49 protein-coding genes and 1 pseudogene are annotated in these 57,671 nt (G+C 67.2%); 23 read left to right on the top strand and 27 right to left on the bottom strand.

Annotated features, from left to right (window positions below):
* Positions 1-172 precede the first annotated feature (172 nt).
* Together E1263_RS42680 and E1263_RS12580 are read left to right on the top strand one after the other, a co-directional pair.
* Positions 173-331, top strand: a complete 159-nt coding sequence (locus E1263_RS42680) for a DUF5679 domain-containing protein (protein WP_012922897.1) — start codon at positions 173-175, stop codon at positions 329-331.
* Between the two features lie 129 nt (positions 332-460).
* Complete coding sequence (locus tag E1263_RS12580; protein ID WP_132167433.1) at positions 461-1,777, top strand: ABC1 kinase family protein; 1,317 nt, start codon at positions 461-463, stop codon at positions 1,775-1,777.
* A gap of 12 nt (positions 1,778-1,789) precedes the next feature.
* On the opposite strand, the gene E1263_RS42675 is transcribed toward E1263_RS12580, so the two are convergent.
* A complete protein-coding gene (locus tag E1263_RS42675) occupies positions 1,790-1,957 on the bottom strand; it encodes a hypothetical protein (protein WP_165956586.1) in 168 nt (55 codons plus the stop codon).
* 18 nt (positions 1,958-1,975) lie between these two features.
* Between E1263_RS42675 and E1263_RS12575 the strand changes: the two genes are divergently transcribed.
* Positions 1,976-2,503, top strand: coding sequence for an NUDIX hydrolase (locus E1263_RS12575; protein ID WP_132167432.1), 528 nt, complete (start codon positions 1,976-1,978; stop codon positions 2,501-2,503).
* A 130-nt stretch (positions 2,504-2,633) separates the two neighbouring features.
* On the opposite strand, the gene E1263_RS12570 is transcribed toward E1263_RS12575, so the two are convergent.
* From E1263_RS12570 to E1263_RS12550, 5 genes are all read right to left on the bottom strand, one after another.
* Positions 2,634-2,819: a hypothetical protein gene (locus E1263_RS12570; protein ID WP_132167431.1), complete on the bottom strand. Its 186-nt coding sequence runs from the start codon at positions 2,817-2,819 to the stop codon at positions 2,634-2,636.
* A 69-nt stretch (positions 2,820-2,888) separates the two neighbouring features.
* Complete coding sequence (locus E1263_RS12565) at positions 2,889-3,176, bottom strand: WhiB family transcriptional regulator (protein WP_132167430.1); 288 nt, start codon at positions 3,174-3,176, stop codon at positions 2,889-2,891.
* A gap of 170 nt (positions 3,177-3,346) precedes the next feature.
* Positions 3,347-3,544, bottom strand: a complete 198-nt coding sequence (locus E1263_RS12560; protein ID WP_132167429.1) for a hypothetical protein — start codon at positions 3,542-3,544, stop codon at positions 3,347-3,349.
* Positions 3,545-3,855: 311 nt separating this feature from the next.
* Positions 3,856-4,794: an alpha/beta hydrolase gene (locus E1263_RS12555; protein ID WP_132167428.1), complete on the bottom strand. Its 939-nt coding sequence runs from the start codon at positions 4,792-4,794 to the stop codon at positions 3,856-3,858.
* Positions 4,787-5,116 carry a putative quinol monooxygenase gene (locus E1263_RS12550; RefSeq protein ID WP_132167427.1) on the bottom strand — a complete coding sequence of 110 codons (330 nt, stop codon included), beginning with the start codon at positions 5,114-5,116 and terminating at the stop codon, positions 4,787-4,789. The genes E1263_RS12555 and E1263_RS12550 overlap by 8 nt, the downstream gene beginning before the upstream one ends.
* 89 nt (positions 5,117-5,205) lie before the next feature.
* On the opposite strand from E1263_RS12550, the gene E1263_RS12545 reads away from it, so the two are divergent.
* Positions 5,206-6,078, top strand: coding sequence for an AraC family transcriptional regulator (locus E1263_RS12545; protein ID WP_132167426.1), 873 nt, complete (start codon positions 5,206-5,208; stop codon positions 6,076-6,078).
* Positions 6,079-6,083: 5 nt separating this feature from the next.
* Here E1263_RS12545 and E1263_RS12540 read toward each other — a convergent pair whose 3' ends face one another.
* Positions 6,084-8,207 (bottom strand): ATP-dependent DNA helicase UvrD2, encoded by a 2,124-nt coding sequence (locus E1263_RS12540; RefSeq protein WP_202868849.1) that lies wholly within the window; start codon positions 8,205-8,207, stop codon positions 6,084-6,086.
* Positions 8,208-8,296: 89 nt separating this feature from the next.
* Between E1263_RS12540 and E1263_RS12535 the strand changes: the two genes are divergently transcribed.
* Complete coding sequence (locus tag E1263_RS12535; RefSeq protein WP_132167425.1) at positions 8,297-8,536, top strand: mycoredoxin; 240 nt, start codon at positions 8,297-8,299, stop codon at positions 8,534-8,536.
* A gap of 150 nt (positions 8,537-8,686) precedes the next feature.
* Entirely contained in the window at positions 8,687-11,044 is a 2,358-nt protein-coding gene (locus tag E1263_RS12530) for a hypothetical protein (RefSeq protein ID WP_132167424.1), read from the top strand.
* A 13-nt stretch (positions 11,045-11,057) separates the two neighbouring features.
* On the opposite strand, the gene nudC is transcribed toward E1263_RS12530, so the two are convergent.
* On the bottom strand, positions 11,058-11,954 hold the full coding sequence (nudC, locus tag E1263_RS12525) for an NAD(+) diphosphatase (protein ID WP_238161207.1): 897 nt from the start codon (positions 11,952-11,954) through the stop codon (positions 11,058-11,060).
* 66 nt (positions 11,955-12,020) lie between these two features.
* Between nudC and deoD the strand changes: the two genes are divergently transcribed.
* Positions 12,021-12,734: a purine-nucleoside phosphorylase gene (gene deoD, locus E1263_RS12520; RefSeq protein ID WP_132167422.1), complete on the top strand. Its 714-nt coding sequence runs from the start codon at positions 12,021-12,023 to the stop codon at positions 12,732-12,734.
* 137 nt (positions 12,735-12,871) lie between these two features.
* Positions 12,872-13,297, top strand: a complete 426-nt coding sequence (locus tag E1263_RS12515) for a hypothetical protein (protein WP_238161206.1) — start codon at positions 12,872-12,874, stop codon at positions 13,295-13,297.
* 3 nt (positions 13,298-13,300) lie between these two features.
* Here E1263_RS12515 and E1263_RS12510 read toward each other — a convergent pair whose 3' ends face one another.
* Positions 13,301-13,936 carry a TetR/AcrR family transcriptional regulator gene (locus E1263_RS12510; RefSeq protein ID WP_132167420.1) on the bottom strand — a complete coding sequence of 212 codons (636 nt, stop codon included), beginning with the start codon at positions 13,934-13,936 and terminating at the stop codon, positions 13,301-13,303.
* Between the two features lie 173 nt (positions 13,937-14,109).
* Here E1263_RS12510 and E1263_RS12505 point away from each other — a divergent pair, with 173 nt between their 5' ends.
* Genes E1263_RS12505 through E1263_RS12495 form a run of 3 tightly spaced genes read left to right on the top strand, consistent with a single transcriptional unit; the run spans position 14,110 to position 17,611 of the window.
* On the top strand, positions 14,110-14,916 hold the full coding sequence (locus E1263_RS12505) for an SDR family NAD(P)-dependent oxidoreductase (protein WP_132167419.1): 807 nt from the start codon (positions 14,110-14,112) through the stop codon (positions 14,914-14,916).
* Positions 14,917-14,918: 2 nt separating this feature from the next.
* Positions 14,919-16,043: a DUF5938 domain-containing protein gene (locus E1263_RS12500; protein WP_132167418.1), complete on the top strand. Its 1,125-nt coding sequence runs from the start codon at positions 14,919-14,921 to the stop codon at positions 16,041-16,043.
* 11 nt (positions 16,044-16,054) lie between these two features.
* The gene (locus tag E1263_RS12495; RefSeq protein WP_132167417.1) at positions 16,055-17,611 is read left to right on the top strand and encodes an AMP-binding protein; all 1,557 of its coding nucleotides are present in this window, start codon (positions 16,055-16,057) and stop codon (positions 17,609-17,611) included.
* Here the strand turns inward: E1263_RS12495 and E1263_RS12490 are convergent.
* Positions 17,608-18,285, bottom strand: a complete 678-nt coding sequence (locus E1263_RS12490) for a GOLPH3/VPS74 family protein (protein ID WP_132167416.1) — start codon at positions 18,283-18,285, stop codon at positions 17,608-17,610. The genes E1263_RS12495 and E1263_RS12490 overlap by 4 nt on opposite strands.
* Before the next feature lie 382 nt (positions 18,286-18,667).
* On the opposite strand from E1263_RS12490, the gene E1263_RS12485 reads away from it, so the two are divergent.
* Both E1263_RS12485 and E1263_RS44330 read left to right on the top strand, forming a co-directional pair.
* On the top strand, positions 18,668-19,249 hold the full coding sequence (locus tag E1263_RS12485) for a Uma2 family endonuclease (RefSeq protein ID WP_238161205.1): 582 nt from the start codon (positions 18,668-18,670) through the stop codon (positions 19,247-19,249).
* Complete coding sequence (locus E1263_RS44330) at positions 19,246-19,677, top strand: Uma2 family endonuclease (RefSeq protein ID WP_132167415.1); 432 nt, start codon at positions 19,246-19,248, stop codon at positions 19,675-19,677. The genes E1263_RS12485 and E1263_RS44330 overlap by 4 nt, the downstream gene beginning before the upstream one ends.
* Here E1263_RS44330 and E1263_RS12475 read toward each other — a convergent pair.
* The 5 genes from E1263_RS12475 to E1263_RS12455 form a co-directional block, all read right to left on the bottom strand.
* Positions 19,655-22,888: an ATP-dependent DNA helicase gene (locus E1263_RS12475; RefSeq protein ID WP_132167414.1), complete on the bottom strand. Its 3,234-nt coding sequence runs from the start codon at positions 22,886-22,888 to the stop codon at positions 19,655-19,657. The two genes, E1263_RS44330 and E1263_RS12475, sit on opposite strands and share 23 nt — an antisense overlap.
* Entirely contained in the window at positions 22,888-26,103 is a 3,216-nt protein-coding gene (locus E1263_RS12470) for an ATP-dependent helicase (RefSeq protein WP_132167413.1), read from the bottom strand. Before E1263_RS12470 ends, E1263_RS12475 begins: the two co-directional genes overlap by 1 nt.
* Positions 26,104-26,309: 206 nt before the next feature.
* Positions 26,310-26,615, bottom strand: a complete 306-nt coding sequence (locus E1263_RS12465; RefSeq protein WP_202868848.1) for an MGMT family protein — start codon at positions 26,613-26,615, stop codon at positions 26,310-26,312.
* 11 nt (positions 26,616-26,626) lie between these two features.
* A complete protein-coding gene (locus E1263_RS12460) occupies positions 26,627-27,466 on the bottom strand; it encodes a TIGR03560 family F420-dependent LLM class oxidoreductase (RefSeq protein WP_132167411.1) in 840 nt (279 codons plus the stop codon).
* Between the two features lie 236 nt (positions 27,467-27,702).
* Positions 27,703-27,969: a DUF2277 domain-containing protein gene (locus E1263_RS12455; RefSeq protein WP_132167410.1), complete on the bottom strand. Its 267-nt coding sequence runs from the start codon at positions 27,967-27,969 to the stop codon at positions 27,703-27,705.
* Between the two features lie 86 nt (positions 27,970-28,055).
* Between E1263_RS12455 and E1263_RS12450 the strand changes: the two genes are divergently transcribed.
* A complete protein-coding gene (locus tag E1263_RS12450) occupies positions 28,056-28,739 on the top strand; it encodes a TetR/AcrR family transcriptional regulator (RefSeq protein WP_132167409.1) in 684 nt (227 codons plus the stop codon).
* Positions 28,693-29,481, top strand: a complete 789-nt coding sequence (locus E1263_RS12445) for a maleylpyruvate isomerase family mycothiol-dependent enzyme (protein WP_165956585.1) — start codon at positions 28,693-28,695, stop codon at positions 29,479-29,481. The genes E1263_RS12450 and E1263_RS12445 overlap by 47 nt, the downstream gene beginning before the upstream one ends.
* A 13-nt stretch (positions 29,482-29,494) precedes the next feature.
* Here the strand turns inward: E1263_RS12445 and moeZ are convergent, their stop codons facing one another.
* The 4 genes from moeZ to E1263_RS12425 all read right to left on the bottom strand — a co-directional run bounded on the left by moeZ (position 29,495) and on the right by E1263_RS12425 (position 37,502).
* Complete coding sequence (gene moeZ / locus E1263_RS12440) at positions 29,495-30,685, bottom strand: adenylyltransferase/sulfurtransferase MoeZ (protein ID WP_132167407.1); 1,191 nt, start codon at positions 30,683-30,685, stop codon at positions 29,495-29,497.
* 209 nt (positions 30,686-30,894) lie between these two features.
* On the bottom strand, positions 30,895-33,642 hold the full coding sequence (locus E1263_RS12435) for an alpha/beta hydrolase (RefSeq protein ID WP_238161204.1): 2,748 nt from the start codon (positions 33,640-33,642) through the stop codon (positions 30,895-30,897).
* 128 nt (positions 33,643-33,770) lie between these two features.
* A complete protein-coding gene (locus E1263_RS12430) occupies positions 33,771-36,458 on the bottom strand; it encodes a Calx-beta domain-containing protein (RefSeq protein WP_238161203.1) in 2,688 nt (895 codons plus the stop codon).
* A gap of 132 nt (positions 36,459-36,590) precedes the next feature.
* Positions 36,591-37,502: an alpha/beta fold hydrolase gene (locus E1263_RS12425; RefSeq protein WP_132167405.1), complete on the bottom strand. Its 912-nt coding sequence runs from the start codon at positions 37,500-37,502 to the stop codon at positions 36,591-36,593.
* Between the two features lie 43 nt (positions 37,503-37,545).
* On the opposite strand from E1263_RS12425, the gene E1263_RS12420 reads away from it, so the two are divergent.
* The 5 genes from E1263_RS12420 to E1263_RS12400 all read left to right on the top strand — a co-directional run bounded on the left by E1263_RS12420 (position 37,546) and on the right by E1263_RS12400 (position 41,184).
* A complete protein-coding gene (locus E1263_RS12420; RefSeq protein ID WP_132167404.1) occupies positions 37,546-37,956 on the top strand; it encodes a hypothetical protein in 411 nt (136 codons plus the stop codon).
* A gap of 795 nt (positions 37,957-38,751) precedes the next feature.
* Positions 38,752-39,678, top strand: coding sequence for a non-homologous end-joining DNA ligase (gene ligD, locus E1263_RS12415; RefSeq protein WP_132167403.1), 927 nt, complete (start codon positions 38,752-38,754; stop codon positions 39,676-39,678).
* 112 nt (positions 39,679-39,790) lie between these two features.
* Positions 39,791-40,423 (top strand): TetR/AcrR family transcriptional regulator, encoded by a 633-nt coding sequence (locus E1263_RS12410; protein WP_132167402.1) that lies wholly within the window; start codon positions 39,791-39,793, stop codon positions 40,421-40,423.
* A gap of 115 nt (positions 40,424-40,538) precedes the next feature.
* Positions 40,539-40,766 carry a DUF3107 domain-containing protein gene (locus tag E1263_RS12405; RefSeq protein ID WP_132167401.1) on the top strand — a complete coding sequence of 76 codons (228 nt, stop codon included), beginning with the start codon at positions 40,539-40,541 and terminating at the stop codon, positions 40,764-40,766.
* Positions 40,767-40,911: 145 nt separating this feature from the next.
* Complete coding sequence (locus E1263_RS12400) at positions 40,912-41,184, top strand: GlsB/YeaQ/YmgE family stress response membrane protein (RefSeq protein ID WP_238161202.1); 273 nt, start codon at positions 40,912-40,914, stop codon at positions 41,182-41,184.
* Between the two features lie 11 nt (positions 41,185-41,195).
* Here E1263_RS12400 and E1263_RS12395 read toward each other — a convergent pair whose 3' ends face one another.
* Positions 41,196-42,398 carry a glycosyltransferase gene (locus tag E1263_RS12395; RefSeq protein ID WP_132167400.1) on the bottom strand — a complete coding sequence of 401 codons (1,203 nt, stop codon included), beginning with the start codon at positions 42,396-42,398 and terminating at the stop codon, positions 41,196-41,198.
* Positions 42,399-42,452: 54 nt separating this feature from the next.
* Positions 42,453-43,133 (bottom strand): ferritin-like fold-containing protein, encoded by a 681-nt coding sequence (locus tag E1263_RS12390; protein WP_132167399.1) that lies wholly within the window; start codon positions 43,131-43,133, stop codon positions 42,453-42,455.
* Positions 43,134-43,402: 269 nt separating this feature from the next.
* Here E1263_RS12390 and E1263_RS12380 point away from each other — a divergent pair, with 269 nt between their 5' ends.
* Both E1263_RS12380 and E1263_RS12375 read left to right on the top strand, forming a co-directional pair.
* A complete protein-coding gene (locus E1263_RS12380; protein ID WP_202868847.1) occupies positions 43,403-46,300 on the top strand; it encodes a DEAD/DEAH box helicase in 2,898 nt (965 codons plus the stop codon).
* 80 nt (positions 46,301-46,380) lie between these two features.
* Positions 46,381-47,289 carry a DUF4349 domain-containing protein gene (locus E1263_RS12375; RefSeq protein ID WP_132167396.1) on the top strand — a complete coding sequence of 303 codons (909 nt, stop codon included), beginning with the start codon at positions 46,381-46,383 and terminating at the stop codon, positions 47,287-47,289.
* Here E1263_RS12375 and E1263_RS12370 read toward each other — a convergent pair.
* Positions 47,286-48,038, bottom strand: coding sequence for a ParA family protein (locus E1263_RS12370; protein ID WP_202868846.1), 753 nt, complete (start codon positions 48,036-48,038; stop codon positions 47,286-47,288). The genes E1263_RS12375 and E1263_RS12370 overlap by 4 nt on opposite strands.
* A gap of 117 nt (positions 48,039-48,155) precedes the next feature.
* Between E1263_RS12370 and E1263_RS43615 the strand changes: the two genes are divergently transcribed.
* Positions 48,156-49,034, top strand: a complete 879-nt coding sequence (locus E1263_RS43615) for an alpha/beta fold hydrolase (RefSeq protein ID WP_132167394.1) — start codon at positions 48,156-48,158, stop codon at positions 49,032-49,034.
* A gap of 296 nt (positions 49,035-49,330) precedes the next feature.
* Here E1263_RS43615 and E1263_RS43610 read toward each other — a convergent pair.
* From E1263_RS43610 to E1263_RS12340, 5 genes and pseudogenes are all read right to left on the bottom strand, one after another.
* Positions 49,331-51,484, bottom strand: a pseudogene (locus E1263_RS43610) (DUF2961 domain-containing protein); the annotation flags it as partial.
* Positions 51,485-52,389: 905 nt separating this feature from the next.
* Positions 52,390-54,513, bottom strand: a complete 2,124-nt coding sequence (locus tag E1263_RS12355) for a hypothetical protein (protein ID WP_132167392.1) — start codon at positions 54,511-54,513, stop codon at positions 52,390-52,392.
* On the bottom strand, positions 54,510-56,027 hold the full coding sequence (locus E1263_RS12350) for a family 43 glycosylhydrolase (protein ID WP_132167391.1): 1,518 nt from the start codon (positions 56,025-56,027) through the stop codon (positions 54,510-54,512). Before E1263_RS12350 ends, E1263_RS12355 begins: the two co-directional genes overlap by 4 nt.
* Positions 56,028-56,123: 96 nt before the next feature.
* Entirely contained in the window at positions 56,124-57,206 is a 1,083-nt protein-coding gene (locus tag E1263_RS12345; protein ID WP_132167390.1) for a hypothetical protein, read from the bottom strand.
* A partial coding sequence (locus tag E1263_RS12340) for an RNA polymerase sigma factor (RefSeq protein ID WP_132167389.1) occupies positions 57,203-57,671 on the bottom strand: 469 nt, incomplete at its 5' end. The genes E1263_RS12345 and E1263_RS12340, both read right to left, overlap by 4 nt.

Below are 57,671 nucleotides of genomic sequence, written 5' to 3'. Positions count from 1 at the left end.
GTTTTCCCAGGCGGGCCCCAGCGCACCGATGGGCTTGAGCACGGCTCAGAAGGCCGTAGGGTGAATCCCGATTGGGCCGAACGGCCTACGGCAGGAACCTCTGTCGTTAGCATCCACACGACCGGTCCGGTGACAACCCCGGGCTGATTTCAGAACCAAGGAGAGGGCCCTCATGGCAGAGACCTGGAGCGGCGAGTTCTACTGCGTCAAGTGCAAGGCCAAGCGCACCGCCGACGGCGAGGTCAAGGTCAACGACAAGGGCACGCGCATGGCGAAGGCCAAGTGCCCCGAGTGCGGTACGAACCTGAACCGGATCCTCGGCAAGGCCTGACGTACCTGCGGGGCGGTGACTGGCCGAACACGGTCCGTCACCGCCCCGACGCCGTTCGATGACGACCTGCAACACCCCTGAACGGCCCCCCGGGACCGCCCGGCTTGGGCGACCCGACAGAATGGGAGTGTGTCGGACCTCCCCCGCAAAGCGCTGAGCCGGACTGCGAAACTCGCGAGCCTGCCCCTGGGCGCTGCGGGCCGGGCCACGGTAGGCCTCGGCAAGCGGATCGGCGGTGCACCGGCCGAGGCCGTGATGGCCGAGTTCCAGCGCCGGACCGCTGAACAACTCTTCTCCGTCCTGGGTGAGCTCAAGGGCGGCGCGATGAAGTTCGGGCAGATGCTGAGCCTGATGGAAGCGGCCATGCCCGAGGAGCTGGCGGCGCCGTACCGGGCCACGCTGACCAAGCTGCAGGACTCCGCTCCCCCGATGCCGATCGCGACCGTGGACACGATTCTGTCCCGCGAGCTCGGCAAGCGCTGGCGGGACCGGTTCACGGAGTTCAGCGACAAACCGGCCGCTGCCGCATCGATCGGCCAGGTGCACCGGGGCACGCTGAAGGACGGCCGCGAGGTCGCGGTCAAGCTGCAGTATCCGGGCGCCGCCGAGGCGCTGCGGGCCGACCTGAAGCAGCTCGGCCGCTTCGCCCGCTCGTTCGGTGCGCTGGTCCCCGGGATGGACGTGAAGCCGCTGATCGCCGAGATACAGGAGCGGATCGGCGAGGAGCTCGACTACGACCGCGAGTCCCAGGCCCAGCAGCAGTACGCCGACGCTTTCAAGGATCACCCGGAGTTCGTCGTACCGCGGGTCATCAAGCACTCCCCGACCGTCATCGTGTCCGAATGGATCGAAGGCCGGCCGCTGTCGTCGTTCATCACCGACGGCACCAAACAAGAGCGTGACGAGATCGGCCTGAAGTACGCGCGGTTCCTCTTCAGCGGCCCCAAGTACGCCGGCCTGTTGCACTCGGACCCGCATCCCGGCAACTTCCGCGTGATGCCGGACGGACGACTCGGGGTCGTCGATTTCGGTCTCTGTGCGCGACTGCCCGACGGCCTGCCACCGGCGGTCGGGCGGCTGCTGCGGATCTCGCTGACCGGCGACGGCCCGGCGATCCACGACGGGCTGGTGGCCGAAGGGTTCATCAAGCAGCGGATGGAGATCGATCCCGAGCAGCTGATGGACTATCTGGCGCCGTTCGCGGAGCCGGCTCGCGACAAGAGCTTCCAGTTCAACCGGGCCTGGATGCGCGCGCAGGCGAACCGGACCAGCGACTTCCGCTCTCCCAACGCGACCCTGGCCTTCAAGCTCAACCTGCCGCCGTCCTACATGCTGATCCACCGCGTGTGGATCGGCGGTATGGCGGTCCTGTCGCAACTGGAGGCGGAGGCGCCGTTCCGGTCAGTGCTCGAGGAGCTGCTGCCTGGCTTTTCTGATCACCAGTAAACGCAGTACCGATCACCAGTAGACGGAGTCGAGCTTTCCCTCGATCCCGCGAACATTCTCGCGGGCGCACACGTCGCAGTAGAGCAGCTGACGGCCGTTCTCCATCGACGTGGCCCAGGTCAACGGGACGTCTTCGGACTCGGCCTGACGACCGCACAGGGCACAGGTAGCACTTGCCATGGCAGTAGTGTGCACCCCGTGCGCTGGCGGATCCACGAGGAACAAGAAGTCTGGGCGAATCCCTGGCTGAGCGTCCGGCGCCTGGACGTCGAGCAGCCCGACGGCCAGCGGGTCGACTATCACGCTGTACGGCTGGCTGACGTCGCTGCAGCCGTGGTCACGGACCCCGAGGACCGGGTGCTGCTGATGTGGCGGCACCGCTTCCTCACCGACACCTGGGCCTGGGAACTCCCGATGGGCATCGTCGAGGCCGGTGAGGCTCCGATCGATGCCGCGGCCCGCGAGGTCGAGGAGGAGACCGGCTGGCGGCCCGGGCCGCTGACGCACCTGATCCGCTCTCAGCCGGGTGCCGGGATCATGGATGCCGTCCACCACGTCTTCCGCGCAACGACGGCCACCCGGATCGGTGCGCCGACCGAACGCAACGAGTCCGACCGGATCGAGTGGATCCCCCTGACCGATGTACCGGCGATGATCGCGAACGGCGAGATCGTCAGCGGCATCACGCTGGTAGGCCTCCAGCAGGCGTTGCTGCAACTGCCGTAGACATGCCGAAGGGCGGCACCCCTCCCCTGGGGTGCCGCCCTTCGAACAGTTCAGCTGGTCAGGCTGTCGTGCTGCCTGCCGAGCCGGTCCTCCCTACGGACCGGCCGGGCGAGCTTTCAGTAGTGGTGTTTCAGACGAGGCGAGCGAGTGCGAGGCGCGCGCGTGCGCTGGCCCTCTCCGCTCGCAAGCTGGCCCGCTCGGCCGTCTTCTGCGCCCGCTCGATCTTCTGAGCCAGGCGGAAGCGCCGGTTCTGCTCCGCGTTGTTCAGTGCCGACTGTTGATGAGCACGGGCGAGATCTTCGTGAAGTAAATGCATTTCAAGGCTCCTGTGTGAAATCTGGTGCTTCATGGTCTGGTTGTCTCGATTCGGATCTGGGTCGTCGGATCAGGCTGCGGTAACGGTGTCGCTCTTGCGAGGGCGTCCACGGGGACGCTTGCGGGCAACAACCACGCCCTGGACGAACAGCTGTCCGCCCCACACACCCCACGGCTCCGAGCGCTCGAGCGCTCCGGCCAGGCACTCGGCCTGGAGCGGGCAGGTGGAACAAAGAGACTTGGCGTACTCGACGTCGGCCGGCGATTCGGCGAAGAAGAGTTCAGGTGCGTAGGACCGACAGGGCAGGTCCTGCGACGAGGCCACCTCGTTGAAGATGTCGAGGAAGCTCACGCTCATTCCGGTCACCTCCCAGTGACTTTCAGTGGTGCTGGGCTTTTGTCGTCGGAGACGGTCAGCGGGTGCTGGCCGCCAAACTTGGTTACTCAATGACGCTCCTGGACAAACAAAAGGGCCGCGGGACCCTTTGATGGGTTCCGCGGCCTGGAGGTGCCGGGTCTGACGTCCTGTCAGACCGGTGGACTCCATGCTCGAGAACCCGAATTGCCGTACTTCACATCGCCGACAGCTCCGCCCGTGAACTGGGCAGTGCCGACAGCGAGGACCACAACAGACATGCCGTGAAGGCGCAGCGAGGCACCCGGGATCGGGGCGCACGTCAGCGCGGCAGCAGAGTTGCTGTTCGGCTTCTTGATGATGTTGACCATTTCTCCAGGCACCTCCTCTCGTTGTGGCGAAGCAAGCGTTGGCTCGATCGCTATGGTTGTTTGAAGTTTTCGGCCAGCCTTCGACCGCAGAAAGAACAGTACGCTGAGGTCCGCGAACCCCGCAAACTATTTATTGGCAAGTTTCTGAACTTGGCCGGAAGTTGCCGCCGTGGTGGCCGGAACCAGTTGCCTCGGACATCTATCTGCCGACGTACAGGCTCCAGGATGCGCCCCGGCGGACCAGCGTGGCAACACAATTAAGGCAAGTTGCACGAACAGGCAATGACCGGAGCGGTGGGGCGGGGAAGGAATCAAGCAGAGCGTGTGATGACTCCGGTTAGCCAGCGGGTGCGGGCGGCTCGGGCCGCGACAGACAGTGCAGCCTCAGGGAACACTGCGTCGAAGCCGTGGAATCCGCCGGCCCACACGTGGAGTTCGGCCTGACCGCCGGCCGCCCAGATGCGGCTCGCGTACGCCACGTCCTCGTCGCGGAAGACCTCGGCACTCCCCGCATCGACGTACGTCGCCGGTAGACCACTAAGGTCGTCGGCCCGCGCCGGAGACACGTACGACGGGACCAGCTCAGCAGGCATATCCCCCAGTACGGCGTTCCAAGCGAACCGATTGGTCTCATGCGTCCAGATGCCCGGCTGACCGGCGTACTGGCGGCTGGACGCGGTGTCGTTGCGGTGATCGAGCATCGGGCAGATCAGGAGCTGGGCGGCGATTGCCGGTCCGCCGAGGTCGCGGGCCATCAGCGTGACGCCGGCCGCGAGCCCGCCACCGGCGGAGATCCCGGCGACGACGAGGCGGTTCGGATCGATGCCGAGTTCGTCGGCGTGCTCCGAGACCCACCGCAGACCTTGGAAGGCATCCTCGACCGGAGTGGAGCCGGTGGCCTCGGGAGCGAGCCGATACTCGGCGGTGACCACGACGACGCCCAGACGCTCCACCCATTCGAGTTGGATGTCGAGTTGGGAGAAGCGGTCGCCGAGGATCATCCCGCCCCCGTGCAGCCAGTAGACGCACGCTGCGCCAGGCGTTGACTCGGCCGGGGTGATGACGGTCATCGGGATCGCGGTTCCGTCGGAGGCGGTGGCGGTCACCTCGCGCCGCGAGATCGCGCGACCGGCCAGCAGCGCGTCCGCATCCGATGCCGCTCCTGCCCGCATGATCGGAAGCATCTCCGCGGTGACCTCGGTGACGAGCGGGAAGCCGCTGATGAGTTCTTGCAGTTCGGGATCAAGCATTGAAGTCCACCTTGCCCCCGCGCGGGACGAAGTCCGTGTACGGCGTAGCGTCCGCCACCAGCTCCTGGGTCCGGGCGACGATCGCCTGGGCCGCGGGCCCGGCGAAGATGCGATGGTGATCGTCCTCCGAGGTCCAGCCCTCGGCAACATGGATCAGATCGGGATTCGCGGCCGACTGCGAGATCAGGAACGTCACGCAGTACTCGGATGAGCCGGGATTGCCCGCCTCGAGAGCACTCAGCAGCACCTTGACGAGCTCGTCGCCGCGGCCGGCCTGAGCAGTGAGAGTGGAAGTGAAACCGTAGTTCGCCGTTGTTGTCATGCTCTTATTCGATCGCCGAAACAGCGAAGGCCCTAGGGAGAACCTGCACGTTCCTTGCACGATCCTCCAAACTGCGATGGAATCGGTGCATGGATGAACTCCAGTCGCTGCTCAGTCGCCATGTCCGGCCGGACGCGACGACCGCGATCGACGGGCTGCACATCGCGAAGATCGAGACCCCGGGCCCGCCTGCGGAGCTATCGATGTCGGGAGTTGTGCTGGCCGTGCTGGTCGAAGGCGCCAAGCGGCTCACCGTCGGCGACCGCGTGCATCTGTACCGTCCGGGCGACTATCTGATCGCCTCAGTCGATCTGCCCGTCGGCGGTCACTTCGTCGATGCCACCATCGAGCAGCCGGCGCTCGGCATGGCGCTCGTGCTCGACCCAGCGCTGGTCGCCGATCTGCTGCTGCACGCCGGGCCGGGTGACCTCCCCCGGCCGCCGGCCGGACCGGTGCCGGGAATCGCCGTCGGCAAGCTCACCGACGACCTGCTGGACAGCCTGACCCGGCTCGTCCGGCTGATCGAGCGGCCGCGGGACCAGGCGGTCCTGGCGCCGATGCTCAAGCGAGAGATCCACTGGCATCTGATCACCGGCGAGCAGGGCGCGGCCGTCCGGCAGCTCGGTCTGGCCGACAGCAGCATGAACCACATCACCAAGGCAGCGCGCTGGATCCGCGACAACTACGCCGAGCCGTTCCGGGTCGAGGACCTGGCCAAGCTCAGCGGGATGAGCCCCTCCGGCTTCTACCGGCACTTCCAGACCGTCACCGCGCTGAGCCCGATCCAGTTCCAGAAGCAGGTCCGCCTGCAGGAGGCGCGGTTGCTGCTCGCCTCGCATCCGCGCGACATCGCGACCGTCGCACACCGGGTCGGCTACGACAGCGCGTCCCAGTTCAGCCGTGAGTACCGGCGACAGTTCGGCGTACCGCCTAGCCGGGACGCCGAACGGCTGTCGGCTTAGGGTACTTAGCGCGTGCAGAGCACCAGGATCTGCTCGCCGTACTTGGTGAGTTTGGTGTGGCCGATGCCCGGGATCTTGCGGAGCGCCAACTCGTCGGCGGGCCGCGTCTCGGCGATCGCGGTCAGCGTCGCGTCGGTGAGGATGACGAAGGCCGGCATCTTCTCGGACGCGGCCTGCTCGGCCCGCCACTCGAACAAGGCGTCGTACAGCTTCTGGTCGATGCTGGACGGGCAGGTCTCGCAGCGTCCGAGCTTGCGCGCGCCCGGGTCGATCAGGCCACGGCCGCAGACCCGGCACTTCGGGATCGGCCGGCCCGCCCGCGCTGCCCGCTCGGCGCGGTCCGCACGGTCGGTCGTCGGCTCCCACGCGGGCTGCCGCTGCCGCGAGGTCTGCACACCGATCGCATCCAGGAACCGGGTCGGACCACGGGTCCCCCGGCCACCAGGCGAACGTGAGGTCGACCAGCTGACGAACAGTTGCTGCTTGGCGCGCGTCACCCCGACGTAGAACAGGCGGCGCTCCTCCTCCACCTGCCCCGGCGTCTGGGCGTAGCTGATCGGCAGCGTCCCCTCGTGGGCGCCGACGATGAAGACGCACTCCCACTCCAGGCCCTTGGCTGCGTGCAGCGTCGCCATCGTGACGCCCTCAGCGACCGGCGCATGCTGGATCGCCGCGCGGCGGTCCAGCTCGGCCATCAGCTCGTTCAGCCCGGCCTCCGGGTTCGCTTTGGCGAAGTCCGAGGTCATGGTGACCAGTGCGCTCAACGACTCCCAGCGGTCGCGGACGGAGCCCACGCCGCTCGGCGCCTCCTGCGTCCACCCGGCACCGCCCAGCACACCGGTGACCGTCTCGACCAGATCGTCCGACAGGTCGCCCGCCTTGGCCTGACCACGCAGCAGTACGGCGGCCTTCCGGATCTCGGGGCGCTCGAAGAACCGCTCGGCGCCCTTCAGCACGGTCGGGATCTTCCGCTCGGCGAGAGCCTGCTCGAAGTTCTCGGACTGGGCGTTGGTCCGGAACAGTACGGCGATGTCCCGCAGCAGCACGCCCTCGTCCTTCAGCCGCATCACCGCTCGCGCGACCGCATCCGCCTCGGCGACCTCGTCGGAGTACTCGCGGTAGACCGGCAGCGGACCAGGCTCGAGCTGCGACCGCAGGGTCACCCGGCCGGGCAGTCCGGCCGGACCGGCCGCATCGAGGATCTTGTTCGCCACGTCGACGATCTGCGGCGTGGAGCGGTAGTCGCGGACCAGCTTGATCACTGTCGCGTTCGGATGCCGGGAGGCGAAGCGGACCAGGTTCTCCGGCTCTGCACCGGCCCATGAGTAGATGGTCTGGGCCGGGTCGCCGACCACGCAGACGTCCTCGCGGCCGCCGAGCCACAGGTCGAGCAGGCTCTGCTGCAGCGGGCTGACGTCCTGGTACTCGTCCACTACGAAGGTCCGGTACTGCCGTCGGATCTCAGCGGCGACCCGCTCGTCCTCGGCCAACAGCGCGACCGCGCAGAGCAGCACGTCCTCGAGGTCAATCCGCCCGCGCTCGAGCTTCACATCCTCGTACGACGCGAAGATCTTGCCGATCGTGGCCGGGTCGAACGCAGCCAGGGCCCGGCCCGACTTCGGCGCGAGCCGCGCGTAGTCGTCCGGCCGCACATTGCTCACCTTGGCCCACTCGACCTCACCGGCGAGGTCACGCAGGGCCGGAGTGTCCACCCGGATCCGGCAGCGGGACGCGGCCTCGGTGAGCAGCGGGAACTTCCGGTCCACGATCGGAGGCAGCTCACCGCCGTATACCTTGGGCCAGAACCAGCGCGCCTGGCGCAACGCCGCGGAGTGGAACGTCCGTGCTTGGACGCCCTCGACGCCGAGCTGCGCGAGCCGGCCGCGCATCTCCCCGGCCGCGCGCTGGGTGAAGGTCACCGCAAGCACCCTCACCGGGTCAAAAGTCCCGGTCCGCACCCCATAAGCAATCCGGTGCGTTACCGCCCGCGTCTTCCCCGTCCCCGCCCCGGCCAGTACGACGACCGGCCCGTGCAAGGTGGACGCGACCGCGCGCTGCTCCGGATCGAGCGCCGCCAGCAGATCATCGGGCGAACCGGAGCGTGTGAGGTCACTCACGGACTGGGTCATACGGGAACAGCACCGCCTACGGCGTGGTTGAGATTGGTCGAGAGCCACCCTAGACGGCTCACCGGACAGATTCTTCAAGGAGACGACCGATGGCGGCAGTAACGATGTACTCGACGCCCTGGTGTGGCTACTGCCACCGCCTCAAGGGCCAGCTCAAGCGGGCTGGGATCGAGTTCGTCGAGGTCGACATCGAGCAGGTCCCGGCGGCCGCGAAGATCGTCGAGAAGGTCAACAACGGGAACCAGACGGTCCCGACCCTGGTCTTCGCCGACGGCAGTGCCCTGACGAACCCGTCGGTGGCCCAGGTCGCGGAGAAGCTGATCGTCTAGCCCGTCCCACCGCTGACACGCGGCGCCTGCCCCTCGGGGTAGGCGCCGCGTTCTATTTTCTGCCCTTGCGGGTCCGATGGTTCCCGAGCCATGGACTTACGGTCATGGCCGTTTTACCTTCGAAGGAACTACGCCGCAGGGAGATCCGCCATGATTCCGCGTCGTCTCTTTCGACCTGTCCTGTTCTTAGCGGTCCTGGCCGCAATCAGTGGTTTGTTCATCCCGGCCCAAGCCGCTCCACCTACCGGCAGACCGGACCCGTTTCCGTCCGAGGTCGGACCGGAACGCCCCGATGCCATCGGCCGCCAACTCGTACCGGATCCGATCACCGATCTCGGTGCCCCGATCAGCTCGCTCACCGTTATGGAGGGCACCGTCGGTCGCGCTCCGGACGGGCGTGACCTCCTGTACGCCGTACCAGCTGGTGAGAACGCCAATCTGAATGTCGTCGACATCCACAGCCGGCAGCTCCTCAACACCGTGCCGCTGCCTGGTGCGGCCGGTGCTTGGGGGATCGTCGTCGCGAGCGACGGCCGCCTGTACGTCGGCACGTATCCGAACGCACACCTCTATCGCTTCGACCCGGTGACGGCCGTGCTCACCGATCTGGGCCGGCCGATCGCCGGAGAGTCGTTCATCTACGGCCTCACCGCCGACCAGAACGGCAACGTCTACGGCGGCACCTATCCGAACGCTCACGCCTTCAAGTACGACGCGGGCTCCGGACAGGTCACCGACTACGGCTCACTCGACGCGGTGGAGCAGTACGCGCGGTCGACTGTCTACGACCCCGACCACAACGCACTGTTCGTCGGCATCTCCACACCGGTCGGCAAGCTGCTCCGCATCGACCTGGCCACCGGAACGGTCCAGAACGTGACTCCGGCAAGCCTGGTCGCCGCAGACATCATCGACCTCGACTACGCCGGCGGACGGGTGTTCGCCAACGCCAGCGGCAAGCTGGCGGTCGTCGACGCGGTCACCTTCGAGCAGGTCAAGTTCACCGACGCTGCAACCGGCGGACTGGTGCTGACCTATCCGCTCGCAGCACGTGGCGTCTCTGGCGCTGGCCCGGGTGGTGTGTACTTCACCACCGCGACCACGCTCAATCTGATGCGCTACGACCTCGACGCCAACACCGTCAGCACAGTGACCACGCCACCGACCCGGATGACGCGTGGTGCCGCCATCGGCTACGGCTGGATTACCGAGAACGGCAACCAGATCCTCTACGGCCTCACCGGCAACTACTCCGGGGGGACGTTCCGCTACGACCCTGTGGCGCGCACCCTCGCGCAGTGGAGCTCGCCGTTGAAGTACGTGCCGGTGGCTCTGCAACACGCGATCGCTGACCCAGCGACCGGACGGGTGTACGTCAACGCGTACCTCAACGGCTCCACGTCGTACTACGACCCTGCCACCGGCAAGGCGACAGTCACTGCGCGCCAAGGCCAAGTCGAGGGGTGGTCGTGGGGCGCCGGCAGCAAGATGTGGGTTGGCATCTACCCATACGGCCGGTTGCAGCTCTGGGATACCGCACTGCCGGAGAGCACGACCAATCCGAAGGTCCTCTTCAGCCTGGTCGACAGTGATCACCAGAACCGCCCGTTCGCCGTCGTACCGGCCGGCAACAGCGTGTACGTCGGGACCACACCCGGGTACGGCGAATACGGCGGCGCGATCACCGTGTACGACGTACCGACCAACACGTTCAAGGTCTACCGGAACCTGGTGACCGACCAGTCGATCGCCGCACTGCTGCCGGTCGGCGACAGCCTGTGGGCCGGGTCAGCCATCGAAGGCGGTCAGGGCACCGAGCCCAAGGCCACCGAGGCGCACCTGGTCAAGGTCGACCCAACCACCGGCACAGTGTCGGCAGACGTCGTACCGGTACCGGGCGCGGCCAGCATCAACGAGATGACCATCGGACCGGACGGCAACATCTGGGGTCTGGCAGACGGCAACGTGTTCGTGGCCAACAAGACGACCGGCGCGATCCTGCGCACCTACACCGTCTTCTCCGGACGGATCAGCGGGCACGACGGCGCGCTCTCCTGGCGCGACGGCTACCTGTACGGCGTCTCCGGCGGCCGCCTGTTCGTCCTGGACGGTCTGAGCGGGACGGCGACGATCCTGCGCGACCACGGTCTCAACCGGCTCACCGAGGGACCCGACGGCAAGTACTACTCGCTGCTGCGTCTGGACGGCTGGACCATTCCGACCAATCTGGCGTCGTACCAGCCGCCGACCGACCCGTGTCCCAAGTCCGACCTCCGGACGAACGTCTGGACCGGCAACATCAACAGCCACGTGCTGAACCGGAATCTGGAGTACGGCTGCACGCTCACCGACGTACTGCCGGACGCCAAAGCGCAGTGGCCCAACCACGGCGCCTACGTGGTCGCAGTGGACCGGAAGCTCCGGACACTCGAGCGCTCTGGCCAGGTGGAGTACTGGGAAGGCATCCTGATCCGCTTCGCGGCGGCAGTCTCCAACGTGGGTCGGTAACCGGTGCGGGGGCTCACCAGCTTCCGGTGAGCTCCTCGCCGTACCAGCCCTCGATCAGGCGGCGAGAGATCGAGATATTGCCCGGGATGGCCATCGTGCCGGCTTCCACCAGCGCACGAAGGTCCTCCCGGCTGAACCAGCGGGCGTCCGAGATCTCGTCGCCGTCCACTTCGATCTCCGTGCCGATCGCCTTGGCGTAGAACCCGAGCATCAGGCTCGACGGCAGCGGCCACGGCTGGCTTCCGGCGTACAGGACCTCAGGTCCGACGATGACCCCGGACTCCTCCAGGACCTCCCGCCGTACGGCGGCCTCCAGCGACTCCCCCGGCTCAACGAACCCGGCCAGTGTCGAGTACCGGCCCTCGGGCCAGGCGCCGTTGCGCCCGAGCAGCGCCCGGTCCTGGTCGTCGGTGACCATGACGATGATCGCCGGATCGGTCCGCGGGAAGTGGTGTATGCCGCAGTTGGGGCAGTCCCGGACGCTGCCTGCCTCCACCACCACGGTGTGCTCACCGCAGTTGGCGCAGTGGGTGTTCACAGCGTGCCAGTTGGCCAGTCCGACCACGTGCACGGCGATACCGGCCTCGCGGTCACTCAGAACCACGCCCAGCTCGCGCAGACCGGCGTACGACTCGTCTGCCTCACCTGCGACCAGTACGGCGAACACTGCGCGGCCGTCAGCGGTCTGACCAGCACCTGACTCGCGGTCGATGCCCAGGAAGATCCGGATGCCCTCGGGAGCCTCAGCGGGGGCGACCAGGTTCAGTGCGGACCGGTCAGCAGTCGCTTGCAGCTTGTCACCGACCGCCACCACCACCTGCGTGTCCGGCGCGGCCCACGCCTTCTCCAGCCAGTCCTCGTCGCGGCGCCGGTCGGCAGCGCGGTCCAGAACGGAGCGAGACAGAGTCAACGAACCAGAAGCTATCGAGTAGGCCACGTAACTCAACATATCCCGGCCGCATGAGAGCATCCCGGCATGAGTATTCACATCGCCGCCGAACCTGGGCAGATCGCACCGCGGGTCCTGTTCCCCGGTGATCCGCTACGGGCCAAGTGGATCGCGGAGACCTACCTGTCCGACGTGACCTGCTACACCGAGATCCGGAACATGTTCGGGTTCACCGGCACCTACAAGGGTGAGCGGATCTCCGTCCAGGGCTCCGGAATGGGCCAGGCATCCGCCTCCATCTACGCGAACGAGCTGTTCGCGGAGTACGACGTACAGACCCTGATCCGGGTCGGGACGTGCGGGGCGCTGACCGAGGACGTGCGGGTCCGGGACGTGATCATCGCGATGTCGGCGAGCACCGACTCGCAGATGAACCGCCTGCGCTTCCACGGCATCGACTACGCGCCGACCGCCGACTACAAGCTGCTGCGCGCCGCTGTGGACGCTGCCGAGGCAGCCGGCCTGAACGTGCACGTCGGCCAGGTGTTCTCCGGTGACCTGTTCTACAACGACCGCGCCGACCTGGTCTCGCGGACCGCGGAGTACGGCGTCCTGGGGATCGAGATGGAGGCCTCGGCGCTCTACACGCTGGCCGCCAAGTTCGGCCGCCGGGCGCTCGGCATCATGACAGTGTCCGACCACCTGATCACCAAGGAGGAGACCTCCGCCGAAGAGCGGCAGACGACGTTCTCCGAGATGATCACCATCGCCCTCGATGCTGCGATCGAGGTGCCGGTCTGAACCGCACCAGGAGCGCCGCCACCGCCATCGCTGCCCTCCTGCTGCTGACCGCCTGCTCATCGTCGAAGGACGACTCCGCCAAGAGCCCGGAGAGCCCGGGGAACCCGCCCTCGTCGAGCACGAGCACCTCCGCTTCGGTGCCGACCACTGCCCCCGAAGCACTGACTCCGGTCAAGGCGACCGCAGTGGTCGCCGGACTGACCGCTGCCGGCTTCAAGTGCGGCACCGACGAGGCGTACGCCCTCTGCACGTCGGGAGCCGCCTCGGTGTCGATTCTCCTCGGCGACCACCCGCGCCCACCAGTGGTGTCGGTGAACGCCACCGGAGCGGAGGACACCGCAGCGGCCGAGATCGCCAAGGTGCTGCCGAAGGTGCTCGAGGTCGCCCACATCAGCCAGCCCCAGGACATCACCACCTGGTACGGCGAGCAGAAGGGCAAGCCTTCGTCGATGACCGCAGGTGACTGGGTGATCAACTACGCGGCCGAGGCGGACACCGAAGAGCCCGGTGTGCACCTGACCGTCACCGACAAGCTCTGCAAGACCGCCTGTCAGGCGGAGTAGCCCCTACTGGATGAGCTTTGGTAGGACGCGCTGGACGCGTCCTACCAAGCGCTCCGCCACTCCGGCCGGGTCGTCCGCGTAACCGACCACGGCCTGCTCGAACAGCCCGTCAACCAGCGCGTACGCCGTGGGTGCGTCGACTGCCACCTCGCCGCCGACCAGTTCGGCGTACCGGCTGAGGATCCGCCAGATCATCGCTTCCAGCAGCTGGTCGATCGCCACGACGTCCGGGCGCAGCTGCTCCTCGAACATGCTCTGGGCGCGCAGGTCGTACCAGAGGCGGTGCATGGGGGTCTCGTCGACCAGCGTCTGCGTCATCTTCGCCAGGAAGCCCACTGCGAGCTCGTCGGCGGTCGTCGCGGACTCCACGACCTCGTCGTACCGCTGGGCGCACTTGGTCTTGTAGTAGCGCACGCAGTAGCTGATCAGGTCGATCTTGTCGCGGAAGTAGTAGTGCACGACGCCGTGCGTGAACTCGGAGTTGTTCGCGATCTCGCGCAGGCTGGTGCGGGCGTAGCCGAGCTCACCGAGCGTCTTGAGCGCGGACTCGGCCAGCGCGATCCGGCGGCGCTCGATCTTGTCGATGCCGGAGATCCGCACCGGTCGCTCGTCCGGCGTGACGTCTGCTGCCGAGCTCATCGCCACTCCTGTCGTGGGGTTGATGCGTCAGCCTACCCGGCACCGGCCAGGCGCGCCCCGTGCCGGGTCGACTTCTTGACAAGTGTCCAACAAAGTCTTGACGAGTGTCAAAGGACGGTCCAGAGTGGTGCCGAAATCACCCTCCGCAGCCACTTGAGCAAAGGAGCTCCCCGATGGGCGGACTCGATCTCTCCGGGCGTAAGGCCCTTGTCACCGGCGGGGCCCAGGGACTGGGCGAAGGGATGGCCAAGGCCCTCGCCGCAGCGGGCGCCAAGGTCGTCGTCGCCGACCTGCAGAAGGACGCCGGCGCAGCGGTCGCCGACGCACTCGACAGCGAGTACGGCGCCGGTAACGGCTTCGTAGCGCACGACGTCACCGACGAAGGCAGCTGGGAGAACGCTGTCGTCGCGGCCACCGACGTTCTCGGCGGTCTGGACATCCTGGTCAACAACGCCGGGATCGAGATCACCAGCCTGCTCACCGAGGTCACCGCGGACCAGATCCGCAAGATGCTCGACGTGAACATCCTCGGCACCGCACTGGGGATCAAGTACGGCCTGCGCACGATGCGGCCGGACGGCCTGGCCGGTCAGGGCGGCGCGATCATCAACATCTCGTCAGTCGCCGCGACCATCGCCTTCCCCGGGATCGCGATCTACTCGGCCACCAAGTCCGCGGTCGACCGCCTCACCCGCGTCGCCGCGATGGAGTCCGGCAAGCTCGGGTACGGCGTCCGCGTCAACTGCATCTACCCCGGTCTCGTTCCGACCGCCATGGGCGCCGGTCTGGCGAACGACGTGGCAGAGCTCGGACTGTTCGGGTCGCCGGAGGAGGCGGTTGGTGCAGTCATCGGACTGACCCCGGCCGGACGCCTCGGCGAGGTCACCGACATGGCCGACGCAGTTGTCTTCCTGGCATCGAACGAGGCCCGGTTCATCACCGGCATCGGTCTGCCGGTCGACGGCGGAATGGGGATGTGACCATGACTGCGAAACCTGTCGTCGTCTACGGCGCCTCCGGTTACACCGGCCGCCTGGTCTGTGAGTACCTCCGCCAGTACGGCGTCCCGTTCGTGGCCGCCGGTCGCAGCGAGGACAAGCTCACGGCCTCCATGGCCTCCAACGTGGCCGGCATCGAGACGGCCGACTACGAGATCGCCACTGTCGACCATGACGTGGCAGCACTCACCGATCTGTTCAAGGGCGCGTCCGTAGTGCTCAACACCGTCGGACCGTTCAGTGAGCTCGGCCCTGCCGCAGTAGAGGCAGCGCTGGCAGCAGGCGCGCACTACACCGACACCACTGGTGAGCAGGACTGGCTGATCACCTGCGACGAGAAGTACGGCCCTCAGTTCGCCGAGGCCGGTCTCCTGCTCGCCCCTGGTATCGCACAGATGTACACGACCGGTGAGATCGCCGCACAGCTCTGCTTGGAGCAGCCAGGGCTCGACACGTTGGACATTGCGGTGTTCTGGGGTGGCAGCCCGACTATCGCTTCGACACGCACGATTCTGGTGAACGCTGCGACGTCGAAGGCTCACTTCCTGGAGCAGAACCAGTACGTCGAATTCCCCGAGCAGGGGCTGGTTCCGCTCGTCGTACCGGGGCAGCACGAGTTGGCGCTGTCACTGCCGTGGGGTGGCACGTCACACCCGGTCTGGTTCAAGCGCGACCCACGGGTTGCCAACGTCAAGGCGCAGGGCGGTGTGTTCAACGCTGCGCTGATGAACGGCGTACCGCAGATCGTGGCGGCCGCACTGGAAGCCACGAAAGACATGGCCCCGGACGACCGCGACGCGGCGCTCACTGCGACCGCACGGCAGGTGATGGACCAGATGCCGCCGCGGGAGAACCCGCGCGTCAACAAGTCCCTCGACTCGGTACACGCCTCCGGTCCGCTCGGCCGGGCGCACTGCGTGATCCACGGGAACAGCAACTACCAGCAGACCGGTCTTCTACAGGCCTATGCGGCGTACTCACTGCTGCAGACGCCGCCGAAGCGCGTCGGGTTCGCTAGTGGTTGTCAGGCGTTCGGCCACCGGGAGCTGCTCGGCGTCCTGCGCAGCTTCGGCCTGGTCGCCGAGCCCCAGCTCACTGTGGTGCATTAGGAGGAGTTGTCATGCGACTGGTCGACTACCTGGACAAGGGCGCGTCACTCGGACCGGACAGGCCCTGCCTGACCACTGACGGCGAGACGCTGTCGTACGCCGACGTCCAGGACCTGTCGTACCGGATCGCTAGCGGACTGATCGCAAGCGGTGTGCGGCCAGGTGGCAAGGTCGCCATCCTGGCCGCGAACGACCCGGTCGCCTTCAGTTGCGTGTTCGGGATCAGCCGGGCCGGTGCGGTCTGGTGCCCGATCAATCCGCGTAACGAGGCGGCCGAGAACCGGGAGCTCCTCGACCGGTTCGACTGTGAAGTACTGATCTACCAGTCGGCGTTCGCGCCGCTGGTGGATCGGATCCGGGATGCGCTACCGAAGGTCCACACCTTCGTGTGCCTGGATGCCGATCCGGACTCCGGCACCGGCCCCCACGGTGACCGGACCGTCGGCTGGGACGGGTTCTGCGGGGGCCCGTCCCAGCTGGCTCCGGACCTGCACGATCCGGAGCAGTTGGCGCTGATCGTCGGCACCGGCGGCACCACCGGTAAACCCAAGGGCGTCATGCTCACGACGACCAACCTGGAGACCATGACGGCTCTCACGCTGATGGGCTATCCCTTCGGCGTCCGCCCGGTCTACCTGGCGCTGGCACCGCTCACTCACGCAGCCGGCGTGCTCTGCTTTCCAGTGCTCGCATCTGGCGGCGAAATCGTCATCATGCGCACCCCTGACGTCCATGCGTTTCTCAAGCTCATCCCACAGCACGGGGTGACCCACACGTTCCTGCCGCCGACGCTGATCTACATGGTGCTCGCAGCGGAAGAGCTGGACAGCACAGACCTCTCTTCGCTGCGGTGCTTCTGGTACGGCGCCGCACCGATGTCGGTGACCCGGCTGGAAGAGGCGTTGCGGCGGATCGGCCCGGTGATGGCGCAGCTGTTCGGCCAGACCGAGGCGCCGATGATGATCTCCATCCTGCCCCCGGCCGACCATTTCGATGCCTCCGGCAACATTGCGCACGATCGACTCGCCTCGGCCGGCAGGCCGTCCGCCTTGGTGACCACCCGGATCATGGGGCCGGACGGCGAATTGCTCCCGGCCGGCGAGCGCGGCGAGATCGTGGTCCGGGGGTCGCTGGTGATGCGTGGGTACTACCAGGACGCCGAGGCGACGGCAGCAGCATCGGCGTACGGGTGGCACCACACCGGCGACATCGGCTACCTCGACGGTGACAACTACTTGTACATAGTTGATCGAGCCAAGGACATGATCATCACTGGTGGATTCAATGTGTACTCGACTGAGGTTGAGCAAGCATTGATGGCCCATGAAGCAGTCCAGGACTGTGCAGTGATCGGCCGCCCGGACGAGAAGTGGGGCGAGCGGGTCGTCGCCGTCGTCCAGCTCCAGGCAGGCGCCGCTGCCGATCCGGCTGAGCTGATCGCGTTCGCGAAGGCACGGATCGGCAGCGTCAAAGCGCCCAAAGAGGTGCTCGTCTGGACGGACCTGCCGCGATCGAAGGTCGGCAAGGTCCTCAAGCCGGACATCAAAGCCCAGCTCGACAAGCCCTAACTGCTGGACGCACCAGCGGCGGACGCGGCCACGATGCTGGCTGTCATCGCGGCCTGCATCTCAGCAACCGCCTTCTTCACTGCGGCCGCCGCCCAGTCGGAGTCGGCGATGACCTTCGCCCGCGCTCGCAGCTGCCGCTTGTCGACCGCATCCGTGATCACCTTCGGTACGACGTCCAGCGCGCTCAGCAACGCAATGAGGGCGCCGGTGCGCTGGTCGGGCGCCGTACCGACCTTCAGCACGCTCTCCAGCGCGGCCCGCACCTCACCCTCGTGCTGCGCGTCCTTGGCCGGCCAGCGCGTGACGGGGAACAGCCCCAGCACCTTGTCCCGGTCCGCCTCCAGAATGCCGCGCTCCGCCAGGCGAGCCAGCAGTTGATCGCGCACCTGCTTGGACAGACCCCGCAGGATGTCCTTCGGCTTCTTCCCGGCCTTGCTGACCACATACGCGAGGCGGTCGTCCAGGATCGCGTCACCGGTCGACGAGGGGTCCAGCACCTTCAACCGTCCGGCCCGCTCGCCGTTGGCGCGACTGGTGATGTCCACCTTGCCCAGCGTGGTCAGCTCGATCAGGAGCGCACCACCGAGCGCGTAGTCCAGTTTTGGCTGCCCGACGATCGGCTTGCCGGTCTCGTCGTTGTACAGCAGGAGCAGCAGGTCCTCGGCAATCAGCATGTGCTCAACGTAAGCAACCCGGTGGGTCACTCACATCCGCCGCGCGGACTACCTACCAGGTCCACCTGCAGTAGTGGTGTCGTTGACCGCCGTGGCCGCGCCGACGAAACTCCACAACGTCCGAAAAACCGGAGACCACGCCCTCCGACTGTTCGGACGTTACGCGGGACATGCGTCGGCCTCGACCCCTTTCCCGCCTTCGTCCAGCGGGGCATCCCGGGGCATCTCGGGGCACGACTCGACGCGATTTATGCGCTTAACCTGCCCGTTGCGCGACGATCCGGGCAGATCGCGGGGCAACCTGGGGCAGATCGCCGAAATGGTCGAGCCCACCCCACGGAGCACGCCATGCTGGTCGTATGCCCAAGAAGGAGGCGCGATTGTGTCCGTGGAACCCCTCAACCCCGAACCTGACCGGCTGGAGCCCCACCGCGCGGGGCCTTTCACCTTCGCCGACCTCGATGCCGCACCCGACGACGGCACCCGACGCGAACTCATCGACGGTGTCCTGCTCGTGACCCCAGCGCCGGCACTGATCCACCAACGAGCAGCCTTACGAATCGCAGCCGCACTCGACTCCGTCTGCCCGGCCGAGTTTGAGGTCGTCATCGCACCGTACGACTACCGGCCGACGGCAGAGCGCTCGTTGCAGCCCGACGTCCTGGTACTGGGCTCCGACGAGACGAATCCCGCGCATGCAGAGAAGCCGTTGCTGCTGGCGGTCGAAGTCCTGTCACCGCGTACCCACCTTGTCGCCCGCTTGAAGCGGAGCGCCTACGAGCAGGCCGGCGTGCACTCGTACTGGATTGTTGAGCCGGACGAGGAGACGCTGACTGTTCTCGAACTGGTCGACGGCCTGTACGTCGAGCGCGATGTCGTGGTCGGCGAAAAGGTCTTCGAGGCGACACTGCCCTTCCCCGTCCAGATCGTTCCCGCCGAACTGACCCGCTCGCGTCGCACATGACGGCCGCACTTCATCGGGAGGTCGGCGACCGGATCCAGTCGTGTCTTGCCGCCGCGTGTCCGGGGGAGATGGAGGTTGTTCGGGCAGCGTTCAGGTATCGGCTGCGGACTCAAGGGGAGTTGAACCCCGACCTCATGGTCAGGCATCGGCAGGAGGTCAAGCGGAGCAGTCCTATGCTCCTGGCTGTTGAGATCGCACGGCCGTCGACTCTGGCGACGGACTGGCTGCAGAGGTGTCACGCGTATGCCGAGCTCGGCGTTGCAGCGTTTTGGACCTTCGAGCCTCGGCACGCGGTGCTGAGTGTGCGGGAATCGAGGGATGGGCAGCGCTTTTGGCGCACGATCGAAGGTGCTGCGGTGTTCGAGACGAGTGTTCCGTTTCCGGTGCGGATGGTTCCCTCAGAGCTCAGCCGTTCAGTAGGTCGATGAGTTTTTGTTTGTCTGGCAGGGATTCCGGGCGGATGACGTCGGCGGTGCGGACGTAGTAGAAGGCTGCTCCTACTGCGTCCAGGGGGATGTTCATGAGCTCTGCCCAGGCGATTCGATAGATGGCCAGCTGGAGCGGATCCGCCGTCTCGGAGCGGCTGGTTTTCCAGTCGACTACGTCGTAGCCGCGGGAGCCGTCGGGGCGGACGACCCGGTAGACGGCGTCGATTCGGCCTCGGATGGTGCGGCCGCCCAGGGCCAGGGCGAAGGGGGCTTCGATTTCGTAGGGAGAGGTTTCGCCGTAGGGGCCGGTGCGGAAGGCTTCCATCAGGTCGGTGAGGTCGGTGTCGTCGACGATGTCTTCGTCGGCTGCGCCGGGGAGGTCGTCGGGGTCGATCAGGAGTTGCTGGCCGAAGTAGGACTCGACCCAGGCGTGGAAGCGGGTGCCGAAGCGGGCGGCGCGGTTGGGTTTGCGGGGCATCGGGCGGGCGAGCTCGGAGGCGAGGCCGTCGGGGTCCTTGGCCAGGCGCATCACCTGGGTCGCGGACAGCGCGGTCGGGAGCGTCACGTCGTACGCCTTGCGGCTGCGGCTTTCCCTTGCCTCTGACAACAATCTCTCGATCTCGGAATCCCAGCGTGCGACAAGTGCCTGCTCATCGAGCAGCAGTGAATCCTCGGCCTCGGTCGACGGGCCTTCGGCGCGGGCCTGCTGCACCAGCCCGGCTGCCTCCAACCGCAGTCGGTAGGCCTCAGCGTCGTACGCCGCCGGCCAGGCTGCTGTGGTTGCCTCGGCGAGCTCGGGGTTCTCTTGCTCGAGGTCGGGCTGTTCGGCCCAGGAGACTACTCGCTCACCGGCGTGTTTCTTCAATGTCTCCAGGTACGACGAGGGGCCGCGCGGGCGTTTCTGCGTCGGGCCCCACCAGTGTCCGGTCGCGACCAGGATGTCCTTCGCGCGGGTGAAAGCGACGTACCCGAGCCGCCGTTCCTCTAGCGCGTTGACCTCCTTGCACTCATCGGCAAACGCCTTCAGCCCTGCGTTCGACAGGTCGTGGAAGGTGGGCAGGGTCTCGGCGTCACCGCGCAACGGCCACGGGAGGACCTTCGCGTTGGTCGTCCACTTGTCCCGGCCGCGATCCGATGGGAACACCTTCTGCACGAGCGTCGGCACGAACACGATCGGCCACTCCAATCCCTTGGAGCGGTGCGTGGTCAGCAGCTTCACCGAATCGGCCTCACTCGGTACGGCGAGGTCCAGGCCGGCGGCGTATTCCTCCTCGGCAGCGAGGTAAGCGAGCAGACCGTCGAGCGAACCGTCCGACTCGGTCGAGACGAAGTTGCCGACGGCATCGAGGAACGCGGCCAGGTGATCACGGCGGCCGGAGTCGAGGTGATCCGGGGTCGCGGTCAGCTCGACATCAAGGCCGATCGTCGCGATCACTCGCCGGACGATGTCCAGCAGCGGCTCGCCGGCATGCGCGCGCAATTCCCGCAGCTCGGTCGACAGCTCCTTGAAGCGGACGAGCGCCTCAGCCGAGTACCCCCACGCCTCCGTCCCCGGATCGTCGACGGCCTCGGCCAGTGAGATGACCTCGGTGGAGTCCATCCCGGCCACTGCGGCATCGAGCGCGGCGACCAGATCGTCAGCACCCGGTCGCGCACCGGTGTCGGCGAGAGAACGGGAGCGATTCGCCAGCAGGGCAAGGTCGCGGTGGCCGATGCGATAGCGCGGTCCGGTCAGGATGCGGAGCATCGCGGCGTTCGCGGTGAGGTCGTTGACGGCCTGCAGCGTGGCGACCACGTCGACGACCTCGGGCAATGCCAGCAGACCACCGAGCCCGACGACCTCAACGGGGACCTTGCGGGAGATCAGCGCTTCGTGGACCGCGCTCAGGTCGACATTCGTCCGCATCAGGATGCCGATGTCTTTCCACCGGCGGTTCGGCGTCTTGTGCGCGGCGACGATGGCGTCGGCGACCCATTCGATCTCCTGCGACCGCGTCTCGAACAGCCCAACGGTGATCGCCCCCTCCGGCGCGTTCTCCGGCGCTTCGAGCGGAATGACACCCGGGTGTGCCTCGTACAGCTCTGCGGCGTGCTGGTTGGCCGCGGCGAGGATGCGGCTGCCACAACGGCGGTTGACGCTGAGCACGTAGCGATGGGCCGGCGAACCGTCGCCGTTCGGGAAGTGTTCAGGGAACTCGTCCAGGTTGGCGACGGACGCTCCCCGCCAGCCGTAGATCGCCTGGCACGGGTCGCCGACCGCGGTGACAGGGTGCCCTCGGCCGGCGGGCCCGGCGAAGAGCGCGGTCAGCATCCGGCGCTGCGAGACCGAGGTGTCCTGGTATTCGTCGAGCAGCACGACCTTGTACCGCGCCCGCTCGGCAACCGCGACCTCCGGGCACTCCTCAGCCAGCCGCGCACCCAGCGCCATCTGATCAGCGAAGTCGACCACACCGCGCTCGCCCTTGTAGGCCTGATATTCCTCGACCAGCTGCAAGATCTCGCCGCGCTTCAAGGCAGTCTCGGCGAGCTTCTTCACCTCCACCGTCTGCTTCCGCGCCGCCGCAACCTCCTGCCGCACAGCCTCGTCATGATCCCGCACGACGTCGGCCCGCAGCAGGTGGTCGGCCAGCTCACCGTCGAGTGAGAGCAAGCTGTTGACCAGCGTCGGCACGTGATGCGAGGCAAACCGGATCGGACCGGCCGACCGCCGCACAACGCGGCCCGCCAACTGAAATCTCGTAGCGTCGGCCAACACCCGAGCATCCGGCTCCAACCCCAGCCGCAACCCGTGCTCAGCAATCAAGGTCCCCGCGAACGCGTGGTACGTCGAAACCACCGGCTCGCCCGGCTCCTCGGGCTCCCAGTTCGGCACGTTGCTGCGCAGGTGCGCCGCCAGAATCGGATGCTGATCCGGCGGCAACGTCGACCCCAGCACGCCGGCCTTGGTCAGATCCTCGCGAATCCGCACATCCAGTTCGTTCGCAGCCTTCTTCGTGAACGTCAGCCCCAGCACTTCCTCCGGCTTCACCTGCCCTGTGCAGATCAGCCAAACCACCCGAGCCGCCATCGCCGTCGTCTTCCCCGACCCGGCTCCGGCCACGATCACCCCCGGCGCCAGCGGAGCAGTAATTGCGGCCAGTTGCTGGTCACTGAACGGAATCCCCAGCAGGTCGCACAGCTCAGCAGTCGTCTGCAGTTTCACGGCGGTCATCAGACGATCTCCCGGCCTTCCGGCTGGATGGGGCACAGCGCTCTCGCTTCGCAGCGGGAGCAGCCGTCGTTGCGTTGGGCGACGAAGTGTTCGGTGCGGACCATCTGTTCGGCGTCTTCCACTGCTTCGTCGAGCCAGGTTTTGCCGTCCTCGTCTGGCTCGAGGGGGCCTTGGTGCTGGACTTTGGGAAAGCCACTGTCGTCGTGACGGAGCTGGACGAGTTCGGCGCCGCCGGCGACCGCGTCAGCTCCGGCCGCCTCAACCTGGCGGGAAGCGATGGCGCGTTGGTAGATGGCCAGCTGGACGTGCCGGGCCAGCGCGGGCTTCGTGGGCAGGTTGCGACCAGTCTTGAGGTCGACAACGCGGATGGTGCCTTCGCCGTCGGTTTCGACGCGGTCCATCCGCCCCTTCACCCGTACGGCGGGTTGCTCCGCATCCGGAAGCAGCACGTCGAATTCGACCTCGCTGCCGACCATCGTTCGCTCCGGGCGACCCTGATGCCAGGCGACGAAACGGCGGAGCGCCTGCTCGGCCTCGACACGCTCGCGGTCGGAGATCCAGGCGGACTCGAAGTCCAGCTGGGTCCACACCTTGTCGAGCCAGCCGTTGAGCTCGTCGGTCGACGGCGGCAGGGTCCCAGTGGCCACGGCGTCGGCGAGTGTGTGCAACACCTGGCCGAACCCGATGGCCGACGTACTGGGGGTTTCTCCACCCGCACGCCGGGTCAGGAACCAGCGCAGGGAACAGTCCACGATCGTCGTCAGGGCGCTGCCCGACAGCGGCACCGGCAGCTCGGGATCGGCGATCGGCCGCTCCGACTTGGTCCGCTCGCGCACACCCCACCAGCGCCCGGGATCGGCAGTCGGCACCAGCGCGTACTCACGGTCGTCGACCGCGTCGGCCAGCTCCGCCAACCGATCGGCCGCGACCCGCTTCAACGCCGGCGACGAGGCCGGATCGGCCAGCACACACCGCAGATCAGCGACCAGACCCGGCAGCGACAACGGCCGCCGCGGCCGCCCCGCCACGATCTTCAACGGAATGTCCAACTCGGCCAAGAACCGCGACGGCTGATCCCCATCAGCCTCTGGCGCCTGGACGGCAGTCACGATCAACCGCTCGCGCGCCCGGGTGATCGCGACGTAGAACAATCGCCGCTCCTCGGCCAGCAACGCACCGGCGGACATCGGCTCCACCAACCCGTCCCGCCCAAGCCGGTCCGGCTGTAACAACGAGCCCCGGCGGCGCAGGTCGGGCCACTGCCCCTCTTGCACACCCGCGACCACGACGAGCCGCCACTGCAGACCCTTCGACCGGTGCGCGGTCATCAGCTGCACACCCGCCTCGCGATACGTCCCGTCGAAGCGGTTGTCCCCTGCGATGTCCAGCGACTCGAGCTCGCTCAAGAATGCCGAGACACCCTTGAACCCGATCTGCTCCTCGGCCCGACCGGCCGCGTCGAACAGAGCACACAGCGAATCCAGATCCCGGTTCGCCGCCCGCGCGGTCTCGCCGCCGGAGTGCGCTTGACCGCGCAGCCGTCGCAACCACGGCGACTCCGACCACAGCGACCACATCACCTCGTCCGGCGCGGCACCGGCATTCACGATATTCCTTGCCTTGAGCAACCGCTCCCCCAGCGCCGCGAACCGCGCCTCGGCCGGGGACGCCTGCTCGTCGAGCAGCAACGGATCCAGCAACGCGTCGCGCAACAGCTCATCCGACGATTTTGGCAGCCGTTGCCCATCAGCGGCCTCCCGATCGCGCTTCCGCAACACACGCGCCAGCCGTCGCAACTGACCAGCATCCATCGCGCCCAACGGCGACAGCGCCAACGCCCGCACGACATCAACCGTCAGCGTGACCGGATCCGCAACTGCGCGCAGCGCCAGCAACATCGGCCGCACGGCAGGCTCGCGCGACAGCGGAAGCTCGTCACCGGCAACGTCGACCGGAATCCCAGCGGCCGCCAATGCCCTTCGCAACGGTGGAATCGACCGGCTCCCAGATCGGACCAGCACCGCCATCTCGTGCCACCCGACACCATCCTGCACGTGCGCTCGGCGCAGCAGGTCGGCGATGTGCTCGAGCTCCGCACCGCTGGTCGAGTACAGATTCGCCTCGACCTTCCCAGCGCCGTAAACACACGACGAAGCATCCGGGTTCCGGAAGCGGTCGAAGGTGTCCCGATCCAGCGTCCCCGGCACTCCCAGCCGGTTCACGACATTGCGCGAGACCCGCTGCAGCGTCGTACCGAAGCGGCGGGTGGTCGCGAGCGCAATCTGCGCCGCCGGCTGACCCGACACGGTCGGGAACTCTTCGGTGAACCGCAACAACCCGCGCACATCCGCACCACGGAAGGTGTAGATCGACTGGTCCGGGTCACCAACCACGACTAGATCGCGTCCGTGACCTGCGATCGCCTGCAGCAGCATCGTCTGCCCGGGATCGGTGTCCTGATACTCATCGACGAACACGGCCTTGAACTCCGCGCGCAGTTTGTCCTGCACCGCCGGCTGCTGGGCCAGGATCACCGCGCGATGGATCAGCTCGGAGTAGTCGAGGACCTGCTCGGCGTCGAGGATCTGCAGATACTCCTCGAAGAAGTCCCCGACCGCGACCCACTCGGCCCGCTCGGCCGACCGCCCGATCGAGGTCAGGTCCTCCGGGTCGAGCCCGAGCTGCCGCGCCTTGCCGATCACGGCCTGAACCTCGTCGGTGAAACCGCGCGTCTTCAGCGCCGGATGGAGACTGCGCGGCCACTGCACCGCACCGACCTCACGGCTCCCGGACAAGGCCTCGCTCAACCGCAACGACTGCTCCGGACCGGACGGCAACCGCAGCGGCACGTCGAAGGCATCGGCCGGCGTGAACCGACGCAGCAGCGCGTAGCAGAAGGAGTGGAAGGTCATCGACGGCATCACGCGGGTGGTTTTGCCGAGCCGGCCGGTGATCCGGTCGCGGAGCTCGGTGGCCGCCTTCCGCCCGAAGGTCAGCACGAGCACCTCGTCCGGATTCAGCCCCCGATTCCGCACCCGGTCGACGACGGCCTCGACCAACGTCGTCGTCTTCCCGGTCCCCGGCCCGGCGAGCACCAGCAGCGGCCCGCCCGGATGATCGACGACGGCCTGCTGGTCGGCGTCCAGGACCGGCGCCTGCGCAGCACGTCCCTCGGCCCGAACGAGCCGATACCGGGAACCCTGTCTGCTGACCATCGCCCCATCCCACCAGACCCCACCGACAATCCTGGTCGCGGCCCGGAAATCGGACGCTGCAACTTTTCGGCCGGTCTGTGCATCTTCAAGGTCAGTAGTCCGGCGATCACGAACGCACCGCCCGATCACCTCAACGATCGGCCTGGTCGCGGCAACACCGGCAGTGCAGGCTCGGGGCGGAGCTGCGCACTGCCGGTGTTCTCCGGTCAGTCGACCGGGTGTTCTGGATCCCAGCGCACCTCGCGCAGATTCACCTTGCCGTTCGTCACCCGCACGCCATCCGACCGCAGGTTGTGCAACTGCTCGTCGCCCACCTCATCAGCCGGCACGCCAGACGCGCGAATCACTCGCCACCAAGGCACACCGCCGCCGTACTCGCGCATGATCGCTCCGACCTGGCGCGGTCCGCCCTGGCCGACGTACTCAGCGATGTCTCCGTACGTCGCGACGCTGCCCGGTGGGATCGACTCCACCGCCCGCAGCACCGCCTCGACATATTCGTCCCTGTCCACGATCCACCCACCTAGGCCAGCGGGGCCAAGGCCTTCGCGAGCGGCTCGAGGACGGACGGCGACGCATCGAGTGGCAGGTTCATCACCGCGAGGTCAACGCCAGCTTCGCCGTACGCCGCTGCTGTCGCGACCGCCACGTCGAGTGACTCGGCCGGGTCGATCCGCACGTTGACCGAGCAGGTGATCTCGTTGACGTCCCGGCCGACGTCCTCGCAATGCTGCACGAGGATGTCCTTGAGGGGCTTCCACTCCTCCGGGCTCGCGACGATGACGTTCCAGTGCTGCGCCCATTTCGCGACCGCGCGCAGCGTCCGCTTCGGGCCCTTGCCACCGATGGCGATCGGCGGGTGCGGGGTCTGGACGGCCTTCGGTTCGCAGTACGCGTCGGTAAGCTTGATGTACTGCCCATCGAAGTTCGCCGACTTCTCGGTGAGCAGCGCGATGATCGCCTGCACCCCTTCGTCGAAGCGGTCGAAGCGCTCCTTCAACGGGTACAGCTCGATGCCGTAGGCGGCGGTCTCCATCTCGTTCCAGCCCGCGCCGATGCCGAGCTCGAGGCGGCCCTCGGAGATGATGTCGGTCGTCGCCGCCATGTTCGCCAGCACCGCCGGGTGCCGGTAGATCATGCCCGTCACCTGGCAGCCCACGCGGATCCGCGAGGTCGCCTGCGCGAGCGCGGCCAGCGTCGTCCAGGCCTCGAGGTTCGGCCCGGCCATGTCACCGGACAACGGATAGAAATGGTCCCAGTGCCACGCGGACTCGAAGATCTCCAGCTGGTCCGCGGCGACCCACACATCCCGCATCTGCTGCCACGTGGTGTGTTCCGGCCTGGTCTTGACAGCGAATCGCATCGGCGGCCTTCCGTCGGGGTATGCGCCTTCCGGCACGGACATTACTCCGCCGCGCCGAACAGCGGAGGCGGCTCTCGCACGGGCTCGCGACACTGAGTACAGGAACGGCAACGAAGAGGGGTCGGGGTGCTGGGGATCCGCCACGGAAACGCTCGAAGTCGCCGGGTCGGACGGGATCGCGGTGAGCGCAACTGTGGACTGCCGGCTCCTACAGCACCTCGGCCATGGCCGTCCTCCTAGTCGAGCCCGAGGCGTGCGCGCACCTCGGGCCGACGCAACGGCGGGACTGTCTGCGGCGGGACCCGGCGGTCCGGCATCTCGGCGAGTAGCTCTTCGGTGATGCGGGCGACCTCGGCCGCCGCGCGCTCGATCGGCCCCCGCGTGGTCGCACTGAGCGAACCGACGCCGGTCACCTTGCGTACGTATTGCAGCGCGGCCGCGTAGATCTCCTCAGAGGTCGCGGCGGGCTCCAGTCCCCGGAGCACAGTGATGTTTCGGCACATGTCCCGACACTACGTTCCGGCAGGGACAAATTCCGGAGACCTACAGGGTATTGACTCCCCTAAGACCATTAGGGTTTCCTCAGACCATGAGCACCACTGGACTGGATCGCCGGGCCCGCCGCCGGCAAGAGACGATCGAAGAGATCCTGACGGCCGCCATCGAACTGATGGAGGCCGAGGGTGTCGCTTCGCTCAGTCTGTCGGCAGTGGCCCGGAAACTTGGCATCCAGCCACCGTCGATCTACCAGTACTTCGCCTCCAAGATGGCGATCTACGATGCCCTTTTCCAGCGCGGCGCGGAGTTCTTCCGCGATGCCCGCCGAGCGGCGCACGCGGCAGCGGACACCGACGACGTCCGTGAGCTCGATCTGCTGTCGGTGCAGGCCTTCAGCCGCTGGTGCCTGGAGAACCCCGTGTACTCACAGCTGCTGTTCTGGCGGACGGTCCCCGGTTTCGAACCGACCCCGGAGGCATTCGCTCCAGCGCAAGAAGCCCTCGAGGACCTCCGGCAGCACCTGCAGGCAGGGGTCGACCGGGGGCAGCTACGACCAGAGGCCGCGACCGAGGAGGGCGTTGCTCTCTACACGTCGATGACGGCTGGACTGGTCTCACAACAGATGGCCAACGAGCCGGATGCGACCTTCGAGGACGGCCGCTATGTCCGGCTGCTGCCCACTGTGCTCGACATGTTCTACCAGCACTACGCACCAACCAGGGGGAAAGATGACCGCAGTACTGGCAACGGAGATCGGCCGGGCAGACCGGCCTAGGTGCGCACTGCACCGCGAGGCAGAACTCAGCGCCTGGCATGACCTGCTGGCAGCTATCCACGGCACCGAGTGGCAGCGCCGTACCGTCTGCGACGAGTGGGATGTCGCCGACATCGCCGGGCACCTGATCGGCCAGGCCGAGGACGTCATCCGGCCGCTGTCGTTCCCACGGCGACTGCGCAAGGCCAAGCGCACCTACCCGAGCACACCGAAGTTCGACGCACACATGATGGTGCAGGCCGACGAGCACCGCGGCACACCACCCGCCGTACTGCGCAGCACGTTCGACCGCACTTGGAGCAAGGCCACCAAGCGCATCACGAGCAACCCGGCGCTCATCCGCCGGATCAGCATGGCCATGGACGAGTTCCCGGACTTCTCGCTGAACCTCGGCTACATCCAGGACATCCTGCTCGCGCGCGACCTGTGGATGCACCGCGATGACGTCTGCCAGGCGCTCGACCGCCCGTTCGACGCAGGCCCGTACGGCGCGGAGCTGGTCGCGCAGGTGATGCGCGACGTACTGGACGGACCGTTCTGGGGCGATCGGCCCGCCGTCGATGTGGAGCTCACTGGCCAGGGCGGTGGAACCTACCGGCTGGGGAGGGGAGAGCCGGTCGGCCGAGCCGCTGTCGATGCGGTCGGCTACATGCGCACCCTGTCGGGCCGGGACGACGTACCGGTGGTGTCCGGCGACCCGGCGGCTGTCGAAGCAGTCGCCGGGTGCCGGATGCCGTTCTAGGCTGTGCTGGTTTTCAGTACGAGGGCTGGCTCGGGTCGATCTGGTCGACCCAGGCGACGACACCGCCACCCACGTGGACTGCGTCGGAGAAGCCGGCACCCTTGACGATGGCGAGCACCTCGGCGGAGCGGACGCCGGACTTGCAGTGGAAGACCAGCTGCTTGTCCTGCGGAAGATCCGCCAGCGCGACACCGGTCAGGAACTGGTCCTTCGGGATCAGCACCGAGCCCGGGATCTTGTTGATCTCGTACTCGTTCGGCTCCCGGACGTCGATCAGGACGAAGTCCTTCTCGCCGTTGTCCTTGAGCTTGATCCACTCGCTGAGCTGCTTGACCGAGATGGTCGAACCGACGGCTGCGTCGGCGGCCTCCTCGGTGATCGCGCCGCAGAAGCTGTCGTAGTCGATCAGCTCGGTGACGGTCGGGTTCTCGCCGCAGATCGCGCAGTTCGGGTCCTTGCGGACCTTCAGCGAGCGCCAGTTCAGGTCGAGGGCCTCGTAGATGTTCAGCCGGCCCAGCGACGGGTCGCCGATGCCGGTGAGCAGCTTGATCGCCTCGGTGACCTGGGCTGCGCCCACGGACGCGCAGAGCACGCCCAGTACGCCGCCCTCGGCGCAGGACGGGACCATGCCGGGAGGCGGCGGCTCCGGGTAGAGGCAGCGGTAGCAGGGGCCGTGCTCGGCCCAGAAGACGCTGATCTGGCCGTCGAAGCGGAAGATCGAGCCCCAGACGTACGGCTTGCCGAGCAGAACCGCGGCGTCGTTCACCAGGTACCGGGTGGCGAAGTTGTCGGTGCCGTCGACGATCAGGTCGTACTGCTCGAAGATCTCGAACACGTTGTCGTTGTCGAGGCGCACCTCGTGCAGCACGACGTTGGTGTTCGGGTTCGTCTCGAGGATCGACTCCTTGGCCGACTGGGCCTTGGACTTCCCGACGTCGGACTGACCGTGAATGATCTGGCGCTGCAGGTTCGACTCGTCGACGGTGTCGAACTCGACGATGCCGAGTGTGCCGACGCCGGCGGCGGCCAGGTAGAGCAGCGCGGGGCTGCCCAGACCGCCGGCCCCGATCACCAGGACCTTGGCGTTCTTCAGCCGCTTCTGGCCGGCCATCCCGACCTCGGGAATGATCAGGTGCCGCGAGTACCGGCGGACCTCGTCGATGGTCAGCTCGGCGGCCGGTTCGACCAGCGGTGGCAGTAGCACGTGTCGGCTCCTCGATGAAGGGTTCGAATCAGGCTGTCCGGCTGTACTTCAATGAATAAGCAACCATCAACCTGCTCTCCATGTTCCCGCACAATTCCCGGGACCCCACCGGAGGGTCCGCCTGCCGAGACTTTCGTCTCAGCCTGCGAACATCCGGACATGACCGTGCCGGGCTCCCCCAGGGCGCCCGGCACGGTGTACGGCAACTGTCAGTCGTTGTCGGTGATGGTCCCGGTCACGGTCACCGGGAGCTTGATCTCACCGCCGTCGCCCTGGTCGAGGACCGCCGAGAAGGTCTCGGCCGGCTCCTTCACCTTGTCGTCGACGATCTTGACGACCAGCTCACCCTTCAGCTGCCCGGGCTCGACGGCACCCTCGATGTCCCGGGCGCCGGGATCCCACTCGTCGTACTGGCTCACGAAGTCCTGCTTGAGGACCGCAGTGCCGTCCGTCAGCTTGCCGCGCAGGCCGACGTACTTGTCGCTCGCCGCGGACAGCTTCAGCGGGAAGCCCGCCTCGCCGTTCTTCTCCACGGTGGTGAGGTTGCCGACCGTCAGCGTCGGGGTCGGGTCGTCGTCGATAACCTCTCCCTGCCCGAAGGAGCGGTCCAGGAGCGCGTCCTGCGGCACCGAGAGCACCAGCTGGAACTTCAGGTCGTAGCTGTCCCGGGTGTTCGACTTCACCGGCAGACTGATCTTCTGCTTCACCTGGCCCGGCTTGAAGTTCACTACGCGAGCCACGCTGCCAACAGTCGCCCCCAGGTCACCAGTGGTCTCGGCGTACACCTTGACCGGCCGGGTGCTCGCGCGGTTCAGCCGCACGAAGAAGTCGACGATCTGCGTGCCCTTGTCGCCTTCCTTGACCTTGACGTCCGATGCGGACACCTTCACCAGCTTGGTCGCCGGTGCGGAGATGCCGACGCCAGGCGACGAGAACGACAGGTCGCTCAGGTAGACCGTGCCCTTGGCGACCTTGTCGGTCCGCAGCTCGACCGAGCGCACGTCCCTGAGGTCGACACCCTTCAGCGAGGACAGCGGGATCCGGACCGTCCGCAGCAGGTTCTTCGGCAGGCCGTTCTCCTTCGCGCCCGGCAGCCGCGTCAATGCGTCACTGACCTTGGACACCGGCACCGAAACTGCCTTACCGCGACCATCGACCACCCGAACGCTCAGATCGACCTTCGGAGCGCCGACCGGGTCCGGAGCGGCCCGGAACGACAGTGCGGCGTACTTACGCACGTCGCGCTGCGCAGCCGGCAGGTTCAACTTCAGTACGCCGGTCTTGTCGCGCCACGACAGTCTCGTCGCGGCCATGGTCGGCGTATGGGCTGCAAACCAGGCTGCATCCCAGTGGGGTGAGTCACCGGAGCCATCGGTCGACAGGCAGGTCGGAGTGGCCGCCCGCGCCGATGTCAGCTTGGCACCAGAGCACACGACCGCAGAAGCCTTGCCGGTCAGCGCACCCTTCGGCAGTGCCGAGTCGAAACGGTTCACATCTCGCCGCGACGCCAGCGGCGCCTGCGAAACCACCCGTACGACGGCCCGTCCGGCCGACGCCGCCCGCGCGTCCGAACCGTCGAACAGCGGCAGGAACTGCTTCTCGTTACCCAGGTGCAGCCGGAAGAAGCCCGACAGGTACGCCGTACCGACGGCCTGCTGCTCTTTCGCCTTCAGCCGCCCGGCGTACTTCTCGCCACACGGGGAAGCCTTCGGCTCGCCGCCCCAGTCGTCGTTGGACGGCGCCTCGGACTGGCCCGGGGTCCACTCGGTGTTGAAGAAGTTGTGGTTCGCCCCGAGCACCGTCACCGTGGAGCGCGTCGCCGCGTCACCGGTGACCGAGTAGCGGGTGTCGTCGTAGAACTTCTGGCCCTGCAGGTCGGAGACGTCACCGTCACAGGTCGGCAGGATGACGCTCATCGCGACCCCCGGGACCGTCATCCGGGCGAAGTCGACCGGAGCCAGCGGCAGCACCGCACGGATCCCGAACTCACCACCACGGTCGGCGTTCACGACTGCTGCGCGGGCGACGCCTTCGCCACCGCGCGAGTGACCCATCAGACCGACGTTCTGCAGGTCGACCTTGCCGACGTACTTGGCGCCGAACGGTCCCCCACCGGTGGTCGACCACTGCTTCCACAGCTTCAGGTGGTCCAGGATCAGCTCGGCCCGCGCCTGCGCACCGGCGTCGTACGCGCCGCCGTCGTAGGCGTTGACCGCGTTCGAGCTGATCGACACGACCTGGTAGCCGTTGCTCGCCAGGGCCTGCGCCGCGCCGTCGTACCCGCGGTAGCTCGGCACCGGCTTCTCACCCTTGGCGCACGGCCAGGGCTTGTCCTGCGGCGTCGTTGCATCGCCGTAGCAGTAGCTGTGCCGGCCGTGCAGGAACAGCACGAACGGCCGCTTGCCGGTCGCACCGACCGGCGTGTAGACCTTGCCGACGACCTCGGACTTCTGCCCCAGTCCGGGCAGGAAAACCGCCTCGTCACCGAGGTTGTACTCCGACGTCTCGACCTTGAACTTGCCCGCCTTGGCCGGGTCGTCCTTGAGCAGCGCGCCCAGCTTCGGCTTCAGCCAGTAGGCGTCGTTCGGGCCGCCCTTGGCCGCCGCGCGGCTCTCGATCTTCTTGCCGTCCTGGCCGAGGTCCCCCGACCACACCAGCTTGACGTCCTTGGCCTTCAGTACGGCCGGATCGGTCGTGACGAGCGTCAGCGACCGCAGGTCGTTCGACTGCTTGGCCACCCCGATCGGCTCGCCGTCCACGGCCAGCAGCGGTAGCGACGCACGCATCGGCGCCGGCGCTCCCAGCCGCAGTGTGAGCTCGTAGCCGGCCGCGACCGGCCGGATGCTCCAATTGTTGCCTTGGGCAATAGAAGGGGCAGGCGGCGCGGCGGACGCGAGCGGCGCCGTCGTCAATCCCAACCCCAGTAGTGCGACCATCCCCAGCGACAGGTGCCTCAATCTGCCGATATCCCGCACAGTTGTCCTCTCGGTTCGATGAAACAGACCACAAAGATGACTTCATGGCCGAGAGGAAAGTTGACCTGACCAGCCGCTCGATCACATCTCAGTCCTGCGACAGCTTCGACTCAGTCGTTGTCTAGGACGGTCCCGGTCGCGGTCACCGGCAGCTTGATCCCGTCGATCCCGACGACCTCGTCGAGCACCGCGGTGAAGGTCTCGGTAGGTTCCTTGACCTTGTCGTCGATCGCCTGGACGATCAGCTCACCGGCGAGCTTGCCGGACTCGATACCACCCACCAGCGTGTGCTCCGGCGGGTCGTACTGGCCGCGGTAGTCAGGACCGAGGATCGCCGTCCCGTCCTTCCAGACACCGCCGAAACCGATGTGTTTGTCGCTGAGCGCCGACAGCCGGACCGGGAAGGTGACCTCCCCCTTGCCCTCGGTCGTGGTGAGGTTTCCGAGGATGAGCTTCGGCGACGGATCGTCGTCGAGCACCAGGCCTTGGGCGAAGGACCTGGCCAGCAAGGCCTCCTTCGGTACGGCGATCGCCAGCGAGAACTTAGTGTCGAAGGTGTCCCGGGTGTTCGACTTGATCGGTACCCGGACGAGCTGCCGGACCTGTCCGGGCTTGAAGACCACGGCCTGCGCGACATCCTGCACCAGCATCACGTCCTCGTACGGCAGGGTCGTCTGGGCGAAGACCGTCACGGGCCGAGTGGCCGGCCGGGACAGCCGCACCACGAAGTCTGCGTAGTTGGTGCCCTTGTTGCCTTCCTTCGTTGTGACGTCGGCCACGGACACCTTCGGCAGCGTCACGGCTGGCGCCGACGAACCAACGCCCGGCGACGAGAAGGCCAGGTCACTCACGTACGCCGCACCCTTCGCGACCCGGTCTGTCCGCAGCTCGATCGCCCGAACATCACGCAGGTTGACGCCCTTGAGCGACGACAGAGGGATCCGCACTGTCCGCAGCAGGTTCTTCGGCAGCCCCGCGGACTTGTTGCCGGGCATCCGCACCAGGGCATCGCTCACAGCAGACACCGGTACGGCGGCCGCTCGCCCGCGACCGTCGAGCACGCGAACCGTCAGGTCGGTGGTCGGCGTACTGGCCGGGTCCGGAGCCGCACGGAACGACAGAGCGGCGTACCGGCGGACGTCACGCTGAGCGGCCGGCAGGTTGAGTCGCACTGCTCCGGTCTTGCCGGTCCAGGAGAGCCTGGTGACCGCAAGCGTCGGTGCGGCCGATACGTACGCCGCGCCGTCCCAGTGCGGTGCGTCTCCGGAGCCATCGGTCGTCAGACATGCGCCCTTGCCGGTCTCGCCGATGCAGACCGCCGCAGTGGCCTTGCCTGTGACAGCGCCCTTCGCTAGCGCCTTGTCGAAGGCAGTGACGTCTCGCCGCGAGGCCAGTGGCGCCTGGGCGACCACACGCACCACAGCCTTCCCAGCAGAAGCCGCGCGCGCGTCAGAGCCGTCGAACAGCGGCAGGAGCTGCTTCTCGTGGCCGAGCTGCAGCCGGAAGAACCCCGCCACGTAGGCCGTTCCGACCGCCTGCTGCTCCTTGGCCTTCAACCGGCCCGCGTAGCCGGAGCTGCACGGCGCAGTGTTGCCCTCGCCACCCCAGTCGTCGGCGGACGGCGCTACGGACTGCCCCGGCGTCCACTCGGTGTTGAAGAAGTTGTGGTTCGCCCCAAGCACGGTGACGGTGGAGCGGGCTGCGCCGTCACCAGTGACGGAGAGCCTCGTGTCGTCGTAGAACTTCTGGCCCTGCAGGTCGGACACGTCACCGTCGCAGTACGGGAGCAGGACGCTCATGGCGACGCCCGGGACCGACGAGCGGGCGAAGTCGACTGGTGCGAGCGGCAGCACGGCGCGGATGCCGTACTGGCCACCGCGGTCCGCGTTCACCACTGCGGCTCGGGCGACACCCTCGCCTCCACGGGAGTGACCCATCAGACCGACGTTCTGCAGGTCCACCTTGCCGACGTACTTGGTGCCGAACGGTCCCCCGCCGGCCGTCGACCACTTCTTCCACAAGGACAGGTGGTGCAGGATCAGCTCGGCCCGCGCTTGCGCACCGCCGTCGCTCGCGTCGTAGTCGTAGGCGTTGATGGAGTTCGAGCTGATCGAGACGACCTGGTAGCCGTTGCTCGCGAGTGCCTTGGCCGGGCCGTCGTAGCCGCGGTAGCTGGGGACCGGCTTGGCGCCCTTCGGGCACGGCCATGGCTTGTCGCCGACGCCCTCGCCGTAGCAGGACTCGTGGCGGCCGTGCAGGAAGACCACCAGCGGTCGCTGGCCGACCGCACCGACCGGTGCGTACACCTTGCCGAGCACTTCGGACTTCTGGCCGAGGCCGGGCAGGAAGACAGCCTCGTCACCCAGGTTGTACTCAGAGGTCTCGACCTTGTACTTGCCGGACTTGCCCGGGTCCTCCTTGAGCAGTGGGCCCTTACGCGCCTTCAGCCAGTAGGCGTCCGTCGGCCCGCCGGCCTGCGCGCGGGCGCTCACACCGGCGTTGCTGACGTCGCCCGGCCAGACCAGCTGGACGTCGTGCGCGCTGGCAGCGGTCCTGTCGCTGGTGATGAGTGTCAGCGTCCGTCCGTCCGCAGACTGCCGGGCGACACCGACCGGTATCCCGTTCACTGCCAGCAGCGGCATGGCCGCGCGGACCGGCACCGGCTCGTCCAGCCGGAGTGTGACCCGGTAGCCGGCCGGCACCTGCCGCACGTCCCACTTGTTGCTTGTCGCAACCGATGGGACCTCCGGAGTGGCGGCCTGTGCCGTCAGCGGGGCGACCGCCAGCAGCACAGCCATGCCCAGAACCAAACTGCCGCGAACCCGCACAGGTCTTCCTCTCGTCGACGGACCAGCTCTCCATGAGATAGCCCGGCCGAACGAAAGGTTGAGTCATTTACTGCGCTCGTTCAGATTTCAGAATTGACTCAGTTACGCGATGAGATCGCGGAAGGCGGCAGCCACTTGTTCCGGGTGTTCCATCTGAGCCACATGACCGGACTTCGGCAGGTAGAGCAACCGGGCATCCGGGAACGTGCGCTGCGCCTTCGTCCGGATCCGCGCATCAACCAGTCGGTCGCGGCCGCCGTACACGAGGAGCACTGGGCACTTGACGCTTGCGGCGTCCGCCCAGAGTGACCGGCGCGGCGGGGTCAGCGACGAGCGCAGGATGCTCTTGGCCGCGTCTGTGGTCGCCTGCATGTTCCAGGGATCAGTGTCCCGCCGGTGCAGCTCAGCCTCGTAGTTGGCGCGCACCTCCGGCGGCAGTGTCAGCGGGTCCCCGAAAACCATCGACAGCGACGCCTGGAAGCGCCGGTCGAACGGCAGCCGCTGAGTCCGCTGCAGCACCACCGGTCCGAGTCGCGGCGTCGCCAGCGCGGCGAACCACAAGGCACTGGCCGACATCCGCGGATGCGGGAGCGCAGGTGACACCAGCGTCAGTGATGCGACTAGATCAGGGCGCCTGGCCGCCAGTGCGACCGATGCGGCGCCACCCATCGAGTTACCGAAGACGTGCGCCGGCTGATCGAACTGCCCCTCCAACAACTCGACCAGTACGTCGGCCTGTTCCGAGATACCGGCCGGTCCGGCCAGCGGGGTCCGCCCGAACCCGGGGAGATCAGGAGCGATCCCCCGCACGGTGTCGTTCAGCAGTAGTCCCAGCGCAGTCCAGTTCAACGACGAGCCGCCCAGACCGTGCACATACAGCGCAGGCGGAAGCTCCGCCGCCGCCGGCACGTCTCTGACCAGCAGGTCCACGCCTGCGACCGGCACCTGACGGGCCGGCCATTCCTGTGTCGCCAACGGCACGTCAGCGCCGGTTACTGCCCCGTAACTCTCCACAAATCCCATGGTAGGACCCCGTCGGCCGGAACACTGGCGACCCATGAAGCGCAGGGTCCCCAAACCACTACTGATCGTGCTGCTCGTGGTGGTCCTCGCCTACCCGGCGTTCCAGCTCTTCCTCCTCGGCTACACCGGTGTCCGGATGCTCGTGGCCGGCCAGGAGACCCACGAGGTCGTCTACAAAATCACCGGTACGGCGGATCGCCCCGACATCCGGTATGTCCGCGACGGCCACCGCGACTCCGTCGAGCTGAAGTACGCATCGCTGCCGTGGGAAAGCTCCAAGCTCAAGACAAAGGGCAGTGCGCAGGTGCTGTCGGTCAGCGCTCTCCAGCAACTCGAAGACGATGGCTCGGTCCGCTGCGAGATCTGGCTGGACGGTGCGCTTGTCGAGAGCTCGGAGTCGGCGCCCGGGACCGGCCTCAGCGCCAGCTGCACGCATCTGCCCTGACCCCCTCCCCAGGCCGCCAGCTCAGGGGATATCCCTTCAGCTGGGGGGTTGCCCACTGAGAATCTCAGTGGGCAACCCCCCGACTCAGGGGGCAAGGGGGTGGATGGCTTCGCTGCGGTACGGCGGGTGAGTGGTTGATCGCCGCTCCGGACAAGCCGGACACGTTGCTTGTGGCTGGTCGCCGCGGCGGCCGCGTTACATAAAGAGCTTGGCTGGGGCCGGTGGGTGGCTGAGGTACTGGCGAGGTCAGCGATCGCGTGACCGCCGATTGAGGTGCTCGCTATGGTTGCGGCCGGTAGCGGGCAGGCCTGGAAAGTGACCCGCCGCTGTGGTGAAAAGCGCTGGCAAGGAGGGCTGGGGTCCTGCCGCGCCCGGCTGACCGGTCCACCTTGTTGGGGGTGCTTTTCGCCGCCTGCCCGTCCACTTGTCGGGGGCTTGTGGGCTGGGTGGTGGGCTTGAACAAGTAATTACCTGTTCCCGCCCACCGTTTCTTGTTCAAGCCCCCGGTTGTCGGCTCACCCCGCGGCGCCCGGGGCCGTTGGGTGGAACATTCTTTGCAAATGGCGCACAGGAGTTTCCACTCAGCGGAGATTTTGGGCCTCAGCCATAGCGGGCACCTCAAGCAGCGGGCACGCGGCCGCCGTCCTCGCCAGTACCTCAACCAGCCACTGGCCCCAGCCAAGCTCTTTATGTAACGCGGCCGCCGCGGCGACCAGCCACAAGCAACGTGTCCGGCCTGTCCGGTGCGGCGAGCAACCAGGCGTTTCCACACACATTGGGTGGAGACTGGGAGGCATGGCAGCCGGCGCGCAGCAGGTGACTACCGAGGTCGACGGGCAGACGTTGAAGCTCACGAACCTCAGCAAGGTGTTGTATCCGCAGAGCGGGTTCACGAAGGCCGAGGTGATCGACTACTACCACCAGGTGGCCGCACTGCTGCTGCCGCATTTGTCGGATCGGCCGTTGACTCGGAAGCGGTGGCCGGACGGCACTGAGGCGGCGTACTTCTTCGAGAAGAACGCACCTCGCGGTACGCCGGATTGGGTGCGGACCGAGACTTTGCCGACGCCGGGTAGTTCGACGGGGCGCGATGAGGCCGAGTTCGTGGTGGCGGACGACGTACAGACTGTGGTGTGGCTTGCGAATCTGGCTGCGCTGGAGCTGCATGTGCCGCAGTGGCGGATTGGGTTGTCGGAGCACGGGAGCGATCCGCAGGCGGATCTGATCGTTTTCGACCTCGATCCGGGGCCTGGCGCGACCATAGTGGAGTGCTGCGATGTCGCGCTGGCGTTGCGGGAGCTACTGGGGCACTACCGGCTGGAGGGGTGGCCGAAGACCTCTGGCAACAAGGGCATGCATCTGTATGTGCCGATCGAGCCGACGTCGTCACGCCGTACCAGTGACTTCGCCAAGCAGTTGGCGGAGCAGCTGGCTGCCGCACTGCCTGAGGACGTGACGGCGAACATGACCAAGGCGCTCCGGCCGAACAAGGTGTTCATCGACTGGAGCCAGAACGCCAGTGCGAAGACCACGCTGGCGCCGTACTCGCTGCGGGGCGCCGAGGAGCCGCGGGTGTCCACCCCGATCGACTGGGACGAGGTGGCCGCGACAACCAGTCCGGAGGAGCTCAAGTTCCTCCCGCACGAGGTCCTGGCCCGCATCGAGGAGTACGGCGACGTGCTGGCCGACCTGTACGACGATCCGCGCCCACTGCCGTCGTAATCAGCGCTCCGGCGGCGGGGAAGCTACTGACCGGGAGGACCGGTGGGTAGGATTCGGGCTACGACCCGGCGGCGCGACCTGCCGCCGGTGCCGCACCACCGAAGGAGCCGACGTGTCGACGACACCGGAGACCGCACCGAAACGCGGCAGCCGCCTGCCCCGGCTGGCCCGCCGCGCGCAACTGCTCGAGGCGGCTCAGGAGGTCTTCGTCGCGAACGGGTACCACGCCGCCGCGATGGATGACATCGCCGAGCGCGCAGGCGTCTCCAAGCCCGTCCTGTACCAGCACTTCCCGGGCAAGCTGGAGCTGTACCTCGCGCTGCTGGACACCTCCTGCGAAGCGATCGTCGCCTCGGTGCACGAAGCACTGAAGTCGACGGACGACAACAAGCTGCGGGTTGCGGCGACCGTGCATGCGTTCTACGAGTACGTGGCGAACGCCCAGGGCGCCTTCCGGCTGGTCTTCGAGTCGGATCTGACCAACGAGCCGGCCGTCCGCGAGCGCGTCGACCGCGTCACCATCGCCTGCGCCGAGGCGGTCTCCGAGGTGATCAGCGCGGACGCCGGGCTGAACCGGGAGCAGTCGATGGTGCTGGCCGTCAGCCTGGTCGGTCAGGCACAGGTGAGCGCCCGTTACTGGCTGGCCTCGTCGGACCAGAGCTCGCTGCCGCAGGAGCAGGCCGCCGACCTGGTCGCCTCGCTGGCCTGGCGCGGCATCCGAGGGTTCCCGCGCACCGACGTGTAGTCCACTCCGCCACGGTTCTGCTTTGGGCGGACGGGTGAGAGCTCACGGCCGCCAGCGGATAGGCTCGAAGTGTCACCGGCGAGAGCCGCCGGTCGGAGCGTGCCCGGAGGGTTTCGTGGAGGTCAAGATCGGCGTGCAACACGTCAATCGCGAGTTGGTGCTCGAAAGTGAGCAGAGCCCGGACGAGGTACAGGAGCAGGTGGCGAACGCGCTCAGCGGCAAGAGCAACCTGCTGGAGCTGACCGACGACAAGGGCCGCAAGGTGCTGGTCCCGGCCGACCGGCTCGCCTATGTCGAGATCGGTGAGCCATCGGTGCGTAAGGTCGGTTTCGGCGCGATCTGATCGCGTTCCGGACACGTCTCTGCGTGTCCGGGTTCCGGAATCGGGGTTCCTGGGCACCATGTGCGGTGGGACCTGCGTCGCAGTGGTCTGGTAGCTACGGGGAGCCACCCCCAGACGCAGGTCAGTCACCTCACAAGGAGGAATCGTGGGTTACTGGATCTGGATGATCGTCGTCAGCCTGCTCGCAGGCGTGATCTTCGGGCCGCTGGCGCGGCTCGTACTTCCGGGCAAGCAGAACATCAGCCTCGGCTGGACCATCCTCGGCGGCGGTATCGGCGCCTTCATCGGTGGTCTGATCGCACACTTCGCCGGCGTCAAGGACACCAACGGCCCGGACTGGATCCAGTACTTGATCCAGATCGTCTGTGCCGCGATCGTCATCGCCGTCATCGCAGCCCGCAAGCCCAGGTCTGCCTGACAGCAACAGCTTCACCCGACGGCCGCCACCCCACCAGGGGCAGGCGGCCGTTGTGATGCGAGGCCCTCGTAGAGGGCCAACAGCTTCTCCGCGTGCTCCAGCGGCGCGGGCCGGTACCGCGGCGCCCAGCGCCGGGTGGAGTCCGGCGCCCGCAGCGTCTTACCGATGACAGCGGCCAGCCCAACCGGCTCGGCCGGAGCGAACGTGCGGGTCCGCTCGTGGCCGCGGTACAGCCACGGGTCAACAACCACCAGCGGACAGCCCGCCGCCTCAGCCTCGTGCGCAACCAGCGACTGGGTCTCCGAGATCGAGCAGATCACCACGGCGTCCGCAGCCAGGTAGTACCCAGCCAGCTCCGCCCGCGGCAGTACGCCGGGCATCCGCACCCGCGGGCCGATGCCGAGCCGGTCGACAAGCTGCGTGACCCGCCGCCGATCGCCGTACCCGCCGACCATGACCAGACAGGCGTCCGGCCGGATCTTCAACAGCTCAGCGAACGACTGCAGCAGCAACTCGTCGTTCTTCTCACCGCTCAACCGGCCCACCGACAACAGAATCGGGTCCTGTACGCCGAGGTTGAGCTGCCGCCGAATCTCGGCGACAGAGACGGACGGTGCGGGCATCGGAAGCGTCGGACTGGGCAGGACGACAGTCGGCGCCTCGCAACCGAGGTCGTCCAACTGCTGCTCGACCTTGGCGGTCGGTGCGATGACCAGGTCGACCGCCCGCAACAGGTTCTGCACCTCGGTGCACCCGTTCTGGTAGCCGCGCGGCGCACCGAGACCTGCCCGCCAGGCCTTGCCCGCAAGCCACATCGCCAGCCGGATCTCCGCGTAGTGCTGGCGGTAGACCTCGAGGTCGGTGTGCCACGTCAGCACGACCGGGAGGTCCCGGCGCCAGGCGGTGTACAGACCGGCCACCCCGACCGGACCAAGCGTGTGCACGTGGACTACGTCGTACTCCGGCTTGTTCCGCGTCGGCCGGAGCATGCCCAGCCGGTAGTCCCGGCCCCAGGCGTCAGCGCCCGGCACCGACCGGATCGGCAGCGTACTCTGGTGGCTCTTGGACTTGTACGGCGCGACAACCTCGAGCTGCACACCGAGCTCGCACAGTGCGCGTCCGGCGGCCTCCATCGAGACGGCCACGCCGTCGGCCCGCGGGACCAGGGTGTCGGAGTAGATGCCCAGGCGGACCGGGCGATAGGACAGTGTCATGCAGGCAGGCTCTCCGGCGTCGACCCCCGTCAACAGCGAACGCAAGCCATCCAATCAGGCTTGCAGGCCGAGCGCAGTCATCCTTGCCGTATGAGCTTCGGTCAGTCGGGTGAACATCCGGCCAATGGCCGCCAAATCGAGCCCGGGGCGGTCGACGCTGCCGGCCAGCAGGGCGGCCAGTGAGTCTCGGTCGGCGGCGATTCGCTGCGCCTGACTGAGGGCTTCGCCGACCAGTCTGCGGCCCCAGAGGGCGAGCCGGCCGCCGAGCTTCGGGTCCGCCTCGATGGCGGCGCGGACCCGCTCCACGATGAACTCGGCCTGCCCGGAGTCGGCGAACACCTCGAGCACCAGGGCCCGGGTCTCCGCGTCCACGAACGACGCGATCTCGCGGTAGAAGTCGTTGGCCAGGCCGTCCCCGACGTACGCCTTGACGAGGCCTTCCAGCCAGTCCGAGGGCGCGGTGTGGTCGTGGAAGGCGTCCAGCGGGGTGACGAACGGCTGCATCGCGTCCATCGCGTCCACCCCGAGGACGACGAGCCGGTCACGCAGTTGCTGGAAATGCCCGAACTCGGTGGTCGCCAGTGCGGCGAGCTCCGCCTTGTCGTTGAGGGTCGGTGCCAGCTTGGCGTCCTCGGCCATCCGCTCGAAGGCGGTCAGCTCGCCGTACGCGAGGACTCCCAGCAGGTCCACCGCCGCGGCCCGGTAGGCGGGATCGTCGAAGGCCGTCTGTTCCATGCCCGGCACCTTATCCGTGATCCGGCCCGGGCTGAACGGGGCCGGAAAAACTGCGTGGCGCAAAGCACACAAAACAGCGTTGACGCGGGTTGCGGTTACACTGGTCAGTGATTCGCCGGTGACGCGCCCACATGGGCACGCTGGTGCGTGGTGCTTGCACAGTGTCCCCGCGCCTCTTCTGACGAGGCTTTATTCGCCTCTGGCGCCCGGCCACTGTCCGTTCAAGCATGTGAGAGGCGATCAGCCTGACCACCTTCCGAGAGCTCGGCGTGCTGCCCGAGATCTGCGACGCGCTCGACCGCGTCAACATCGTGGAGCCCTTCCCGATCCAGGAAATGACGCTCCCCGTAGCCCTGCTGGGCACCGACCTGATCGGCCAGGCCCGGACCGGGACCGGCAAGACGCTCGGCTTCGGTATTCCGTTGCTGCAGCGGACGATCTCCCCCGGTGAAGCCGACTACAACCAGCTCGCTGCCCCTGGTAAGCCCCAGGCCCTGGTCGTCACCCCCACCCGTGAGCTGACCATTCAGGTCGCCAAGGACCTGGTGACGGCTTCCACTGTCCGCTCCGTGCGGATCCTGACCATCTACGGCGGCGTGGCCTACGAGCCCCAGCTGGACGCCCTGAAGACCGGCGTCGACGTCGTCGTCGGGACCCCGGGACGCCTGCTGGACCTGGCCAACCGCGGTGTGCTGGACCTCAGCCACGTCAAGGTTCTGGTCCTCGACGAGGCCGACGAGATGCTCGACCTGGGCTTCCTGCCCGACGTCGAACGCATTCTGCGCAAGACGCCTGAGTTCCGGCAGACAATGTTGTTCTCGGCAACGATGCCGTCGGCCGTCATCACGTTGGCGCGCACGCACATGCGGCACCCGCTGAACATCCGCGCCGAGTCCGGTGACGACTCGCAGATGGTTCCGGCCACCGCACAGTTCGTCTACCGCGCCCACGACCTCGACAAGCCCGAGGTCGTGTCCCGGATCCTGCAGGCCGACGACCGCGGCCGGGTGATGATCTTCTGCCGGACCAAGCGCGAGGCAGGCCGGCTCACCGATGACCTGGTCGAGCGCGGCTTCAAGGCCGCCGCGATCCACGGTGACCTGAACCAGGTCGCCCGCGAGCGGGCGCTGACCCGGTTCCGGGGCGACAAGGTCGACGTACTGGTGTGCACCGACGTCGCGGCCCGCGGGATCGATGTCGAGGGCGTCACGCACGTCATCAACAACACCTGCCCCGAGGACGAGAAGGCCTACGTGCACCGGATCGGCCGCACCGGCCGCGCCGGGGCGAGCGGGATCGCGGTCACCTTCGTCGACTGGGCGGACATCGTTCGCTGGAAGACGATCAACAAGGCCCTCGACCTTCCGTACGAGGACCCGCAGGAGATCTACTCCACGTCGCCCGAGCTCTACCACGACATGGGAATCCCGAGCGAGGCCAAGGGCCGGATCAAGCCGGCCGAGCCCCGCGAGGAGCGCCCGGCGCGGCACCGTGCCGAGGGTCGTCCGGAGGGTCGCCGCGACAGTCGTCCCGAGGGCCGTCCCGAGGGCCGCCGCGACGAGAGCGGCGAGTCGGCCGGTCGCAAGAAGAACCGGAACCGGACGCGCAAGCGCACCCGTTCGGGTCAGCCGCTCGAGGAAGGCGCGGACGTCACCACACTGACTCAGCCGCAGCTGGCCGAGTCGGCTCCCGCTGCTGTCACTGCCGCTAGCAATGGCGTCGTTGGTGATGGTGCCGAGGCGCCGCGTGAGCGCAAACCCCGCAAGCGCAATCGCAAGCGCAACCGTCGTTCGGACGCTCCGGTCGAGACAAACGCACAGACCGGTACGCCGATCTTCGCGGCTGCTGCGGGCGATTCGTCTGAGCCGGCTGCCGTGGTTGAGACCGCGGCTGCTGTTGCGGCGGCTCCGGTTCAGGCTGCGCCGGTCGAGGCTGCTCCGGCTGCTGAGCACGATGCCGGCGACCGTCCGTCGCGTCGTAGCCGCAACCGCAACCGCCGCTCGTCCAACGAGAACGCGGTTGCTCCGGTGAACGAGGCTGCAGCTCCGGCCCCGGTCGTCGAGGCTCCCGCGAAGCAGGCACCGGTTGTCGAGGCACCCGCCAAGAAGGCGGCCGTTGCCGAGGCACCGGCCAAGCAGGCTCCGGCTAAGCAGGCTGCAGCCAAGCAGGCGCCCGTCAAGAAGGCTCCGGCCAAGAAGACGGCTGCTGTCGAGGCTCCGGTGCAGAAGGCTCCCGCCAAGAAGACGGCGGTTGCTCAGGCTCCGGCGAAGAAGACTGCACCGGCCAAGAAGGTTGCGGTCGCGGCGGCTCCGGCCAAAAAGGCTGCGCCGGTCAAGAAGACCGCTGCCAAGAAGGTCGCCGCGGCACCGGCTCCGGTGAAGCAGGCTCCGGCCAAGAAGACCGCTGCGAAGAAGGTTGCGGTCAGCGCGGCTCCGGCCAAGAAGGCAGCACCCGCCAAGAAGGTCGCTGCCAAGAAGGTTGCGGCCGCACCGGCACCGGCCAAGAAGGCAGCACCGGTCAAGAAGACCGCAGCCAAGAAGGTCACGGCGGCGCCGACCAAGAAGGCTCCGGCCAAGAAGGTCGCGGCCAGCTCGGCACCCGCCAAGAAGGCAGCACCCGCCAAGAAGGTTGCGGCCGCACCGGCACCGGCCAAAAAGGCAGCACCGGTCAAGAAGACCGCAGCCAAGAAGGTCACCGCCGTACCGGCCAAGAAGACCACCGCGAAGAAGGTTGCGGCGGCTCCGGCCAAGAAGGCTCCCGCGAAGAAGGTTGCGCCCGCCAAGAAGGCGACCGCAGTCAAGAGCGCGGCGCCGGCCAAGAAGGCTGCACCGGTGAAGGCCGCTGCCAAGAAGGTCGCTCCGGCCAAGAAGGCGGCGCCCGTGAAGGCCGCTGCCAAGAAGGCTGCGGTCGTCAAGAAGGCGGCTCCGGCCAAGAAGGCACCTGCGAAACCCGTTGCGACCAAGAAGGCTGCACCCGTCAAGGCGGTCGCGACCAAGAAGGCGCCGGCCAAGAAGACTGCTGTGAAGGCCACCGCACCCGCGAAGAAGACGGTTGCGGTGAAGAGCACGGCGAAGAAGGCACCGGCCAAGAAGGCGGTGACCACCAAGAGCGTGGCAAAGAAGTCGGTGGCCAAGAAGGCACCGGCGAAGAAGACCGCTCGGAAGTGACCAAGCTGTAATTTCGCGCTGCAACACCCAGCCCCTCGTGGAGCGTCCTTGCGACGTAACCACAAGAGAGGGGCTGGGTGATGGGGCGCAAGGGTGGGATGGCGGTGCTCGCCGCCGTAGGACTGGTGCTGCTGGCCGGTTGCGGGGCGAGCAACCCCGAAAGTAGCTCCGCGCGGGACGCTTCGAGCGTCGGCGCGGCGGCGAAGCCGGAAGGCGTCGCCAGCGACAGCGGGGGCAAGGCGGCCAGCGGCCAGCCGAAGGCTCCGGTCGCAGATCAACCGACGGTGACGCGCGCGATCATCAGGACCGGATCGCTCACCGTCGAAGCCGACGACGTCAACGCGAAGCGGCAAGAGGCCATCACGGCGATCATCGGCCTCAAGGGCCAGGTCGCCTCGGAGAACACCGGCGACGACGCCCACGGCAACATCAGTTCGGCGAATCTCGTGCTGAAGGTGCCCAGTACGTCGTACGACGCAGCTATCGACGTCTTGTCGAAGCTCGGGAAGCGGCTGCAGATTCACCAGGAGTCGACCGACGTCACCGAGCAGGTCGTCGATGTGGACAGCAGGATCCGCACGCAGCGGGCGAGTCTCGACCGCATGCGCGCACTCCTCGCCAAAGCGAACACGATCGGTGAGATCGTCTCGGTCGAGTCGGAGCTGACCCGTCGCGAGGCGGATCTCGAGTCGCTGCTCGCCAAGCAGAAGAACCTCGCTCTCCAGACCGAGCTGGCGACCCTGAACCTGACGCTGACCAGCAAAGACACCCCGCCGGTCGTCACCGCCCCGGACCGCGGCTTCGTCGGCGGCCTCAAGGGTGGCTGGCATGCCTTCACCGCCACGTTCTCCGCGCTCGCGACCGCGCTCGGCGCAGTTCTCCCGTTCGCGGTCCTGATCGCACTGATCGCCGTACCGGTCTGGCGGTACCGTCGCCGCCTGCGTCGGACGGCAACTCCGGCAGCGCCGGCCGAAAGCGGTCCCGCCTAGAGCAAGGCGGCCGCGAGCGCGCGGTAGGCCTTGGCACCGGCTGAGGTTGGCGAGGTGGTGAGGATCGTCTCGCCGACCGCGGGCGCCTCGGCGAACCGGATCGACTTCGGGATCGCCGGGGCGAGCACGGTCAGCGAATACGTCTCGGCGATCGTCTCGAGGACAGCGCGAGCATGCGTCGTCCGGCCGTCGTACAGCGTCGGCAGCACGCCCAGTACCTGCAGGCCCGGGTTCGTCAGCTGCTGCACGTCGTGCACGGTGTCAAGTAGTTGCCCAACGCCACGATGTGCCAATGTCTCGCACTGCAAGGGAATCAGTACCTCGGATGCCGCCGACAACCCGTTCACCGTCAGCAACCCGAGCGTCGGTGGGCAGTCGACGATGATCCAGTCGTACGACGAACGAACGGATCGCAAGGCGGTGCGCAGCACCTGCTCCGGGCCGCTCTCGCGCGCCAACTGCACCTCGGCGGTGGCGAGCTCGATCGTCGCGGGCAGCAGATCCGGCCCCTCCTCGAACTCGATCAGCACATCGCGCGCCTGCACTCCGCCGAGCAGGACGTGGTGGATCGATTTGTCCAGGTCCTCGGGGTCGACACCGACCGAGAAGGTCAGGCACGCCTGCGGATCGATGTCGACGAGCAACACTCGCTGGCCGAGCTCGGCGAGGGCAGCACCGAGTGTGGCGACAGTGGTCGTTTTGGCCACGCCGCCTTTCTGGTTCGCAACCGCGAGAGTGCGAGGAGGCACCCGGCCATTGTGCCGCACTGCGGAACGTCGGGTCGCATCTGTCCGTGTCCCCCTCGTCACACCATGGTGTGTGAGCCAGGCCGGCCCGCACGGACAGAGCGGCTACCCTCTTGACTTGTGAGTACGCCACGAACGATGACGCTGCCGGGCGGGGTTCACCCAGCCACGCTGGAGACCGACCGCGGCTCTTTCGCGACGCTGCGGGCGGTGCCAGAGATCGGTACGCCGCTGGGGACCGTGCTGCTCGTCCCGGGATGGACGGGGAGCAAGGAGGACTTCACGCCGCTGCTCCATCACCTGGCTCGGTATGGGTGGATCGCGGTGGCTGTGGACCAGCGGGGGCAGTTCGAGACCCCAGGTCCGGCCGACGCGTCGGCGTACACGTTGGAGGAGTTCGGCGCTGACGTGGTGGCGATGAGTGTGGCGCTCGGCGGCTACAGCCAACTCGTGGGGCACTCGTTCGGCGGGCTGGTTGCGCGGGAGGCCGTACTGATCGATCCGTCAGTGTTCTCGACGCTCACACTGCTCTGCACCGGGCCGGCTGGGTTCACTGATGAGCAGACCGTGCAGGGGCTGCAGACGCTCGCCTCTGGGCTCGACAACCTGCCGATCGAGCAGGTCTATGACCTGAAGCTGGAGCACGACGCCAAGCACCCCGGGTACGTCGAGCCGCCGGAGGAGATCGCGGCGTTCGTACGGAAACGGTTCGTCAGCAACGCTCCGGCGAGTCTGGCGGCGATCACGCGGCACCTGACTGATGCGGTGGACAAGACGGATCGGCTGGCGAAGGCCGGCGTCCGCACCCAACTCGTGTACGGCGAGACGGACGACGGCTGGCCGTTGCCGGTTCAGAACGACGTGGCCGAGCGGCTCGGGATCACGCCGGAGATGGTTCCGGATGCCGGCCACTCCCCCGCCATCGAGCAGCCGGCCGCAACGGCCCGGCTGCTCGTGGACTTCTTCCACGACCGTGACGGTTTTACGGACGCAACGTAGAGGGAGCCGGCCACTCGCCGTTCGGGGCGAAGAAGTCGTGCCACAGCTCGGCGACCGGGTCTGGCACGAAGTCCTGGCCGTTGGACCGGGGCGACGTAAACCTTGCCTGCCGTCCCGCGGGTGAACGTGACGATGTCGGACAAGCCGTCGCCGTCGAAGTCACCTGAGCCGGGGATCTCGGCGTTCGGCGCGAAGTAGTTGTGCCATACGTCGCTGTCGCCGATGAACCCGGTGCCGGTCGACGTCGAGACGTACACGTCCCCCAACGTCCCGCGGTTGAACGTCGCGATGTCGTCGCGGCCGTCACCGTTGTAGTCGCCGACATCGGGGATCTCGGAGCCAACGGCGAAGTGCCCGTGCCACTTCCACGTCGTACCGAGGAACGACTTCCCGTCGGACAGAGCGACGAACACGCTGGCCGTCGTACCGCGGGTGAAGGTGACGATGTCGTCGCGGCCGTCACCGTCGAAGTCGCCGATGTCGAGGAGCTCGCCGGGCCAGCCGAAGTCGCCGTGCCACATCCAGGCGTTCTGCACGAACTTGGTGCCGTCGGACAGCGACACGTACACGTCGTGGGCCGAGCCGAGCGTGAAGGTGACGATGTCGTCCTTGCCGTCGCCGTTGAAGTCGCCGACCATCGGCGTCTCGCCGTTGAGCGCGAAGCTGTCGTGCCACTTCGTGGCGGGGAGGTAGCCGTCCACGCCGTTCGACAGCGCCACGTAGACATCCGCGGCCGAGCCTCGGGTGAAGGTGATGATGTCGTCGCGGCCGTCGCCGTTGAAGTCACCCGTCGCAGGAATCTCGCTGCCGGGCGCGAAGAACGGCTGCCACAATGTGCCGGCGCCGAACTTGGTCCCGGTGGACTTCGCGACGTACACGTCGGCCGCGTCACCCCGGGTGAACGTCACGATGTCGTCCTTGCCATCGGCATCGACATCGGAGACCGTCGCGACCTTTGGCGCTGCATTCACTGCTGTGCTTGCGGATCCAGCGTTGCCTGCGGCATCGATCGCGACGACCTTGTAGAACCGTTGCTGACCGCCCTTGAGCGCCTTGTGCAGGAAGCCCGTGACCGGCGAGGTCCCAACCAGATTGGCCTGCGTCACCGGTACGTCGGTTGTCGTCGCCGAGTAGACCCGGTACGACGTTGCCCCGAGCACCGGACTCCAGTTGAGCAGCGCCGAGTGCTTCCGCGGTGTCGCGGTGAGCCCGGTCGGTGCGACCGGCGCTCCGGTGACGGCGTACGGGTCGACGATGCTCGCGGCGAGGTAGCTGGCCGCAGTCCAAGCCGTGACCGGGGTCAGCGTCACCTTGATGCTCGTCTTGCCCGCCGTTGCTGAAGCAGGCAAGGGGAACTGGTCCGACAGCCAACGCATTCCACTGTTGCCGAGCGGCTGCCGCCAGGTGCCGACGGCAACATCATCGACGCTGACCGTGGCCTCCTGGTACTTCTGCGCTTGGTCCGAAATCCGGCGCAGCAGCACGCCACGGTTCGCCGAGTCCACGGCCAGCCGGAAGCTGATCGGCGCTGTCCCGGAACGGACCTGATCGGTGAGCGGAAGATAGTCGCGATCCCCCTCGGCCACACTGGTCAGACTCGACGAGGTGCCGCTATCGGCGTACTGGTGTGCGGTCTGCGACGCCGAATCACCGAGATCGACGGCGTCGGTCTCGCGGGTGCTGACCGTGGGCTGCGTGTAGAGGAACGCGGTCGACCCGTAGCCGCCGAGATAGTCGTTCTGGAAGCCGTGCTCGATACCGAAGCGGAGCTGGGAGTCGTAGGAGATCGCCTCGGTCAGCATCAGGCGGTAGACCGCGTCGCACTCCTGCGCGCACCCGGCGCCGTTGACCTCATGCGCGGTGTTGCCGGTGAAGGCCGCACTGTAGGTGCCGCCATAGAAGTACCACCCGGCTTCGTAGAAGTCCTCAGTGCCGGTGCCGTGCTGCTGCGGGGACAGCGAGCCGTCAATGTGAACGCGCTCGTCACCTTCGAGGTAGCCGCGGTTGACGCCCGACGCAGTCTGCGCAACCCCGACCAGCTTGCCGCGACCGGTCTGGTCAGCGACCATCCAGTCGTCGCCGAAGGTCGTCTTATCTCGGTGTGAATCGGTCGTGAAGTACGCCGCGGGGCCGCCCGGAAGGAGATCAGTGCTCCACTTTGTGTCCGGCGCACTCGTCAACTGAAGCTCGACATTTCCCACGGTCGCGCCGGTCGAGTTCACCAACGAGACGGCAGCAGATTCGCGGTACGGCATCGGCCACCAGGTGGTGAACCAGCCCCCGGCCGCCGGATCGGCGGCGAACATCAGCGACTTCACGGAGTACGCGCCGAGGCCCGTTCCGAAGAACTCACCGACCGGCGAGTCGACCGTCCGGCGACCGTCGAAGGTCAGCCGCAACCGCAATCCTGCCAGTACGGCGTCCGACGGTGTCGCGCCGACGAACCGCATCCGCAGTGCACTGATTGCCCCCGGCCCCTGCACAGTGCCGAAGGCAACCTCCTGCCCGGCGGGGACCGGATGCGTCTGCCCGGTGGTCGTCGCGCCGACCGCGGCCGGCTTCGGGTCCGCCGTACCGGCTGCGCGGAGTTTGGCCAGTACGTCGTTCGCCTGGTCCGCCGGATCGAATCTCGTGACGCCGTCCGCGTCCGTGAAGTGCCGGTAGTTCACGTGGTAGAAGAGCGGGTTGTGCTGCATGACGATCTGCATCGACTGCCGGTACGGCATCGGCACCTTGATCTGGAAGCCGCCGGCGGACTGCGTCGAGTTGGCGACCAACGGGTGCACGAAAGGCGCGCCGGCCTTGCCGTCGGTGACGTCCTTCAGCGACCGGTTCAGCACGGTCGTCCCGTCCAGCGTGATCGCGATCGTGCCCGTGTCGGTGACATCGGGCCGGTCGTCCCGCAGCCGGGTGAACCAGATCGAGTCGACCTGACCGGGCCCGGTGTCCTCGGCGATCACGCACCCGGCCGCGACCTGCCGCAGGCAAGAGTCGGCGCCGTTGAAGCCGTCCTGGTTACTGCCGTCCCGCGCAAAGCCGGAGAACTGGCGGGTGCTCGTGCCGGAGGCGAGATACGGCAGCCGGTCCAGCTGCCGCAGCGCCTCCCACCCGACCGCTCCCTTCCCGACCGCGACCGTTGACGCTGTGGCGTCGGCCAGGGCGGGGGCCGGCGCGACGAGCGGTAGCGCCAGAGCCAACCCGGTCAGTACGGCGATGGGCAGGCGGAAACGTCCGGACATCAACTGTCTCCTCGAGGGGCGGTGGTGATGAGACTCCGTCAGGACAGTCTCATCACCACCCGAGAAATCGATATCTTTACGATCTCCGTCGAAATGGCCGGGCCCAGAATGGACGCTCAACCGGCGGTCAGGACCTGGGCCTTCATCCCCGGATGCGGGCTGACGATGGTCCAGCCGGTGCTGCCCTGCTCGAAGTCACCGTTCGTGACCGTCAGCCCGACCGCCTGGATCTCGTCGTACCCGACATCGACCAGGAAGTCGCCGACGCCTTGCTGCTCGCACAGCGCGAACTGCAGCAGGACGGACGATTCACCCCGGGCGAACTCGGTGACATCGATCGCGCCCCACAGCCCCTGGCCGTTCATCCAGACCTTCGGCGCCTCGGCGGCGTCCACGTTGCTGAGCAGTTTCTTCCCCTTCGACGTCACGATCGTCACCTGCTTCATGTGATAGCCCATCAGGTCGGCGGCATACGCGTCGTAGTCCCACCACGAGATCTCGTAGCGTGGTGCGTTCGGGTCGACGGCCATCCGCTGCTCGGCCCAGACGCAGGTCCCCGCCGCGGTCGACGCCCGCTCCGGAACGGACAGACTGAGCCGGCCCTTCCCGTACATCGCGCTGTTCTGGATCGTCCCCGGTCCGCCCGGCTGGTACGCCGTACCGGTCCGGGGAAGGTTGCCCGGAATCGGGGCCGAAGGCGTCGTCGGCACGGCGGGGTACGCGCGACCGCCGAAGGCCGCGGCAATCACGTCGTACACGTCCTTGGCTTGGCGCGGGGTGATCTTGTCGAACGTGGCGTGGATGATGTCGCTCTGCTGCTTGAACTGCCAGGCGCGGGTGGCCGGGTTGACGTCTTCGAAGCCGAAGTTCGCGACCATGAATCCGGTCGGGACCAGGCTGTCGAAACCAACGTCGATCGAGAAGTTGGCCGGCGACTGGGTGTAGAGCCGCAAGCTCAGCTTCGCGCTCGTCTTGCCGCGGAGTGCGGTGGTGAGGTCGACCGAGGCGGGGGCCCAGGTGAAGCCGAACTCGTCCGCGACGTCCGACTGCCAGACGACCTGGTCGTTGATCAGGACCTGTTTGATCAGCTTGCCGGACTTGGACGGGGTTCGGCTGACCTGATCGTAGGTGGCAAAGCGGAGGTTATAGCTGGTGGCGGATGGATCGACTGCGACTTGTTGATAGGCCTCGGCGAATCCGCCGGCAGGCGCGGTCGTATAGATGCCCTGGGCAAAGCTCAAGCGGCCTTCACCGGTCTGGGCCAGGTTGTTCGAGGCAACGGTCGGACGGCGGTCGTAGTTGGTCGGGGCGCCATAGGCAACGATCCCGCCGATCCGGCCATCGGCGGCGTACGGCATCGCCTGCTTGAGCGACTCAGCGACGTACTCCGGCGTTGGGGAGAGCGAGGCATCGAGGAACCGATCGGTGTACACCAGCAGGATCAGGTCGAGATGCCGCGGCGTCAGCTTGGCGAGCAACTCGTCCATCTGGGTGGCGACGTACCGGGGATCCGTCGTGCTCTGAGCCCCACCGAGATACGGGAACAAGACACCATCGATGTACGGCGCGAGTTTGTCGAGGTGCTCGTCGGTGTAGTCCCAGCGGTACATCGTGGTCAGGAAGCCGAGGTTCGGGTTGATGGCGTCCTGGGTCTGCTTGATCTGGGCGAGGTACTGGCTGGTGAAGAGCTGGCTGTTCTGCGCGACCAGGAAGTCGTCGATCTGCCAGGCCTTGATGTTCGGGTACTGCAGCGAGAGCGTCGCGATATTGCGCGCCCAGGCAACGAAGTCGAGTTTGAACGGGCGTGAGCAGTAGCCCTCCAGGTACGGGCCTTCCGGGCGGTCGGCCTGACACTCCGACGGCGGGACGAGGTCGAGCCAGATGTCGATCCCGGCCGCGCGGGCGAGCGGCGCGAACTCGCTGCGTAGGTCGTTCCAGTCGGTCGGCGACTCCCAGACCCCGAACAGGTAGGTATTCACGTTCATCGCCTGCAACCGCTGGATCAGCTTGGGCGAGTCGTAGTGATAACGGCCGTCGGCCCGCGGTGTCGCCTCACGCGTCTCGCCGTCGACGGTGTTCCCACCGGTCTTGGAGGACAGGACGCCGCCGGGCGGGATGATGCCCTTCGTTCGCGTCTTCACATCGGGGAACTGCTGCTGGGGCTTGGGTTCTGAGGCCATTGCCTGCTGACCGGCCAGGACCATTCCGGCGGCAGCGATCAGTGCGATCCAGCGCTTCATGCGACCTTCTCCAGCTTCCATTGCTGGCAGGCGCCCTGCCAGTAAGGCCAGACCCGGACATCGGCGCCGGGCGTGGTTGAGCAGGCGTCGACGTCCAGCGACTTGCCGCCGACCTTCGAGGTCACCTTGTAGTACCCGTTGCCGAGGGCATCGAGATACCACTCCTGGCAGTCACCACCCCAGTACGGCCACTGGATCACGTCGGCGTGGTTGGCGGGTGAGCAGCTCGCCACATCGAGCGCCTTCCCGCTATGGGCCGCGAGCAACTTGTACGAACCGTCACCGTTGTAGGTGAGCTTCCACTGCTGACAGGTCCCGCCGTTCGCGGTCCAGACCTGCACGTTCGCGGCATCGGCGGTCGAGCAGCTGGCGACTTCGAGCAGGTTGTCCGGGTTGTTCTTCGGTGACAACTTATAGGTGCCAGCAGCCACGATTTCGGCTCCAGGATCACCACCTGGCAAGGTGACCGACTCCCACGAAGCCTTCGGTACGCCGAGTTGCGGCTTGCCGGCGGCGTCGTACGAGACCTTGCCGATGCGGACGGAGCGACCCGCGCTGCAACTGCCGGCCGGCGTCCCGTTCGTGCTGGTGACGCCGTGGTAGACGATCCAGGTCTCCTTGCCGTCGGGCGAGGTGAAGAAGCCGTGATGGCCGGTGCCGAAGGCCCAGGCCGCGTCGTTGCGCTTGAAGACCGGACCACTGGACTTGGTCCACGAGGACTGGTTGAGGACGTCGGTGCCGGTGAGTTCCAGCGCGCCGAGCGAGTAGTCGGGCGACTCACACGCACTGGCGGAGTAGTAGATGTAGACCTTGCCGTTGTGGATCAGCGAGACCGGGCCTTCGGTGACCTTGCGGCCGTTCTGCTCCCAGGGCTGGTCCGGCGTGGCGAGCAGGGCCGGTGGGCCGCTGATCGTCCACGGGTTGCTCATCGGGGCGACGTACAGATTCTGGCCGTTGGCGCGACCGCTCGACCAGAGATGGAACAGGCGGCCGTCGGGGAGCTTCATGACGCTGCCGTCGATGGAGTGGAAGTTGCCGGTGTCGAGTTTGGCCTTGAAGGTGTACGGGCCCATCGGATGGTCGGCCTCGAGGACGAACATCCGGTGCTGGGAGTCGGTGCCGTTGTCGGCGGTGTAGTAGAGGTACCACTTGCCGTCGAACTGGTGGATCTCCGGCGCCCAGAGGTTGCAGCACGCCTCGCCGGCCGGCGGTCGCCAGAGCGTCTGCTGGGGCGCGGCCGCGAGACCGGCGACCGAGGGTGCCGAGACGCCGACGAGGATGTCGCCGTGCGTGTAGAGCAGGTGGTAGTTGCCTTCGGCAAACACTATCCAGGGGTCAGCGGCATTCTCGCGGATCGGGTTGCGGACAGTGTTCGGGCGGGCCGGGAGGACCTCGGCTTGTTGTTTGGCTGCTTGTTGTTCCCTAGGAACAGGGGCCGCATCGCTGGTGATCGGCAGGAATGCCGAGAGCACCAGCGACGCGCCTACTACAAGTCCGGACAGCACTCTGGCCATACGTCACCCACCTCGCCCGTCGTGTCGATGCGGACACGATGGCACGGCAACGACAGGTCCGTCCGGTGTTTCGATCCAGCTCGAAGAGCACTTGCCTTAGTTGACAGGCACGACCGCAGGCTCGATGCGCAGCTTGTCGAGACCGATCGGGGTCAGCGCGTCCTTGACCGACTCCGTGTAGACCAGCAGCCGGACGTTCTCGCTCGCGCCGTCCATCTGCGTGTACGACGTGGTGATGCCGAGGTCGTTGCGGTTCATCAGACCGGCCACCTTGGTCGACAGCTGGTCGGCATCCTGCCGGCTCAACCGGACCGGGGCGACACACAGGTTCCCCGAGTAGACCTCTTCGAACGACTTGCGGAACGCCGCGCGATCACCGCGTGCCACGCCTACGAAGACCACGACGGGCTTGGTGCGGCCCTCGCCGTACGGGTGGTAGATCGTGGGGCCGAACGCCTGGTCGCGGTGCTGATCGAGGAACTGCGCGACCTTCGGATCCTCCACGTTGCTCGGCTTCGCCAGCCAACCGCCTGTGGGCGGCGGGCACGAAAGCGGCGGGGTCGCGATGTCGCGATCCGGCGTCGGCGCGGTCTGCTCCTGTACGGCGATGGTGCGCGCGGTCCAGATCCCGGTGAGCGTGGCCCGGCCGGTCTGGACGCCCTGCACGGTTTCGAGGTCGGTCAAAAGGCTGACGTTGACGCCTTTGAGCGTGACCTTCAGTCCTTCGGGGCAGGAGGGAGCCGGCGCTTTGCCCGGGAGGTAGCCGATCGTCGGAACCGGGCGCGACGGGCAGAAGACCGGAGCGGTGTTCGGTGCTGCGATGACCTGGCCGCTCACGCGCACCTTGGCGCCATCGCGGACCAGCAGTGCATCGCTCGAGCCGGCCTGCTCGTTGCCGACAGCAACCGACTCGACGATCTGCGGGCCTGCTGCGGGAAGCGTGACCGGGGCCGCCGGAGGCGTCGCCGCGGGTGCGCCGCCGGTGTCGGGCAGCACAGTGAGCGTCACCGCTGCCACCGCGACCACGCTCGCCGCCGCCAGCGCCGGCACCCAGCGCTTGGGCCGGCGCTCCTGTCGAGTGATCCGCTCCAGGTCCGGCTCAGGTGCCGACGGCTGCTCGGCACGCCACTGCGCACCGGTCTGCATCAACAGTTCGTCGACCTCGTCGATCGGATTCATTCCTTGACCTCCAACAACGTGCGCAAGCGAGCCCGCGCATCGGACAACGTGGACTTCACGGTGCCCTCGGAACACCCCATGACCGCGGCCGTGTCGGCAACCGACAGATCCGCGAAGTAAAAACAGTCGACCGCCAGCCGCTGCCGCGCCGGCAACTCCACCAGCGCCTGCCCGACATCGATCCGCCCCTCGACATCCGGCCGCACCCCCGGCCCGTCATACTCCTCAAGCACCTCGGCCGACCGGAACCGCTTGGCCGCCTTCCGCGCCTGGTCCGCCGTAATCGCCAGCAACCACGCCGAAGCAGTCCCCCGCTCCCCGTCGTACTGGCTCCGCTTGGCCCAAGCCCGAGCCAACGTCTCCTGCACAATGTCGTCCCGGTCGGCCCCCAAGCCCAACCGCCCCGCCAACCGAGCCATCGCCGGAACATGCGGCCGAACCCACTCGACAAACGCCGCCCCATCC

Source organism: Kribbella antibiotica, from assembly GCF_004349055.1.
GTDB classification, from domain to species: domain Bacteria; phylum Actinomycetota; class Actinomycetes; order Propionibacteriales; family Kribbellaceae; genus Kribbella; species Kribbella antibiotica.
Note: the sequence above shows the minus strand (reverse complement) of the source record. Positions and strands in the feature narration are given on the sequence as shown.

Coding starts and splice junctions, on each gene's coding strand:
- E1263_RS12375 (WP_132167396.1), top strand. CDS start 46,381: ATGGGGCGCAAGGGTGGGATGGCGGTGCTCGCCGCCGTAGGACTGGTG.
- E1263_RS12550 (WP_132167427.1), bottom strand. CDS start 5,116: ATGACAACAACGGCGAACTACGGTTTCACTTCCACTCTCACTGCTCAG.
- E1263_RS12555 (WP_132167428.1), bottom strand. CDS start 4,794: ATGCTTGATCCCGAACTGCAAGAACTCATCAGCGGCTTCCCGCTCGTC.
- E1263_RS12390 (WP_132167399.1), bottom strand. CDS start 43,133: ATGGAACAGACGGCCTTCGACGATCCCGCCTACCGGGCCGCGGCGGTG.
- E1263_RS12505 (WP_132167419.1), top strand. CDS start 14,110: ATGGGCGGACTCGATCTCTCCGGGCGTAAGGCCCTTGTCACCGGCGGG.
- E1263_RS12560 (WP_132167429.1), bottom strand. CDS start 3,544: ATGGTCAACATCATCAAGAAGCCGAACAGCAACTCTGCTGCCGCGCTG.
- E1263_RS12530 (WP_132167424.1), top strand. CDS start 8,687: ATGATTCCGCGTCGTCTCTTTCGACCTGTCCTGTTCTTAGCGGTCCTG.
- E1263_RS12430 (WP_238161203.1), bottom strand. CDS start 36,458: ATGGCTGTGCTGCTGGCGGTCGCCCCGCTGACGGCACAGGCCGCCACT.
- E1263_RS12455 (WP_132167410.1), bottom strand. CDS start 27,969: ATGTGCCGAAACATCACTGTGCTCCGGGGACTGGAGCCCGCCGCGACC.
- E1263_RS12545 (WP_132167426.1), top strand. CDS start 5,206: ATGGATGAACTCCAGTCGCTGCTCAGTCGCCATGTCCGGCCGGACGCG.
- E1263_RS12565 (WP_132167430.1), bottom strand. CDS start 3,176: ATGAGCGTGAGCTTCCTCGACATCTTCAACGAGGTGGCCTCGTCGCAG.
- E1263_RS12495 (WP_132167417.1), top strand. CDS start 16,055: ATGCGACTGGTCGACTACCTGGACAAGGGCGCGTCACTCGGACCGGAC.
- E1263_RS12570 (WP_132167431.1), bottom strand. CDS start 2,819: ATGCATTTACTTCACGAAGATCTCGCCCGTGCTCATCAACAGTCGGCA.
- E1263_RS12470 (WP_132167413.1), bottom strand. CDS start 26,103: ATGGTCAGCAGACAGGGTTCCCGGTATCGGCTCGTTCGGGCCGAGGGA.
- E1263_RS12420 (WP_132167404.1), top strand. CDS start 37,546: ATGAAGCGCAGGGTCCCCAAACCACTACTGATCGTGCTGCTCGTGGTG.
- E1263_RS12490 (WP_132167416.1), bottom strand. CDS start 18,285: ATGCTGATTGCCGAGGACCTGCTGCTCCTGCTGTACAACGACGAGACC.
- E1263_RS12535 (WP_132167425.1), top strand. CDS start 8,297: ATGGCGGCAGTAACGATGTACTCGACGCCCTGGTGTGGCTACTGCCAC.
- E1263_RS12345 (WP_132167390.1), bottom strand. CDS start 57,206: ATGAATCCGATCGACGAGGTCGACGAACTGTTGATGCAGACCGGTGCG.
- E1263_RS42675 (WP_165956586.1), bottom strand. CDS start 1,957: ATGGCAAGTGCTACCTGTGCCCTGTGCGGTCGTCAGGCCGAGTCCGAA.
- E1263_RS12475 (WP_132167414.1), bottom strand. CDS start 22,888: ATGACCGCCGTGAAACTGCAGACGACTGCTGAGCTGTGCGACCTGCTG.
- E1263_RS12445 (WP_165956585.1), top strand. CDS start 28,693: ATGACCGCAGTACTGGCAACGGAGATCGGCCGGGCAGACCGGCCTAGG.
- E1263_RS12395 (WP_132167400.1), bottom strand. CDS start 42,398: ATGACACTGTCCTATCGCCCGGTCCGCCTGGGCATCTACTCCGACACC.
- E1263_RS12355 (WP_132167392.1), bottom strand. CDS start 54,513: ATGAAGCGCTGGATCGCACTGATCGCTGCCGCCGGAATGGTCCTGGCC.
- E1263_RS12510 (WP_132167420.1), bottom strand. CDS start 13,936: ATGAGCTCGGCAGCAGACGTCACGCCGGACGAGCGACCGGTGCGGATC.
- E1263_RS42680 (WP_012922897.1), top strand. CDS start 173: ATGGCAGAGACCTGGAGCGGCGAGTTCTACTGCGTCAAGTGCAAGGCC.
- E1263_RS12460 (WP_132167411.1), bottom strand. CDS start 27,466: ATGCGATTCGCTGTCAAGACCAGGCCGGAACACACCACGTGGCAGCAG.
- deoD (WP_132167422.1), top strand. CDS start 12,021: ATGAGTATTCACATCGCCGCCGAACCTGGGCAGATCGCACCGCGGGTC.
- E1263_RS12350 (WP_132167391.1), bottom strand. CDS start 56,027: ATGGCCAGAGTGCTGTCCGGACTTGTAGTAGGCGCGTCGCTGGTGCTC.
- E1263_RS12450 (WP_132167409.1), top strand. CDS start 28,056: ATGAGCACCACTGGACTGGATCGCCGGGCCCGCCGCCGGCAAGAGACG.
- E1263_RS44330 (WP_132167415.1), top strand. CDS start 19,246: ATGACGGCCGCACTTCATCGGGAGGTCGGCGACCGGATCCAGTCGTGT.
- ligD (WP_132167403.1), top strand. CDS start 38,752: ATGGCAGCCGGCGCGCAGCAGGTGACTACCGAGGTCGACGGGCAGACG.
- E1263_RS12500 (WP_132167418.1), top strand. CDS start 14,919: ATGACTGCGAAACCTGTCGTCGTCTACGGCGCCTCCGGTTACACCGGC.
- E1263_RS12540 (WP_202868849.1), bottom strand. CDS start 8,207: ATGACCCAGTCCGTGAGTGACCTCACACGCTCCGGTTCGCCCGATGAT.